Source organism: Massilia sp. NBRC 108631, from assembly GCF_059704565.1.
On the sequence record NZ_BAAKJE010000198.1, the window covers coordinates 1 to 56,449 of the forward strand.

Annotated in this window: 53 protein-coding genes, 1 other RNA gene and 1 pseudogene (1 of these 55 cut by a window edge); 20 read left to right on the forward strand and 35 right to left on the reverse strand. The window is 65.9% G+C overall.

The window, feature by feature from the left end; translation table 11 throughout:
- On the reverse strand, nt 1-405 hold a 405-nt coding region (locus AC6H42_RS21555; protein ID WP_497548909.1), incomplete at its 3' end, for an SDR family NAD(P)-dependent oxidoreductase.
- A gap of 23 nt (nt 406-428) precedes the next feature.
- Nucleotides 429-1,820, reverse strand: a complete 1,392-nt coding sequence (locus tag AC6H42_RS21560) for a GntP family permease (protein ID WP_497548910.1) — start codon at nt 1,818-1,820, stop codon at nt 429-431.
- A gap of 253 nt (nt 1,821-2,073) precedes the next feature.
- Between AC6H42_RS21560 and AC6H42_RS21565 the strand changes: the two genes are divergently transcribed.
- The 5 genes from AC6H42_RS21565 to yacG all read left to right on the forward strand — a co-directional run bounded on the left by AC6H42_RS21565 (nt 2,074) and on the right by yacG (nt 6,099).
- Nucleotides 2,074-3,495 (forward strand): sigma-54 interaction domain-containing protein, encoded by a 1,422-nt coding sequence (locus tag AC6H42_RS21565; protein WP_057153693.1) that lies wholly within the window; start codon nt 2,074-2,076, stop codon nt 3,493-3,495.
- Between the two features lie 55 nt (nt 3,496-3,550).
- Nucleotides 3,551-4,420: a prepilin peptidase gene (locus tag AC6H42_RS21570; protein ID WP_057153365.1), complete on the forward strand. Its 870-nt coding sequence runs from the start codon at nt 3,551-3,553 to the stop codon at nt 4,418-4,420.
- Nucleotide 4,421: 1 nt separating this feature from the next.
- A complete protein-coding gene (gene coaE / locus AC6H42_RS21575; protein WP_057153364.1) occupies nt 4,422-5,099 on the forward strand; it encodes a dephospho-CoA kinase in 678 nt (225 codons plus the stop codon).
- A 64-nt stretch (nt 5,100-5,163) separates the two neighbouring features.
- Nucleotides 5,164-5,919: a cell division protein ZapD gene (gene zapD / locus AC6H42_RS21580; protein WP_057153363.1), complete on the forward strand. Its 756-nt coding sequence runs from the start codon at nt 5,164-5,166 to the stop codon at nt 5,917-5,919.
- Between the two features lie 9 nt (nt 5,920-5,928).
- Complete coding sequence (yacG, locus tag AC6H42_RS21585) at nt 5,929-6,099, forward strand: DNA gyrase inhibitor YacG (protein ID WP_057153362.1); 171 nt, start codon at nt 5,929-5,931, stop codon at nt 6,097-6,099.
- Nucleotide 6,100: 1 nt separating this feature from the next.
- On the opposite strand, the gene mutT is transcribed toward yacG, so the two are convergent.
- From mutT to argJ, 3 genes are read right to left on the reverse strand one after another with little or no spacing between them, the layout of a single operon-like run.
- On the reverse strand, nt 6,101-6,514 hold the full coding sequence (gene mutT / locus AC6H42_RS21590; RefSeq protein ID WP_057153361.1) for an 8-oxo-dGTP diphosphatase MutT: 414 nt from the start codon (nt 6,512-6,514) through the stop codon (nt 6,101-6,103).
- On the reverse strand, nt 6,507-7,397 hold the full coding sequence (locus tag AC6H42_RS21595) for an ATP-binding protein (RefSeq protein WP_057153360.1): 891 nt from the start codon (nt 7,395-7,397) through the stop codon (nt 6,507-6,509). Before AC6H42_RS21595 ends, mutT begins: the two co-directional genes overlap by 8 nt.
- A gap of 1 nt (nt 7,398) precedes the next feature.
- The gene (gene argJ / locus AC6H42_RS21600; RefSeq protein ID WP_057153359.1) at nt 7,399-8,637 is read right to left on the reverse strand and encodes a bifunctional glutamate N-acetyltransferase/amino-acid acetyltransferase ArgJ; all 1,239 of its coding nucleotides are present in this window, start codon (nt 8,635-8,637) and stop codon (nt 7,399-7,401) included.
- Between the two features lie 310 nt (nt 8,638-8,947).
- On the opposite strand from argJ, the gene AC6H42_RS21605 reads away from it, so the two are divergent.
- The 3 genes from AC6H42_RS21605 (at nt 8,948) to AC6H42_RS21615 (ending at nt 12,752) form a co-directional block, all read left to right on the forward strand.
- Nucleotides 8,948-10,165, forward strand: coding sequence for a porin (locus AC6H42_RS21605; protein WP_057153358.1), 1,218 nt, complete (start codon nt 8,948-8,950; stop codon nt 10,163-10,165).
- 9 nt (nt 10,166-10,174) lie between these two features.
- Entirely contained in the window at nt 10,175-10,582 is a 408-nt protein-coding gene (locus AC6H42_RS21610) for a type 2 periplasmic-binding domain-containing protein (RefSeq protein ID WP_057153357.1), read from the forward strand.
- A 184-nt stretch (nt 10,583-10,766) separates the two neighbouring features.
- Nucleotides 10,767-12,752, forward strand: coding sequence for an ATP-binding protein (locus tag AC6H42_RS21615; protein ID WP_057153356.1), 1,986 nt, complete (start codon nt 10,767-10,769; stop codon nt 12,750-12,752).
- 48 nt (nt 12,753-12,800) lie between these two features.
- On the opposite strand, the gene secA is transcribed toward AC6H42_RS21615, so the two are convergent.
- Nucleotides 12,801-15,548, reverse strand: a complete 2,748-nt coding sequence (gene secA / locus AC6H42_RS21620) for a preprotein translocase subunit SecA (RefSeq protein WP_497548911.1) — start codon at nt 15,546-15,548, stop codon at nt 12,801-12,803.
- Between the two features lie 350 nt (nt 15,549-15,898).
- On the opposite strand from secA, the gene AC6H42_RS21625 reads away from it, so the two are divergent.
- Nucleotides 15,899-16,306 carry a DciA family protein gene (locus tag AC6H42_RS21625; RefSeq protein WP_497548912.1) on the forward strand — a complete coding sequence of 136 codons (408 nt, stop codon included), beginning with the start codon at nt 15,899-15,901 and terminating at the stop codon, nt 16,304-16,306.
- A gap of 1 nt (nt 16,307) precedes the next feature.
- Here AC6H42_RS21625 and lpxC read toward each other — a convergent pair whose 3' ends face one another.
- Together lpxC and AC6H42_RS21635 are read right to left on the reverse strand one after the other, a co-directional pair.
- On the reverse strand, nt 16,308-17,246 hold the full coding sequence (gene lpxC / locus AC6H42_RS21630) for a UDP-3-O-acyl-N-acetylglucosamine deacetylase (protein WP_057153353.1): 939 nt from the start codon (nt 17,244-17,246) through the stop codon (nt 16,308-16,310).
- Nucleotides 17,247-17,351: 105 nt separating this feature from the next.
- Nucleotides 17,352-18,194, reverse strand: coding sequence for a DMT family transporter (locus AC6H42_RS21635; protein ID WP_057153352.1), 843 nt, complete (start codon nt 18,192-18,194; stop codon nt 17,352-17,354).
- A 250-nt stretch (nt 18,195-18,444) separates the two neighbouring features.
- On the opposite strand from AC6H42_RS21635, the gene AC6H42_RS21640 reads away from it, so the two are divergent.
- Nucleotides 18,445-18,900: a DUF2628 domain-containing protein gene (locus AC6H42_RS21640; RefSeq protein WP_057153351.1), complete on the forward strand. Its 456-nt coding sequence runs from the start codon at nt 18,445-18,447 to the stop codon at nt 18,898-18,900.
- Between the two features lie 35 nt (nt 18,901-18,935).
- Here AC6H42_RS21640 and AC6H42_RS21645 read toward each other — a convergent pair whose 3' ends face one another.
- Nucleotides 18,936-19,865, reverse strand: coding sequence for an AraC family transcriptional regulator (locus AC6H42_RS21645; protein ID WP_497548913.1), 930 nt, complete (start codon nt 19,863-19,865; stop codon nt 18,936-18,938).
- Nucleotides 19,866-19,997: 132 nt separating this feature from the next.
- Here AC6H42_RS21645 and AC6H42_RS21650 point away from each other — a divergent pair, with 132 nt between their 5' ends.
- Together AC6H42_RS21650 and AC6H42_RS21655 are read left to right on the forward strand one after the other, a co-directional pair.
- Nucleotides 19,998-20,534 carry a carboxymuconolactone decarboxylase family protein gene (locus AC6H42_RS21650; protein ID WP_057153350.1) on the forward strand — a complete coding sequence of 179 codons (537 nt, stop codon included), beginning with the start codon at nt 19,998-20,000 and terminating at the stop codon, nt 20,532-20,534.
- Nucleotides 20,535-20,606: 72 nt separating this feature from the next.
- The gene (locus tag AC6H42_RS21655; protein ID WP_057153689.1) at nt 20,607-21,110 is read left to right on the forward strand and encodes an SET domain-containing protein; all 504 of its coding nucleotides are present in this window, start codon (nt 20,607-20,609) and stop codon (nt 21,108-21,110) included.
- 66 nt (nt 21,111-21,176) lie between these two features.
- Here AC6H42_RS21655 and AC6H42_RS21660 read toward each other — a convergent pair whose 3' ends face one another.
- The 19 genes and pseudogenes from AC6H42_RS21660 to AC6H42_RS21750 all read right to left on the reverse strand — a co-directional run bounded on the left by AC6H42_RS21660 (nt 21,177) and on the right by AC6H42_RS21750 (nt 42,808).
- On the reverse strand, nt 21,177-21,680 hold the full coding sequence (locus AC6H42_RS21660) for a peroxiredoxin (RefSeq protein ID WP_057153349.1): 504 nt from the start codon (nt 21,678-21,680) through the stop codon (nt 21,177-21,179).
- 117 nt (nt 21,681-21,797) lie between these two features.
- Entirely contained in the window at nt 21,798-23,018 is a 1,221-nt protein-coding gene (gene ftsZ / locus AC6H42_RS21665) for a cell division protein FtsZ (protein WP_057153348.1), read from the reverse strand.
- Between the two features lie 123 nt (nt 23,019-23,141).
- The gene (gene ftsA / locus AC6H42_RS21670) at nt 23,142-24,374 is read right to left on the reverse strand and encodes a cell division protein FtsA (RefSeq protein ID WP_057153347.1); all 1,233 of its coding nucleotides are present in this window, start codon (nt 24,372-24,374) and stop codon (nt 23,142-23,144) included.
- A 60-nt stretch (nt 24,375-24,434) separates the two neighbouring features.
- Nucleotides 24,435-25,202 (reverse strand): cell division protein FtsQ/DivIB, encoded by a 768-nt coding sequence (locus tag AC6H42_RS21675; RefSeq protein WP_057153346.1) that lies wholly within the window; start codon nt 25,200-25,202, stop codon nt 24,435-24,437.
- 3 nt (nt 25,203-25,205) lie between these two features.
- Entirely contained in the window at nt 25,206-26,174 is a 969-nt protein-coding gene (locus tag AC6H42_RS21680) for a D-alanine--D-alanine ligase (protein ID WP_057153345.1), read from the reverse strand.
- A gap of 4 nt (nt 26,175-26,178) precedes the next feature.
- Entirely contained in the window at nt 26,179-27,579 is a 1,401-nt protein-coding gene (gene murC / locus AC6H42_RS21685) for a UDP-N-acetylmuramate--L-alanine ligase (RefSeq protein WP_057153344.1), read from the reverse strand.
- Nucleotides 27,576-28,655: an undecaprenyldiphospho-muramoylpentapeptide beta-N-acetylglucosaminyltransferase gene (gene murG / locus AC6H42_RS21690; protein ID WP_057153343.1), complete on the reverse strand. Its 1,080-nt coding sequence runs from the start codon at nt 28,653-28,655 to the stop codon at nt 27,576-27,578. The genes murC and murG overlap by 4 nt, the downstream gene beginning before the upstream one ends.
- Complete coding sequence (ftsW, locus tag AC6H42_RS21695; protein ID WP_057153342.1) at nt 28,652-29,863, reverse strand: putative lipid II flippase FtsW; 1,212 nt, start codon at nt 29,861-29,863, stop codon at nt 28,652-28,654. Before ftsW ends, murG begins: the two co-directional genes overlap by 4 nt.
- A gap of 3 nt (nt 29,864-29,866) precedes the next feature.
- Nucleotides 29,867-31,399, reverse strand: coding sequence for a UDP-N-acetylmuramoyl-L-alanine--D-glutamate ligase (gene murD, locus AC6H42_RS21700; RefSeq protein WP_497548914.1), 1,533 nt, complete (start codon nt 31,397-31,399; stop codon nt 29,867-29,869).
- Complete coding sequence (gene mraY, locus AC6H42_RS21705) at nt 31,399-32,568, reverse strand: phospho-N-acetylmuramoyl-pentapeptide-transferase (RefSeq protein WP_057153340.1); 1,170 nt, start codon at nt 32,566-32,568, stop codon at nt 31,399-31,401. The genes murD and mraY overlap by 1 nt, the downstream gene beginning before the upstream one ends.
- Before the next feature lie 2 nt (nt 32,569-32,570).
- Nucleotides 32,571-34,001, reverse strand: a complete 1,431-nt coding sequence (locus AC6H42_RS21710; protein ID WP_057153339.1) for a UDP-N-acetylmuramoyl-tripeptide--D-alanyl-D-alanine ligase — start codon at nt 33,999-34,001, stop codon at nt 32,571-32,573.
- Nucleotides 34,001-35,533, reverse strand: coding sequence for a UDP-N-acetylmuramoyl-L-alanyl-D-glutamate--2,6-diaminopimelate ligase (locus AC6H42_RS21715; protein WP_057153338.1), 1,533 nt, complete (start codon nt 35,531-35,533; stop codon nt 34,001-34,003). Before AC6H42_RS21715 ends, AC6H42_RS21710 begins: the two co-directional genes overlap by 1 nt.
- Nucleotides 35,534-35,542: 9 nt before the next feature.
- Nucleotides 35,543-37,324, reverse strand: coding sequence for a peptidoglycan D,D-transpeptidase FtsI family protein (locus tag AC6H42_RS21720; protein ID WP_057153337.1), 1,782 nt, complete (start codon nt 37,322-37,324; stop codon nt 35,543-35,545).
- Nucleotides 37,324-37,596: a cell division protein FtsL gene (gene ftsL, locus AC6H42_RS21725; RefSeq protein WP_057153336.1), complete on the reverse strand. Its 273-nt coding sequence runs from the start codon at nt 37,594-37,596 to the stop codon at nt 37,324-37,326. The genes AC6H42_RS21720 and ftsL overlap by 1 nt, the downstream gene beginning before the upstream one ends.
- Nucleotides 37,593-38,561 (reverse strand): 16S rRNA (cytosine(1402)-N(4))-methyltransferase RsmH, encoded by a 969-nt coding sequence (gene rsmH / locus AC6H42_RS21730; protein WP_057153335.1) that lies wholly within the window; start codon nt 38,559-38,561, stop codon nt 37,593-37,595. Before rsmH ends, ftsL begins: the two co-directional genes overlap by 4 nt.
- Before the next feature lie 12 nt (nt 38,562-38,573).
- Nucleotides 38,574-39,002: a division/cell wall cluster transcriptional repressor MraZ gene (mraZ, locus tag AC6H42_RS21735; protein ID WP_057153334.1), complete on the reverse strand. Its 429-nt coding sequence runs from the start codon at nt 39,000-39,002 to the stop codon at nt 38,574-38,576.
- 567 nt (nt 39,003-39,569) lie between these two features.
- Entirely contained in the window at nt 39,570-39,923 is a 354-nt protein-coding gene (locus AC6H42_RS21740; RefSeq protein WP_497548928.1) for a PPC domain-containing protein, read from the reverse strand.
- A pseudogene (locus tag AC6H42_RS21745) lies at nt 39,918-41,831 on the reverse strand (collagenase); the annotation flags it as partial. The pseudogene AC6H42_RS21745 and the gene AC6H42_RS21740, both read right to left, overlap by 6 nt.
- 191 nt (nt 41,832-42,022) lie before the next feature.
- Nucleotides 42,023-42,808, reverse strand: coding sequence for an AraC family transcriptional regulator (locus AC6H42_RS21750; RefSeq protein WP_082551515.1), 786 nt, complete (start codon nt 42,806-42,808; stop codon nt 42,023-42,025).
- A 98-nt stretch (nt 42,809-42,906) separates the two neighbouring features.
- On the opposite strand from AC6H42_RS21750, the gene AC6H42_RS21755 reads away from it, so the two are divergent.
- Nucleotides 42,907-43,824 carry an AEC family transporter gene (locus AC6H42_RS21755; protein ID WP_497548915.1) on the forward strand — a complete coding sequence of 306 codons (918 nt, stop codon included), beginning with the start codon at nt 42,907-42,909 and terminating at the stop codon, nt 43,822-43,824.
- A 23-nt stretch (nt 43,825-43,847) separates the two neighbouring features.
- Here AC6H42_RS21755 and AC6H42_RS21760 read toward each other — a convergent pair whose 3' ends face one another.
- Entirely contained in the window at nt 43,848-44,768 is a 921-nt protein-coding gene (locus AC6H42_RS21760; protein WP_497548916.1) for a LysR substrate-binding domain-containing protein, read from the reverse strand.
- A 179-nt stretch (nt 44,769-44,947) separates the two neighbouring features.
- Here AC6H42_RS21760 and AC6H42_RS21765 point away from each other — a divergent pair, with 179 nt between their 5' ends.
- The 6 genes from AC6H42_RS21765 to AC6H42_RS21790 are packed head-to-tail and all read left to right on the forward strand — an operon-like array spanning nt 44,948 to nt 50,909.
- Complete coding sequence (locus AC6H42_RS21765) at nt 44,948-45,436, forward strand: nuclear transport factor 2 family protein (protein WP_057153330.1); 489 nt, start codon at nt 44,948-44,950, stop codon at nt 45,434-45,436.
- Between the two features lie 8 nt (nt 45,437-45,444).
- Nucleotides 45,445-46,413 carry a catalase gene (locus tag AC6H42_RS21770; RefSeq protein ID WP_497548917.1) on the forward strand — a complete coding sequence of 323 codons (969 nt, stop codon included), beginning with the start codon at nt 45,445-45,447 and terminating at the stop codon, nt 46,411-46,413.
- 51 nt (nt 46,414-46,464) lie between these two features.
- Nucleotides 46,465-47,232 carry an alpha/beta fold hydrolase gene (locus tag AC6H42_RS21775; protein WP_057153329.1) on the forward strand — a complete coding sequence of 256 codons (768 nt, stop codon included), beginning with the start codon at nt 46,465-46,467 and terminating at the stop codon, nt 47,230-47,232.
- Nucleotides 47,233-47,242: 10 nt separating this feature from the next.
- The gene (locus AC6H42_RS21780) at nt 47,243-48,892 is read left to right on the forward strand and encodes a GMC family oxidoreductase (RefSeq protein WP_497548918.1); all 1,650 of its coding nucleotides are present in this window, start codon (nt 47,243-47,245) and stop codon (nt 48,890-48,892) included.
- Nucleotides 48,893-48,909: 17 nt separating this feature from the next.
- On the forward strand, nt 48,910-50,367 hold the full coding sequence (locus AC6H42_RS21785; RefSeq protein ID WP_497548919.1) for an aldehyde dehydrogenase family protein: 1,458 nt from the start codon (nt 48,910-48,912) through the stop codon (nt 50,365-50,367).
- Nucleotides 50,364-50,909, forward strand: coding sequence for an antibiotic biosynthesis monooxygenase (locus AC6H42_RS21790; protein ID WP_057153326.1), 546 nt, complete (start codon nt 50,364-50,366; stop codon nt 50,907-50,909). Before AC6H42_RS21785 ends, AC6H42_RS21790 begins: the two co-directional genes overlap by 4 nt.
- A 235-nt stretch (nt 50,910-51,144) precedes the next feature.
- On the opposite strand, the gene AC6H42_RS21795 is transcribed toward AC6H42_RS21790, so the two are convergent.
- The 5 genes from AC6H42_RS21795 to rnpB form a co-directional block, all read right to left on the reverse strand.
- A complete protein-coding gene (locus AC6H42_RS21795) occupies nt 51,145-51,393 on the reverse strand; it encodes a hypothetical protein (RefSeq protein WP_057153325.1) in 249 nt (82 codons plus the stop codon).
- Between the two features lie 108 nt (nt 51,394-51,501).
- A complete protein-coding gene (locus tag AC6H42_RS21800; RefSeq protein ID WP_497548920.1) occupies nt 51,502-51,900 on the reverse strand; it encodes a VOC family protein in 399 nt (132 codons plus the stop codon).
- Between the two features lie 117 nt (nt 51,901-52,017).
- Nucleotides 52,018-52,542: a GNAT family N-acetyltransferase gene (locus AC6H42_RS21805; RefSeq protein WP_057153323.1), complete on the reverse strand. Its 525-nt coding sequence runs from the start codon at nt 52,540-52,542 to the stop codon at nt 52,018-52,020.
- 28 nt (nt 52,543-52,570) lie between these two features.
- Nucleotides 52,571-54,076, reverse strand: coding sequence for a glycerol kinase GlpK (glpK, locus tag AC6H42_RS21810; protein WP_497548921.1), 1,506 nt, complete (start codon nt 54,074-54,076; stop codon nt 52,571-52,573).
- A gap of 27 nt (nt 54,077-54,103) precedes the next feature.
- Nucleotides 54,104-54,445: RNase P RNA component class A (gene rnpB / locus AC6H42_RS21815), an RNA gene on the reverse strand.
- Nucleotides 54,446-54,570: 125 nt separating this feature from the next.
- On the opposite strand from rnpB, the gene AC6H42_RS21820 reads away from it, so the two are divergent.
- Complete coding sequence (locus tag AC6H42_RS21820; protein WP_057153321.1) at nt 54,571-56,274, forward strand: thiamine pyrophosphate-binding protein; 1,704 nt, start codon at nt 54,571-54,573, stop codon at nt 56,272-56,274.
- Here AC6H42_RS21820 and AC6H42_RS21825 read toward each other — a convergent pair whose 3' ends face one another.
- A protein-coding gene (locus AC6H42_RS21825) for a hypothetical protein (protein WP_057153320.1) crosses the window boundary here: on the reverse strand, nt 56,275-56,449 show its 3' end. The gene runs 401 nt beyond the window's last position; only the last 175 of its 576 coding nucleotides appear in the window; the start codon falls outside the window, past its right edge; its stop codon occupies nt 56,275-56,277.

Here is a 56,449-nt window from a genome sequence, read left to right on the forward strand (position 1 = left end):
GCGGCCCCAGCCGCGCTGCCGCATCTGCGGCAGCGCGGCGCGGATGGCGTGGAAGTTGGACGACAGGTTGATGGCCATGATCCGGTCCCACTGCTCCAGCGGGAACTCGTGCACCGGCGCGGTGTGCTGGATGCCGGCGTTGTTGACCAGGATGTCGACCGCGCCGAACGCGGCCGTGGCCTCGGCCACCATGGCGGCGATCTGGTCCGGCTGCGCCATGTCGGCCGCGCTGTGGCGCACTTGCACGCCGTGCGCGCGCAGCTCGGCGGCGATGGCCTCGATGGCGGCGGCGTCGCCGTAGCCGTTCAGCATGACATTGGCGCCCTGCGCGGCCAGCGCGCGCGCTATGCCCAGGCCGATGCCGCTGGTGGAACCGGTGACGATGGCGGATTTGTTCTTCAACATGGGAAAACTCCTTGGTAGATCGCTCAGTAGATGCCGAACGCGTAGTAGGCGCCGATGACCACGAACACGGCCATGGTCTTGATGCAGGTGACGACAAAGATGTCGCCATAGGACACTTTGTGCGTCAGTCCGGTCACCGCCAGCAAGGTAATCACGGCGCCGTTGTGCGGCAGCGTGTCCATGCCGCCGCTGGCCATGGAGGCGACGCGGTGCAGCACTTCCATCGGGATGTGGGCGGCGTTGGCGGCCTGGATGAAGGTGTCCGACATGGCGGCCAGCGCGATGCTCATGCCGCCCGAGGCGGAACCGGTGATGCCGGCCAGCGAAGTGACGGCGATCGCCTCGTTGATCAGCGGGTTGGGCACGGCGCGCAGCGCGTCGGCTACCACCAGGAAGCCCGGCAGGCCGGCGATCACGGCGCCGAAACCGTACTCGGAGGCCGTGTTCATGGACGCCAGCAGCGCGCCTGAAATGGCCAGCTTGCTGCCTTCGGCGAAGCGCCGGCGCACCGTGTCGAAGGCCAGCACCAGCACCGTGGCGATGCCCACCAGCAGCGCCGCCTCCACGGCCCAGATGGCCGCCACCTTCGACACTTCGGTCACCACCGGCTTGGCCGAACCGGCCAGCTCCAGGCTGTGGCTCTTGCCGTAGTAGAGCGGAATCATCATGGTAAACACCTTGTTCAGCACGCCCACCAGCACCAGCGGCAGCAGCGCCACCAGCGGATGCGGCAGGCTCTGCTGGGTGAATTCCTCCGGCTCGTTGCTGTGGCCGCTACCATAGCCCTCGCCCTTGGCCAGCGCCTGGCGGCGGCGCCACTCCAGATAGGCCAGGCCCACCGCCAGGATGAACACGGAGCCGGTCAGGCCCAGCCAGGGCGCGGCCCAGGTGTCGGTCTGGAAGAAGGAGGTCGGGATGATGTTCTGGATCTGCGGAGTGCCGGGCAGCGCGTCCATGGTGAAGGTGAACGCGCCCAGCGCGATGGTGCCGGGAATCAGGCGCTTGGGGATGTTGCTCTGCCTGAACATCTCGGCGGCGAAGGGGTAGACCGCGAATACCACCACGAACAGCGACACGCCGCCGTAGGTCAGCACCGCGCACACCATGACAATGGCCAGCATGGCGCGCTCGCGCCCCACCAGGCGGATCACCAGCGCCACGATGGACTTGGAAAAGCCGGACAGCTCGATCACCTTGCCGAACACGGCGCCGAGCAGGAACACGGGGAAGTAGAGCTTCACGAAGCCCACCATCTTGTCCATGAAGACGCTGGTAAACATGGGCGGCACCAGGCCGGGATCGGTCAGCAGCACGGCCAGCATGGCCGCCACCGGGGCAAACAGGATGACGCTGAAGCCGCGGTAGGCGACCACCATCAGGAACACCAGCGCCAGCAACACAATCAGAAAGCTCATACACGCTCCAATAAGGTAGAACGTTGTCTATAGCACTATCCATGCCCGGAAAACAAAGTCCTTTGTATTCAAGCAGTTAGATATAAGCCGGGGTGATGCGGGGGTGCCGCTGCGACGCATATTGTCTGGATAGCCGGACATCCTGCGTAGAATTACGGAGAAATCCCGTCTGGAAATCCAGACAATGTGTTGGGAATGCTGGACAGGCTGGGCAAGAGCCGTCACAATCGGCCCTTTTGCGGGGATGGACGCGATGGACTTGCTGCACTGGTTTACCGAAAACCCGGGCGCGGGCGGCCTGCGCCACCTGGCCATCCCCAAGCTGCTGGAACGGCTGGACGCGCTGTGCGAAGGCACCATCGCCGTCGACACCGACGCGCGCATCGTTTGGTGCAACGACAAATACCTGCACATGCTGGGCTACACCGACCCGCAATCGCTGCTGGGGCGCGACGTGGAGGAGATCATTCCCAACAGCCTGATGCGCCAGGTCGTCAAAACGGGAGAGCCCATCCTGCTCGACCTGATGGCCTTCGGCAGCGACACGTTCGTGGTGTCGCGCCTGCCGCTGACCGGGCCGGACGGCCAGGTGATCGGCGCGGTCGGCATCTGCCTGTACGACAAGCTGCACCACCTGAAGCCGCTGCTGGGCAAGTTCTCCCAGCTGCAGGACGAACTGGCGGAAACCCGCCGCCTGCTGGTGGAAGACCGCCGCCCGCGCTACACGCTGGCCAGCTACGTCGGCAACAGCCCGGCCAGCCTGGAAGTGAAACGCCAGGCGCGGCGCGCGGCGCAGCTGGGCAGCACCGTGCTGCTGCTGGGTGAAACCGGCACCGGCAAGGAACTGCTGGCGCAAGCCATCCACGCCAGTTCCGCGCGCGCCAGCCAGCCCTTCATCGCCGTCAACGCCGCCGCCATCCCCGAGGCGCTGCTGGAGTCCGAATTCTTCGGCGCGGCGCCCGGCGCCTACACCGGCGCCGACAAGCGCGGCCGCGACGGCAAGTTCAAGCTGGCCCACGGCGGCACGCTGTTCCTGGACGAAGTGGGCGACATGCCGCTGCAGATCCAGGCCAAGCTGCTGCGCGTGCTGCAGGAGCAGGAAGTGGAACCGCTGGGCTCGAACAAGGTGATCAAGGTGGACGTGCGCATCATCGCCGCCACCAGCATCGACCTGGTGCAGGCACTGGCGCAGGGCCGCCTGCGGCGCGACCTGTATTACCGCCTGAACGTGCTGTCCATCACGCTGCCGCCGCTGCGCGAACGGCTGGCCGACCTGGAAGCGCTGTGCGAAGGCGCGCTGGAGCAGATCGTCGAGCGCACCGGCATGGGCCGGCGCGAACTGACGCCCGGCGCGCTGCAGCGGCTGGCCGGCTACGATTGGCCGGGCAATGTGCGCGAACTGCGCAACGTGCTGGAGAAGGCCGTGCTGCACAGCGACAACCGGCGCCTGGTGGCGGACGACTTCGACACCATCCTGCCGCGCCCCCATGGCGGCCCGGCCCGGCCGGGCGCGGCCGCCATCGTGCAGCCGCTGGCGCAGGTGGTGGCGGCGGCCGAGCGCGGCGCCATCGAAGCGGCGCTGCTGGCGGCGGGCGGCAAGAAAACCGAGGCCGCGCGCCTGCTGGGCATTTCGCGCGCCACCTTGTATGAAAAAATGGCGCAGCTGCAACTGTAGTTGTGCCGCGCCCTGCCTTATACTGTCTGCACAGAAAACCAACGGAACCCAACCGATGCAGGATATCTTGCTGTTCGCCCCGCCCGCCACCCTGATCGCCGCGATCGCGGCCGGCATCTTCGGCCTGCTGATCGGCAGTTTCCTCAACGTCGTCATCCACCGCCTGCCCATCATGATGCAGCGCGAGTCGGACAACTACGTGGCCTCGGAGCTGGGCAAGGACTTGCCGCACACCACACGCTACAGCCTGGTGGCGCCGCGCTCGGCCTGCCCGCACTGCCAGCACCAGATCACCGCGCTGGAAAACATCCCCGTGGTCAGCTACCTGGTGCTGGGCGGCAAATGCAGCAACTGCCAGGCGAAGATCTCGCCGCGCTACCCCATCATCGAAGCGTGCACCGGCCTGCTGTCGGCCGCGCTGGTGTGGCAGTTCGGCAGCGGCTGGATGGGCCTGGCCACGCTGCTGTTCGCCTACCTGCTGATCGCCATGACCTTCATCGACGCCGACACCCAGCTGCTGCCGGACGACCTGACCTTGCCGCTGCTGTGGGCCGGCCTGCTGATCAACATCAACGGCACCTTCGTGCCGCTGCAGGACGCTGTGATCGGCGCGGCGGCCGGCTACCTGGCGCTGTGGTCGATCTACTGGCTGTTCAAGCTGGCCACCGGCAAGGAAGGCATGGGCTACGGCGACTTCAAGCTGCTGGCGGCGCTGGGCGCCTGGCTGGGCTGGGCCACGCTGCCCACCATCATCCTGCTGTCGTCGGTAGTGGGCGCGGTGGTCGGCATCTGCCTGATGGTGTTCGCCAAGCGCGGCCGCAACAACCCCATCCCCTTCGGTCCCTACCTGGCGGCGGCCGGCCTGATCGCGCTGATGTTCGGCGGTCCGCTGGCGGCGTTCACTTCCAGCGTACTGGGCCAGTAAAGTGAGTACAGGCACCAGCACTGGCCCACGCACCGGCACCGGCGCCAGCGGCAAGTTCAGCGTCGGCCTGACCGGCGGCATCGGCAGCGGCAAGAGCGTGGTGGCGGCGCGCTTCGCCGAACTGGGCGCCACCATCGTCGACACCGACCGCATCGCCCACGGCATGACCGTGCCGGGCGGCCCCGCCATGCCGGCCCTGCTGGCCGAGTTCGGCCCCGGGTTGGCCGACGCCAGCGGCGCCATGGACCGCGCCCGCATGCGCGCGCTGGTGTTCAGCGACGCCACCGCCAAGGCCAGGCTGGAAGCCATCCTGCACCCGCTGATCCGCAGCGCCGCCGAAGCGGCGGGCGCCGCCGCCACCGGCCCCTACGTGATCTACGACGTGCCGCTGCTGGTCGAGTCCGGCACATGGCGCAGCCGGGTGCAGCGCGTGCTGGTGGTGGACTGCCCGGAGGCGGTGCAGGTGGCGCGCGTGATGGCGCGCAACAAGATGCCGGCGGCCCAGGTGCAAGCCATCATGGCGGCCCAGGCGCCGCGTTCAACGCGGTTGGCAGCGGCGGACGATATCATTAATAATGAGGGGGATTTAGCAGCATTGGAGCCGCAAATCGCGCGATTACACGATTTATACCTGGCATTTTCGGCAGGAACGATAACAATACCATCGCAACGTTTGTAATTTTGCTTCGCTTGGTTCAGAATCACGGAATTCTTTGCAGGCCCATCTATAGAGGGAAGTCATTTTGATTGTCTACGAATACCCTTTCAACGAGCGCATACGCACGTTGTTGCGGCTGGAAGACCTGTACGAGAAATTCAAGTTCTTTGTGCATCAAGAACACCCCATGCAGCACCATGTCGCGCTGTCCACCATCTTCGACATGCTCGAAGTGGCAGGCCGGGCCGACCTGAAGTCGGACCTGCTGCAGGAACTGGAGCGCCAGCGCCAGACTTTGCTGAGCTACCGCTCCAACCCGAATGTACAGGCTGAAACGCTGGACGCCATCCTGTCCGAACTGGACAGCGTGAGCAGCGCGCTGGTGGGCGCGCAGGGCAAGACCGGCCAGAACGTGCGCGACAATGAATGGCTGATGAGCATACGCGGCCGCACCATCATCCCCGGCGGCGCCTGCGAATTCGACCTGCCCTCCTATTACGCCTGGCAAAAGCGCAGCGCCGAGCAGCGCTTCAACGACATCGCCGGCTGGTTCGCGCCGCTGGCGCCGCTGTTCGACGCCCTGGCCCTGGTGCTGCGCCTGCTGCGCGACTCGGGCGGCCCGGTGAAGATGATCGCCAATGCGGGCAGCTACCAGCAAATGCTGCAAGGCAAGGTCTACCAGATGCTGCGGCTGACGCTGGACGAATCGATGGGCGCCATCCCCGAGATCTCCGCCAACAAATACATGCTGTGGGTGCGTTTCACCACCCAGGGCGGCGATTTGAAACCCAAGCCGCTGGAAGAAGATGTACCATTCGAGCTCACGCTCTGTAATTTTTAAAGAATCGCCATGACCGTAGTTGCATGCCCGACCTGCTCCGCCAAAGTGGAGTGGAGCGAAAAAAACAAATACCGCCCCTTCTGTTCCGAACGCTGCAAGCAGATCGACCTGGGCGCCTGGGCCGAGGAAAAGTACGCCATCCCGGCCGCGCCGCCGCGCGATCCGCTGGACGAGGAATAAATCAGGGCAGCGCCGCCGGATCGTGGCGGATCTGCTCCAGCCATTCGAGCAGCGGTATGGTGGCCGGCAATAGCGGCTCGACGCCGACCGTGCCCTGCCATGCGAAAGCCTGGCCTTCCAGGCTTTGCGGCTCGCCGTGCCAGTCGCGGCTGATGTAGAAGTGCAGCCGCACATGGGCGTGCGGGTACGCATACTCCACGCCGCACCATTCCTGCGCGCTGTTCACGGTCAATCCCAGCTCTTCGACAAACTCGCGCTTGAGCGCTTGCAGCACCGTCTCGCCCGGATCGACTTTGCCGCCGGGGAATTCCCAATAGCCGTCATAGGGCTTGCCTGCCGGGCGCTGGCCCAGCAGCACGTCGCCGTTCGGCTTGATCAGGATGCCGACGGCGACGTCCACTTTCTTATCAGTCATTCACATTGCTTTCATCGGGGAGTTTGCCGGCATAGTCCTTGGCGAACTGCCAGGCCACGCGGCCGGAACGCGAGCCGCGCTGCAGCGCCCAGCGCAAGGCCTCGCCGCGCGCCGCCTCCACCTGCGCCGGGGTGCAGCCGAAGCTGGCCAGCCAGTGGCCGCAGATGTCGAGGTAATCGTCCTGCTTGAAGGCGTAGAACGACAGCCACAGGCCGAAGCGCTCCGACAGCGAGATCTTCTCCTCCACCGTTTCGCCCGGATGCAGGTCGCCGTCCTCGTCGTGCTTGTAGCTCAGGTTGTCGGCCATGCGCTCCGGCATCAGGTGGCGCCGGTTGGAGGTGGCGTAGATCAGCACATTGTTGGATTGCGCGGCGATCGAGCCGTCCAGCGCCACCTTCAGCGCCTTGTAGCCGCTCTCGCCCTCTTCGAACGACAGGTCGTCGCAGAAGATGATGAAGCGCTCGGGGCGGCCCGCCACCAGCTCGACGATGTCCGGCAGCTCGGCCAGGTCGGCCTTGTCGACTTCGATCAGCCGCAAGCCATTCTTGGCGAACTGGTTCAAACAGGCCTTGATCAGCGACGATTTGCCGGTGCCGCGCGCGCCCGTCAGCAGCACGTTGTTGGCCGGGCGGCCGGCAACGAACTGGCGCGTATTCTGTTCGATGGCGGCCTTTTGCGGGGCGATGTTGTGCAGATCGTCCAGCGCGATGCTAGAGACGTGCGTCACCGCCTGCAAATGGCTGGCGCCGCCATTGCGGCGCCGCCAGCGGTAGGCGTAGCCCAGCTTCCAGTCCGGCTCGCGCGGACCGTGCGGCAGGATCGCCTCCACTCTTTGCAGCAGGGCTTCGGCGCGCACCAGGAATTGCTCGAGGGGCGTCGCCATATCAGGAACGGTAGTCGGCGTTGATGCTGACGTAGTCATGCGACAGGTCGCAGGTGTAGACCGTGGCTTTGGCCTCGCCGCGCGCCAGCTTCACGCGCACGCCGATCTCGCTCTGCTTCATCACGCGCTGGCCGTCTTCTTCCTTGTAGTCGGGATTGCGGCCGCCGTTCTTGGCCACCCACACGTCGTCCAGGTACAGGTTGAGCTTGCTCACGTCCAGGTCGTCCACGCCGGCGTAGCCGATCGCGGCCAGGATGCGGCCCAGGTTGGGGTCGGAGGCGAAGAAAGCGGTTTTCACCAGCGGCGAGTGGGCGATGGAGTACGCGATCTTGCGGCATTCTTCCATGTTCTTGCCGTCTTCCACCGTGATCGTCATGAATTTGGTGGCGCCTTCGCCGTCGCGGATGATGGCTTGCGCGAGGAATACCGACAGCTCCGTAACGGCCGCGGCCAGCGCCTTGAATTCAGGCGAGTCGACCGAGTTCACTTCCAGCGTGCCGGCGCCGGTGGCCACCAGCATGAAGGAGTCGTTGGTGGAGGTGTCGCCGTCGATGGTGATGCAATTGAACGACTGGTCGGCCGCCTGCTTGACCAGCACGTCCAGCACCGGCTGCGCCACCTTGGCGTCGAAGGCCAGGAAGCCCAGCATGGTGGCCATGTTAGGCTTGATCATGCCGGCGCCCTTGGAGATGCCGGTCAAGGTCACCTTGTGGCCGGCGATGTCCACCGTGCGCGAGCCGGCTTTCGGCTGGGTGTCGGTGGTCATGATGGCTTCGGCCGCGTTGAACCAGTTGTCGGCGGTCAGGTTGGCCACGGCGGCCGGCAGGCCGGCCACGATGCGCTCCACCGGCAGCGGCTCCAGGATCACGCCGGTCGAGAACGGCAGGATCTGGCCAGCGCCGCAACCCAGCAGTTCGGCCAGCGCCGCGCAGCTTTGCTGCGCACGCGCCAGGCCCTCTTCGCCGGTGCCGGCGTTGGCGTTGCCGGTGTTGACCATCAGCGCGCGGATCGGCTGGCCGCCGGCGTTTACGGCAGCCAGGTTGGCTTTCGAGATCTGCACCGGCGCGGCGCAGAAGCGGTTCAAGGTGAACACGCCGGACACGGTGGCGCCCGGCGCCAGGCGCAGCACCAGCAAGTCCTTGCGGTTCGGCTTCTTGATGCCGGCTTCGGCAAAACCGATCTCGATGCCGGCAACCGGCTTCAGATCAGCAGCGACAGGAATGGGGGAATTGACGGCCATTTGGATTCTCGGGCTAGTGTAGGGAAGCCGTTATTGTAATGCCTACAGCCGGACGGTGCGGCGCACTACTTTCGGTTACTTTCCAGACCATCACTGTTTTCCCGCCAATATTAAAAATTCGGCCAAACGTGCAGCAATGATGCCGAAAACGCAGCATAACATCGCTAAAAAGCCACAGAATTTTAGAGCTTTTGTTCAGTACAACGTTTTCATAATCATGCCTCAGAGAAATTTCAACTAAGGTTAGCGACGCATGCGGTGCCCCGTGCTTGCCGCTTCTCCGAAAAATAGAGTGATTGGAATCCGTACGATGAAAAAGCAACTTCTAGTAGCATCCGTGCTGGCGGCCTGCAGCGTCATGCAAGCCCAGGCAGGCTCCCTGGACGACGGCAATCTGAGCATCAGCGGCTTCGGCACGCTGGCCGCCGCCAAGAGCAACACAGACACCGCCAAGTTTGCCCGCTACAACCAGGCGACCGGCGTCGGCGACAGCCCGCGCCTGGGCCTGGACAGCAACCTCGGCCTGCAAGCCACCTACAAGATCAACGACTGGCTGTCGGGCACCGCGCAGGTGCTGACCCGCAAGAACACCAGCCCCAGCTTCACCACCGACCTGACCTGGGCCTTCCTGAAAATGAAGGTCAACGATGAAATCAATGTGCGCGTCGGCCGCGTGGTGATCCCCGCCTTCCTGATTTCCGACTACCAGAACGTGGGCTACGCCAACACCATGATGCGTCCGCCGATCGAAGTCTACGGCCAGGACCCGATTGAAAACGTGGACGGCGTCGATGTGAACTACCAGCACGCCTTCGGCGACACCAACTTCACCGCGCAAGCCTTCTTCGGCTCCAGCCGCGGCAAGCTGTTCGTGCCGACCGCCGGCGGCTCCGTGGCCAAGTACCGCGCACCGGCCCAGGGCGTCAGCCTGTCGCTCGAACGCGGTCCGGTGACCGTGCGCCTGGGCCACGCCCGCGCCGAGCTGCACAGCGACAACCTGCTGCCGATCAACAGCCTGGCCGCCACGCTGACCCAGGTCGGCTTCGGCCAGCTGGGCCGCGACCTGGGCATCGTCGACGGCAAGAAAATGAGCTTCACCGAGCTGGGCGTGACGGTGGACTGGAACAACATCGTGATCCAGTCCGAGTACGCGCAGCGCCGCGCGCACGACCCGGTCTACATCCCGGAAACCAATTCCTGGTACGCCATGGCCGGCTACCGCGTCGGCAAGGTGCTGCCGTACTACGCGCACGCCGCCGTCAAGGGCGCAGGCAGCTCGATCACCGTGCCGGCCGCGCTGGCCAAGATCCCGACGCTGAACGGCGCCGTCAACAACCTGCTGATCTCGCCCGAGCAATCGACCGACCTGATCGGCGTACGCTGGGACTTCGCCAAGTCGATGGCGCTCAAGGTGCAGGTCGACCGCGTCAAGCCCAAGGTCAAGTCGGGCCAGCTGATCTTCACGCCGGCCGCCGGCCAGAAAGACAGCGTGACCGTGGTTGCGGCCGGTCTGGATTTCGTATTCTAAGGTGAACCCATGAAAAAAATAATGACTTCCCTGATGCTGGCCGGCTTCGCCGCAGCCAGCGTGCCGGCCGCCGCCGAAACGGTGGTGATCGTCAACAAGGCCAACCCGGCCACGCGCATGTTCTCGGAACAGGCGTCCCAGTTCTTCCTCGGCAAATCGAACATGTTCACGCCGGTGGACCAGGCTGAAGGCTCGGCCATCCGCAACGACTTCTACCAGAAGGTGGCGGAGAAGGACGCGGCCCAGGTCAAGGCGATCTGGTCCAAGCTGGTATTTACCGGCAAGGCCACCCCGCCCAAGGAATACAAGGGCAACGCCGAGGTCAAGAAGGCCGTGGCGGACGATCCGAAAGCCATCGGCTACATCGACAAGTCGGCGGTGGACGACACGGTCAAGGTCATCCTGACCCTGCCGTAAGCCACACGCCTGCCTGCACGACCAACGCCCGCCCGGGCAACCCGGCGGGCGTTTTCATGTCGGCCAGCGCGCCGGCGGCAAGCAGGACGGCACGGTCCAGGCGATCTTGGCACTCCTGGGCCTAGTTGCATGCGGTATATTGCTGGATGGGGACGAGGGGCGTCCTGGACAGCTAGGAGTGGGTGTGAGTTTATCGCTGCGCGCGAAGTTTCTGTTGTTGAGTGCCATCGTCCAGGCGCTGGTGGTGGCCCTGCTGATCGGCAACAGCCAGCGCGTGATGGACAACGCGGTGGGCAAGAACGCGGAACGGGTCGCGCACGAATACGCCGTCACGCTCAACCTCACGCTGAGCCCCTACGCCATCCGCGGCCGGCTCAGCGAGCTGAACGACTACTGGAACGAGATGCTGTCCGACCCGCAGGACAGCTTCGTGCGCTACATCGTGGTGCTGGACCACAACGACGTGCCGGTGGCCAGCGCGGGCGAGCGTCCGGCCGAGCTGCCGGTGGCGCTGCGCAACGGCACCGCGCCGGCCATGAACGGCGTGCGCACCTGGCAGCGCGAGGGCACGCTGCACGCGCGCGCGCCGATGCTGCTCAAGGACAACCAGGTCGGCTCGCTCAACTTCGGCCTGTCGACCAGCGAACTGGACAAGGCACGCGAAGAAGTATTCCTGCAGTCCGGCCTGATCTCGCTGTTCGGCCTGGCGCTGGGCGTGCTGCTGTTCTACGCCTTCACCCAGGGCATCGGACGGCGCCTGCGCGCCCTCACCAGCCAGACCGGCGAGATGATGAAAGACGCCTTCGGCCAGCGTCCGCCGGAAGGCGAAGGCGACGAAATCGAAGTCTATGCGCGCTCGCTCAATTCGATGAGCGTGGCGCTGCGCGAGCGGGTGCTGCAGCTGGAAGCGTCGCAGCAGCGCCTGTCCGAATCGGAAGCGCGCTTCAAGACCCTGTTCGACATGGCGCCGCTGCCGCTCAGCGTAACCGACCGCAACGGCCACATCATCGGCGCCAACCAGGCCCTCACGCGCGCCTTCGGCTACGGCCCGGAACAGCTGATCGGCCAGCGCTCGGACTCGTTCACCTTCTGGGGCGCGCCGGAGGAACGCGAACGGATCTGGCAGCTGTACATGCGCAACGGCAGCGTGCACGGCGAAGTGGCCAGCATGGCCTTGCGCGACGGCGGCAGCGGCCAGGTGGCGATCTGGTCGTCCTCGCTGACGCTGGACGGGGTGGACGCCATCATCTGGGCGCTGCTGGACATGACGGCCGAGCTGAAGGCCAAGCAGGAACTGGAAGAATTGAACGTGTCGCTGGAGAGCCGGGTGCGCCAGCGCTCGGCCGAGCTGGAGCGCGCCAACGGCGACCTGTCGCACGCGCTGCAAACTCTGCAGCGCACCCAGCACGACTTGCTCGCGGCGGAAAAGATGGCCTCGCTCGGCTCGCTGGTGGCCGGCATCGCGCACGAGCTGAACACGCCGATCGGCAACAGCCTGCTGGCCTCGACCGCGCTGGGCGACCGGGTGCAGGAATTCGAAGCCATGCTGGTGGGCGGCAGCCTGCGCCGCTCGGCGCTGACCACCTACAACGAGGAAGTGAAGCTGGCCTCGGCGCTGATTTCCGGCTCGCTGCACAAGGCGGCCAACCTGATCGCCTCATTCAAGCAGATCGCGGTGGACCAGACCAACGACCAGCGCCGCGTGTTCAAGCTGCAGGCGGTGGTGCAGGACACGGCCGCCACCTATGTGCCGCGCCTGCGCCGCGCCCATTGCAGCACCACGGTCGAGGTGCCGCCGGGCCTGGCGCTCGATTCCTATCCGGGCAGCTGGTACCAGATCTTCACCAACCTGATCAACAATGCGCTGGCGCACGCCTTCGAAGGACGCAGCGGCGGCAGCATCGCCATCGTGGCGCGCGAACTGGACGGCGGCATGGTCGAGGTGGTCTTCAGCGACGACGGCGCCGGCATGGCCGACGACGTCAGGCGGCACGTGTTCGACCCCTTCTTCACCACCAAGATGGGACGCGGCGGCACCGGGCTCGGCATGAACATCGTGTACAACATCGTGACCGGCGTGCTGGGCGGACGGGTGACGGTGGAGTCGCAGCCCGGACAGGGCACGGCGGTGCGCATCCTGATCCCGCGCAGCTCCCCGGCCCGGGCCTAGGCGAAAAAAAAACCGGAGCTGGGCTCCGGTCTTTTTAATCGGCGCAAATCACGCCAGCTTGCCGTGGCAAGCCTTGTACTTCTTGCCGCTGCCGCAAGGGCAAGGGTCGTTGCGGCCCACACGCACGCCGTCGTCGGACGCGGCCGGCGCGGCGGTCGGCGCCAGCAGCTCTTCCGGCGCCGCGTTCGGGTTGAAGTCGGCGTGCTGGTAATGCACGTTCTCCACGTGGCTGGCCTGCATCGCCGCTTCGGCCGCGTCGATTTCCTCGCGCGACTGGATGCGCACCGTCATCACGTTGCGCACCACCTCGTTCTTGATCAGGTCCAGCATCTGGCCGAACAGCTCGAACGCCTCGCGCTTGTACTCCTGCTTCGGATTCTTCTGCGCATAGCCGCGCAGGTGGATACCCTGGCGCAGGTGGTCCAGCGCGGCCAGGTGCTCGCGCCAGTGGCTGTCCACGCTTTGCAGCATGACGTTGCGCTCGAAGCCGCCGAACACGTCCTTGCCGACGATGTCGATCTTGGCCTGGTAGACCGCGTCGGCCGCGGCCAGCACCTTCTCCAGCACTTCCTCGTCGGTCAGGCTGGAGTCGGCCGCCAGCGCGCCCTGCAGGTCCACCTGCACCTGCCACTCGCCGGCCAGCACCGCTTCCAGGCCCTGGATGTTCCACTGCTCTTCCACCGACTCCGCCGGCACGTACTCGCGCACGATGTCGGTGAACATGCCGTGGCGCAGCGAAGCGATCATCTCGGAGATATCGGTCGCCTCCAGCAGCTCGTTACGCTGCTGGTAGATCACCTTGCGCTGGTCGTTGGCGACGTCGTCGTACTCCAGCAGCTGTTTGCGGATATCGAAGTTGCGCGCCTCCACCTTGCGCTGGGCCGACTCGATGGAGCGCGACACGATGCCCGCCTCGATCGGTTCGCCTTCCGGCATCTTCAGGCGGTCCATCACCGCGCGCACGCGGTCGCCGGCGAAGATGCGCAGCAAAGGATCGTCCAGCGACAGGAAGAAGCGCGACATGCCGGGGTCGCCCTGGCGGGCGGCGCGGCCGCGCAGCTGGTTGTCGACGCGGCGCGATTCGTGGCGCTCGGTGCCCACGATGTGCAGGCCGCCGGCGGCCACCACCTGTTCGTGCAGCGCCTGCCAGCCGTCGCGCAGCGCCTTGGCCTGGGCGGCCTTGTCGGCGTCGCTCAGGGCCGGGTTGGCGTCGATGAACTTGATCTGGTTTTCCACGTTACCGCCCAGCACGATGTCGGTACCGCGGCCGGCCATGTTGGTGGCGATGGTGATCGCTTTCGGGCTGCCCGCCTGGGCGATGATTTCCGCCTCGCGGGCATGCTGCTTGGCGTTCAGCACGTTGTGCGGCAGGCCGCCCTTGGTCAGGATGGCCGACAGCAGTTCCGAGTTCTCGATCGAAGTGGTACCCACCAGCACCGGCTGGCCGCGGTCGTAGCACTCGCGGATCTCCAGCATCATGGCGTTGTACTTTTCCTGGTTGGTCTTGTAGACCTGGTCCTGCTTGTCCTTGCGCGCCGAAGGGCGGTTGGGCGGGATCACCACGGTTTCCAGGCCGTAGATTTCCTGGAATTCATACGCTTCGGTGTCGGCGGTACCGGTCATGCCGGCCAGCTTGCCGTACATGCGGAAGTAGTTCTGGAAGGTGATCGAGGCCAGGGTCTGGTTCTCGTTCTGGATCTTCACGCCTTCTTTCGCTTCCACGGCCTGGTGCAGGCCGTCGGACCAGCGCCGGCCCGTCATCAGGCGGCCGGTGAATTCATCGACGATCACCACTTCATTGTTCTGCACCACGTAGTGCTGGTCCTTGAAGTACAGCGCGTGCGCGCGCAGCGCCGCGTACAGGTGGTGCACCAGCGTGATGTTGGCCGAATCGTACAGCGAGGCGCCTTCCGGCAGCAGGCCCATCTGCACCAGGATGGCTTCGGCCTTCTCGTGGCCGGCTTCGGTCAGCAGCACCGAGTGCGCCTTCTCGTCCTTGGTGTAGTCGCCCGGCACTTCGATCTTGCCCTTGCCGTCCGAGGTTTCCTCGCCGACCTGCTGGGTCAGCATCTTCGGCACTTCGTTGATCTTGTAGTACAGATCGGTGTGGTTCTCGGCCTGGCCGGAGATGATCAGCGGGGTACGGGCTTCGTCGATCAGGATCGAGTCGACTTCATCGACGATGCCGAAGTTCAGGGCGCGCTGCACGCGGTCGCGCGCTTCGAAGACCATGTTGTCGCGCAGGTAATCGAAGCCGAATTCGTTGTTGGTGCCGTAAGTGATGTCGGACGCGTAGGCCGCCTGCTTGGCGGCGTGCTCCATCTGCGACAGGTTGATGCCGGTGCTCAGGCCCAGCCAGCCGTACAGCTTGCCCATGGTGTCGGCGTCGCGCTGGGCCAGGTAATCGTTGACGGTGACGATGTGCACGCCCTTGCCGGACAGCGCATTCAGGTAGGCCGGCAGGGTCGCGGTCAGGGTCTTGCCCTCGCCGGTACCCATTTCGGCGATCTTACCGAAGTGCAACACCATGCCGCCGATCAGCTGGACGTCGAAGTGGCGCATCTTGAAGACGCGCTTGGAGGCTTCGCGGCAGACCGCGAAGGCTTCCGGCAGCAGCGCGTCGAGCGCCTCGCCGTTGGCGATACGTTCTTTGAAAGCGGGGGTTTTCGCCTGCAGCTCGGCATCCGACAGCTTTTCCATGGCCGGCTCGAGCGCATTGATTTCGCGTACCGTTTTTTGATATTGCTTGAGCAGACGCTGGTTGCGGCTGCCGAAAATCTGGGTCAGTAAGGACATTGGTTAACGCCGTTAAAAAAAGCTATGGTGTAAGGTGCTCAGCTTGCCGGGGGCAAAAGACCGATGATTTTATCATGCCGTCCGGCCAAGGTTGGGTTATTGCCCTTTATAACAATAGCCACAATTGTAACTAATCCGGATTTTTCCGCCACTTCCGTCCCATTCCTACAAGCGAACTGAGCCGCATTCCCCCCCAATCGGGGTCAGACCCCGAATGTGGGCGAATGCGGCTCAGTTCGCTTGGGCTGGCAGGCGGGCTGTGGTATGTTGCGGCCATGCGCTTCTTCAATTCCCTCAATCAAGGCCGGACACCCAAGGTGGCCACGGACTTTCTGAAAAGAAATGACAAGATGGCGGCCCTGCTGCCAGCCGTCGAGCGCATGGCCGCGCTGCAGAAGGATTGCGCCGCCACTCTGCCCACCATGTTCAGCCTGTGCGAGATCCTGGCTTTCGAAGAGGGCAATTTGCTGCTCTCTACGCCCAGCTCGGCCGTGGCGGCCAAGCTCAAGCAACAGTTGCCGAAATTGCAGGATGCACTGCTCAAGCGCGGTTGGCACATCAACAACATCAAGCTGCGCGTGCAGATGATGAAGGCGGCCGAGATCAAGGAGCAGATGCGGGCGCTGACCTTGCCGCCCACCGCTGTCACCGCCTTCGAAGAATTGAGCAAGTCGCTCGAGCAAAGCAAGCAGAACGACAGCCTGATCCAGGCGCTGCAGCTACTGGTGCAGCGCCGCCGCGACCGGCCCGATTACTAGCTTACTGGTTCAGGTCCCACTCGTGCGTCATCTGGCGCACATACGATTCCGGCGCCGATTCCAGCGTGTCGTAGGTCACGATTTCATACGCTTGCGGGTCTGCCAGCAGCGCGCGCAGCAGCTGGTTGTTCAGCGCGTGGCCGGATTTGTGCGCCTCGTAGCTGGCCACCAGCGGATGGCCGACCAGGAACAAGTCGCCGATCGCGTCCAGGATCTTGTGGCGCACGAACTCGTCGTCGTAGCGCAAGCCGTCCGCGTTGAGGATGCGGTACTCGTCCATCACGATGGCGTTTTCCAGCGAGCCCCCGCGCGCCAGGCCTATGCCGCGCAGCATTTCCACGTCCTGCATGAAGCCGAAGGTGCGCGCGCGGGCAATTGCCTGCACATAGGTGACGTCGCCGAAATCGATGGTGGCGCGCTGCGCCGTGCCATCCACCGCCGGGTGGTTGAATTCAATGAAAAAGTCCAGCTTGAAGCCGTCGTGCGGTACCAGGCGCGCCCACTTCTCGTTGCCCGGCTTGCCTTCCCGCACTTCCACCGGTTTCAGCACGCGGATGAATTTCTTGGCCGCGTTCTGCTCCTGCACGCCGGCCTGCTGCAGCAGATAGACAAAGGACGAAGCCGAGCCGTCCATGATGGGAATTTCTTCCGCGCTCACGTCCACGTACAGATTGTCGATGCCCAGGCCGGCGCAGGCCGACATCAAATGCTCGACGGTGGAGATGCGGATGTCGCCCTTGCTCAGCACGGTGGCCATGCGGGTATCGGTGACCGCCATGGCGCTGGCCGGAAACTCCACCGGCGGCACCTGGTCGACGCGGCGAAACACCACGCCCACGCCGGGCGCAGCCGGACGCAAGGTCAGCACCACCTTGGTGCCCGAGTGCAGCCCGACGCCGGTGGTGCAGACTTTTTCTTTGATGGTACGTTGTTTTAACATCCGCAAATTATATCGGACTTGCCCGCCTCCCGCCCAAGCAGCCTGAGCCGCATTACGCCCACTTCGGGGTCAGACCCCGAAGTAGCGCACATGCGGCTCAGCTTGCTAGGGGTGTTCGGCTTCGGCATGCACCGCCTCGCGCCGCACCAGGTAGATGCCGCTGCCGATGATGATGGCCGCGCCCAGCAGGGTGTAGGCGTCGGGCAGCGTGTTCCACAGCAGCCAGTCGAGCGCCACGCCCCAGGCCAGCGCCGAATATTCGAACGGCGCCACCACCGAGGCTTTGCCCATGCTGAAGGCGATGGTGATGGCCAGCTGGCCGAGAAAGCCGCTCAGCGCCAGGCCGCAGATGATCAGCCAGTCCTCGGCACGGATCGCCACCCAGCCCTGCCAGGCCATGGCCACCGAGCCACTGCCCATCGTCACCAGCAGCCAGAACATGATGTGCTCGCTGGCGTCGGTGCGGCTCAGGATGCGGCTGGCGATGGCCGACACCGCATAGCACGCCGCCGCGCCCAGCACCGCCAGGCCGGCCAGCGAGATGAAGCTGGCGCCGTCCGGGCGCAGCACCACCAGCACGCCGATCAGCCCGACCACGATGGCGCCCCACTGCAGCGCGTCCACCCTTTCCTTCAGCACGAACACCGACAGCGCCGTAATCAGCGCGGGCGCGATGAAGAAGATCGAATAGGCGTCGGCCAGCGGCAGGCTTTTGAGCGCGTAGGCGAACAGCGTCAACATGGCGATGCCGAGCCCGCCGCGCAGCAGGTGCAGCGGCCAGCGCACCCTGGCCACGCCGCTGAACTTGCGGCGGTAGGCGATGTAGGCGCACACCAGCGGCAGCGAGGACAGCGAGCGCAGCGCGGTGACCTGGATCGCGGGATAGTGGGCGGCCAGCAGCTTCATCGCCGTGTCCATCAGGGCGAACATGGCGACGGCGATCAGCATGGCGTAGATGCTGCGCAGGTTTTCGGCTTGCGGTGTCAGAGGAGCTCCTTGCGCGCGGCGTGCGCGGTGTGCGGGTTGTGTTCGGGGAGCGCGCCATTATAGCAACTGTTGTGTTTACGCACATGCGGCGCCGCCGGCGCGCCGCACGGACTTTATTTCGCCCCCGTCCCCGGCCAGTGTGACAAAGCGAGGATTTTCCGGGCGGCGCGGGACGGTATCATGGCAGGCATCCCCTCCACCAAGGAAATAAATGCCGTTCTGCCAGCAATGCGGATCCCAGGCTTCGTCCACCGCACACTTCTGCTTCAACTGCGGCGCCGACGTCGCGGCCACGGCAATCGCGTTGCCGGGCCTGTCGTCCGGCTGGAAAACCATTTTCGCGGCGCTGCAAAAGGGCGGCGGCGTGGAACTGCCGCAGTCGATCGAGCTGAGCCTGGCCGAGCGCGCGCTGGTGCTGTTCAATCCGTGGGCCTTCCTGTTCGGCCCGTTCTACTATGCCGCCAAGGGCATGGGCCGCAAGGCGCTGTCGCTGTGCCTGCTGGCGGCGCTGCTGGTGTGCGCCGCGCGGCTGCTGTTCGGCGCGCTCGGGCTGCAGAGCCTGATGGCGTCGGCGCTGGTGTGCTTCATCCCCTCCGCCCTGTTCGCCACCCGCGCCAATATCGATTACTTCAAGAAGATGGTGCTGGACGACGAGGGCTGGTACTAGCCGGCTGCGGCGCCGGCGGACGAGCGCTGCGCCGGCTAGGGCTGCGCTGGCGCCGCGCCGCGGCGGTAGGCGCCGGGGCCGATGCCGTAGCTGCGCTTGAACACGCGGTTGAACGCGGCCTCGGACTGGTAGCCGACCTGCTCGGCGATCTGCCCCACCGGCAGCCGCCCTTGCGCCAGCAGGCTCGCGGCCTTCGCCATGCGGGTGTGCGTCAGCACCGCGGCGGGCGTGTCGCCGGCCACCTTCCCGAACACGCGCGCGAACGTGGCGCGCGACATGTGGCACAGCCCGGCCAGCTCCTCCAGCGTCCAGGGCCGCTCCGGCTCGGCCAGCATGGCTTGCAGCGCCGCCTGCAGGCGCGGCTCGGCCAGCAGCGCGAACAGGCCCGGCATGGCGGAGGCCTGCTCCAGCCACGCCCGCATCAGCAGCGCGAACAGGGCCGACGCCAGCTGCGACACCACCGCGCGTCCGCCCGGGCGCACGGCCGCCGTCTCCACCCGCAGCATCGCCATCAGTCCCTGCAAGCCGGCGAAGTCGTCGCGTCCCGCCGTGCGCACATGCACCAGCTCCGGCAGCGCGGCCAGCAGCGGATGGTGCGGCCCGGCGCCGAACTCCAGCCGCCCGCACAGGATATCGGTGGCGGCGCCCGGCCCGCCGTTCTCAAACACGCGCACCAGCTGCTCGCCCTCGGCAACGCGCTGCACCGGCGGCCGCGCCGACGCATCGCCCGTGTGCAGCCTGTGCGGCGTGCCGTGCGGGAACAGCAGGATGTCGCCGGCCTGCACCGCGATGCCGCGCTGCCCGCCCACGTCCAGCCAGCCGCCGCCGCTGACCACCAGGTGGTAGGGCGCCACGCCGGCCGGCTCGGCCGGATGGTCCAGCACCCAAGGCGCGCCGAAATGGCAGCGGATATCCAGCGCGGTATCGACCGGATACAGCGACAGCAAACGGCTTAGCGCCCCCATCACATTCCCCATTTGAGACGATTGAGCAAATTCTAGCGCATTTCAAGCATTAAAAGTTTCACTCAGCGGGCCTAAACTTCTTTCCATGCCGACACACAAACCAGTCGGTCCCACACTGAAAAGGAAACCATCATGAGCCGTCTGCACACCATCGCCCTCCCTGACGCCACCGGCCACGCCGCCCAGCTGTTCACCGCCATCAAAGGCGCCATCGGCATGGTGCCGAACGCCTACGCCACCGTGGGCAGCAACAGCCCGGTGGCGCTGGAGGCCGCCCTCAACCTGGACGGTGCACTGAAAAAATCCAGCCTGGGCGCCAAGGAAATCGAGATCATCAAACTGGCCATCAGCGAGGACGCCGGCTGTGACTACTGCCTGGCGGCGCATACGCTGATGGGTTCGAAAGCCGGCCTGAGCCGCCCGGCCATCCTGGCCGTGCGCAAAGGCGAGGCATCCGGCGACCAGCGTGCCGACGCGCTGGCCACCTTTGCCCACACGCTGGCGCGCAGCAGCGGCACCGTGCCGGCCGAGGCGGTGGCGGCCGTGCAGGCGGCAGGCTACAGCGACGCGCAAATCGTCGACACCCTGCTCGCCATTGCCAGCATCACCTTCACCAACCTGGTGAACCGCGTCAACGACACGGTGCTGGATTTCCCTGCGGCGGACTAAGCGCCGGGGCGCGTTTGCGGCACGCGTGCGGGAGGGATGGCACGCGGCCCGCAAGCGCGGTATATTACCGCCATGCTGACCTCCACCGACACCCCGCTGTTCATCGTCAAAGAATCGCCCATCCACGGCCGCGGCGTGTTCGCGCGCGTGGACATTCCGCCGGGCACGCGCATCATCGAGTACACCGGCGAGCGCATCACCAGCGACGAGTCGGCGCGCCGCGCCGAAGCGGGCGGCGGCCCCATCAACCACACCTTCTTCTTCAGCCTGGAGGACGGCAAGCTGATCGACGGCGGCAGCGGCGGCAACGAGGCGCGCTTCATCAACCACGCCTGCGAACCCAACTGCGAAGCCTACGAGGAAGACGGCAAGGTCTTCATCTACTCGCTGCATTTCATCGAAGCGGGCGACGAGCTGAACTACAACTACGCGCTGATCTACGAAGCGCGCCACACCCCGGCCGTCAAACGCGCCTTCGCCTGCTACTGCGGCGCACCGTCGTGCACCGGCGTCATGCTGGCCCCCAAGCGGCGCAGCCGCAAGCGCACAAACGCCACCGCGCATAGCGCGGCGTAAACGGAAAACGGAAAACGGAAAACGGCGCCATCGGCGCCGTTTTGCTGTGCTGCGGGGAAGGCTGGATTACAGCTGGCCCAGCAGGGTTTCGGCGTTCGACACTTCGAACTTGCCGCCCTGCTCCACGTTCAGCTGGGTGACCACGCCGTCTTCCACCAGCAGCGAGTAGCGCTGCGAGCGGGTGCCCATGCCGAACTTGCTGAAGTCGGCGTCCAGGCCCAGGGCCTTGGAGTAAGCGGCGTTGCCGTCAGCCATCATGCGCACGGTGCCGGTGGCTTTCTGGTCGCGGCCCCAGGCGCCCATGACGAAGGCGTCGTTCACGCTGATGCACCAGATCTCGTCCACGCCCTTGGCCTTCAGGTCGGCCGCGTGCTTCACGTAGCCCGGCACGTGCTGCGCCGAGCAGGTTGGGGTGTAGGCGCCTGGCAGGCCGAAGATCGCGATCTTCTTGCCCTTGACCAGGTCTTCGACTTTGAAGGTGTTCGGGCCGAGCGAGCAGCCTTCGGTTTCGGTTTCGATGAATTCGGACAGGGTGCCTTCCGGCAGTTTGTCGCCAATCTTGATGGTCATGGTCTGGACTCCTTTATAGGAATTGTAGGGTTGTAAAAAAGCCGCGCTAGGCGCGGCATGCCTCTGGCACGAACTTGGGAGTATGCCAGAGGTTGGGGGAAAGCGTCGGCTGCAGGCTTAGTCGGCTTGCTTGCGCAGGAAGGCCGGGATGTCGTAGGTTTCCATGCCCGACTTCTGCAGCGCGTTGACCTGCTCGGAGGCCGATTCGCGGCGCCATACGGCTGGCGCTTTCATGCCGTCGAACGCCTGCGCGCCGCCGCCGGAAATGCCGCCGCCCACGCCGCCCATCGTCACCGACGAGGTCACCGCGCCGCCGCCCAGCGCCGACTGCGGCGCGTTGTGGGTGCCGGTGCGCAGCATCGGCTGCTGGACCAGTTGCACATGCTTCTTGTTCTTGCCCAGGCCGGTGGCCACCACGGTCACGCGGATCGCGTCGCCCATCTCGTCGTCGTAGGCGATGCCTTGTGCGATCGACGCGTCCGGCGCGGCGAAGGCGCGCACGGCGGCCATGACTTCCTTGATTTCCTTACCTTTCAGGCCGCGCGAAGCGGTCACGTTGACCAGCACGCCGCGCGCGCCGGACAGGTCCACGCCGTCCAGCAGCGGCGAGGCCACGGCCTGCTCGGCGGCGATGCGGGCGCGGTCCACGCCGGAGGCGGTGGCCGTGCCCATCATGGCTTTGCCCTGCTCGCCCATGATGGTTTTCACGTCGTTGAAGTCGACGTTGATGTGGCCCGGCACGTTGATGATCTCGGCAATGCCGGCCACCGCGTTGTTCAGCACATCGTCGGCGTGCTGCAGCCACTCGATCAGCGATTCGTCTTCGTAGATCTCTTCCAGCTTCTCGTTCAGGATCACGATCAGCGAGTCGACGTTCTGGCTCAGCTGTTCCAGGCCTTCGTCGGCGATATCCATGCACTTCTGGCCTTCGTGCGAGAACGGCTTGGACACCACGGCCACGGTCAGCGCGCCCATGGCTTTCGCCACTTCGGCCACGATCGGTGCGGCGCCGGTGCCGGTGCCGCCGCCCATGCCGGCGGCGATGAACACCATGTGCGCGCCGCGCAGCGCGTCTTCAATGCGCGCGCGCGATTCTTCGGCCAGCTTGCGGCCAACGTCCGGTTTCATGCCCGCGCCCAGGCCGGTCTCGCCGATCTGGATGATGTTGCCGGCCTTCGATGCCGACAGCGCCTGCGCGTCGGTATTGGCGGCGATGAATTCCACGCCGCTCATGCCCTTGTTGATCATGTGCTGAACTGCATTGCCACCTGCTCCGCCGACGCCGACGACCTTGATGACGGTGCCCAAAGCTGCGTTATCGACCATATCAAACTCCATGATGTGCTCCTATCAGAATGCCGTTTTCAATCGCCAGTCCTCATATCGTTAGGAGAGCTGGGGATTGAAAACTGCGGTTTCAATTAAAAATATTTTTCAGACTTCACGCCGCAAACCACTACTTCAGAAATTACCGAGGAACCATTCCTTCATGCGCTGCCATACTGCTTTCACCGACCCATCCTGGCGCGTAACGATATGGCCGCGCAGGTACTGTTTTTTCGCTTCCAACAACAGGCCAAGCACGGTGGCGTAGCGCGGACTGCGCACCACGTCTGCCAGCTGGCCGCGGTAGTCCGGCGTGCCCATGCGCGCCGGCTTCAGGAATATGTCTTCCGCCATTTCCACCATGCCCGGCATGATGGAGGTGCCGCCGGTGAGCACGATGCCCGACGACAGCACGCCTTCGTAACCGGATTCGCGCACCACCTGGTGCACCATGGCGAACAGCTCTTCCACGCGCGGTTCGATCACCGCCGCCAGCGCCTGGCGCGACAGGTTGCGCGGGCCGCGGTCGCCCAGGCCCGGCACTTCCAGATGCTCGCCCGGATCGGCCAGCACCTGCTTGGCCACGCCATAGCGGATCTTGATTTCTTCCGCTTCCGAGGTCGGCGTGCGCAGCGCCATCGCGATGTCGTTGGTGATCTGGTCGCCGGCGATCGGAATCACGGCGGTGTGGCGGATGGCGCCGTCCGAGAACACCGCCACGTCGGTGGTGCCGCCGCCGATGTCGATCAGCACCACGCCCAGTTCCTTCTCGTCCGGGGTAAGCACCGCGTCGGCCGAGGCCATCGGCTGCAGGATCAGGTCCGACACTTCCAGCCCGCAGCGGCGCACGCACTTGACGATGTTCTGCACCGCGCTCACCGCGCCGGTAACGATATGCACCTTCACTTCCAGGCGGATGCCGCTCATGCCGATCGGCTCGCGCACGTCTTCCTGGCTGTCGACGATGAATTCCTGCGGCACCGTGTGCAGCAATTGCTGGTCGGTCGGGATGTTAACCGCCTTGGCCGTTTCGATGACGCGCGCCACGTCGGTGGCCGTCACTTCCTTGTCCTTGATGGCCACCATGCCGCTCGAATTGAAGGAGCGGATATGGCTGCCCGCGATGCCGGCGTAGACGTTGCGGATCTTGCAGTCGGCCATCAGCTCGGCTTCCTCCAGCGCGCGCTGGATGGACTCGACGGTCGCTTCGATGTTGACCACCACGCCCTTCTTCAAGCCCCTGGATTCGTGCTGGCCCAGCCCGATCACTTCGTGGCGTCCATCGCCCATCACCTCGGCCACCACGGCCACCACTTTCGAGGTGCCGATGTCGAGGCCGACGATCAGGTTTTTCGCGTCTTTTGTCATCTGTTTTGCCTGCTGTAATATGCTTTTAAAGTATTCTTTGACTGCCGGTGCTTACCTTGCCTACTTTGGCTTCTTGCCTTCGGGCGGAATCTTCAGGCCCGTTGCGCTGAGCGCCAATCCATTCTGGTACCGCATGTCTATCGTTTCGATGTTCTGCACCCGGCTCGCCAGCTGCGGCCAGATGCCCACCAGCCGGTCCACCCGCTCCTTCAGCATGGAGCGCGACTGCTCGCGGCCCAGCTCCACGCTCATGCCGTTGTTCAGCTTCACCTTCCACGCGTAGCGGCCCGACAGGTCCAGCGCCTGCGGCTCCAGCTGCGCCGGCGCGAACCACGCTTTCAGTTCGCCGAAGCGCGACAGCACTTCCTTTTCGCTGCCTTCCGGGCCGGAGAAAGCAGGCAGTTCGTGGTCCTCTTCCGCCTCGGCCAGGTTGGCGGTAAACACGTCGCCCTTGGTCGACAGCAGGCGGCCGTCCTCGCCCCAGGTGCCAAGCGCTTCGTGCTCTTCCAGCGCCACCACCAGCTGGTCCGGCCATTCGCGGCGTACCGTGGCGCGCCGCACCCATGGCACCGATTCGAACGCCTGCCGCACCCCGTCCAGGTTGGTGGTGAAGAAGTTGCCCCGGATGCGGCCAGCCGTTCCGGCTTGCAGCGTCAGGTGGTTCACATGGCGCAGGTCGGACTGGTCCATCGTTTCAACGCGGATGGTGCGCAGGTTGAACATCGGCCGCTGCGACACCCACCACACCACGGAAGCCGCGCAAGCCAGCGCCACCGCGGCAAAAATGCCGCTGGCGGTCGCATTCAAGGCTTTCGCGTCTTGCCACATCGCTTACCCCTTCATCTTCAGTCGGGCCGAACGCAGGATCTCCACGCACAGCTGCTCGTAGCTGATGCCGTCCGCGCGCGCGGCCATCGGCACCAGCGAGTGGCTGGTCATGCCCGGCGAAGTGTTCACCTCCAGCAGGAAGCACTTGTTGTCGGCCACGCGCAGCAGCACGTCGACCCGGCCCCAGCCTTCGCAGCCCAGCGAGCGGTAAGCCTGCACCGCGATGCGCTGCATTTCATCAGTGATTGCCGCATCCAGCACCGCCGGGCAGAAATACTTCGTATCGTCGGTGAAGTATTTGTTCTGGTAGTCGTAGTTGCCTTCCGGCGCCACGATCTCCACCACCGGCAGCGCGCGCGCGCCGGCGCCGGTGCCCAGCACGGCCACGGTGAACTCCCGCCCGGTGACGAATTCCTCGGCCAGCACCGAATCGTCCAGCGCGGCGGCGATGTCGTAGGCGGCCTTGAAGTCGCCGGCCTGCTCCACCTTGGTGATGCCGATGGTCGAGCCCTCGTGCGGCGGCTTGACGATCAGCGGCAGGCCCAGGCCGGCGGCCACCTGGTCCAGGTCCGAGTGCGCGTTCAGCACCGCGTATTTCGGGGTCGGCAGGTTTTCGGCCAGCCACAGGATCTTGGTGGTGATCTTGTCCATGCCCACCGAGCTGGCCATCACGCCGCTGCCGGTGTAGGGAATGCCGAGCAGCTCCAGCGCGCCCTGCAGGCTGCCGTCCTCGCCGAAGCGGCCGTGCAGCGCGATGAACACGCGGTCGAATTTTTCTGCGGCCAACTCAGCAAGGCTGCCTTGGCCCGGGTCGAAGGCGTGGGCGTCGATGCCCTGGCTTTGCAGCGCCGCCAGCACACCCGTGCCGGACATGATGGACACGTCGCGTTCGGCGGAACGGCCGCCGAACAGCACACCCACTTTGCCGAAGGCCTGCGCTTCTTGCGCGGAGAGGAATGGAGTCGCGTTCACTTCTTTAAGCCTTAACGTAAGTAGTCAGTTTTGCAGGAACGCCGCTGATCGAGCCGGCGCCCATGGTGAGCACGACGTCGCCGTCGCGCACCACGTTCATGATGGTTTCCGGCATGTCCGCAATGTTCTCCACGAACACCGGCTCGACCTTGCCGCGCGCACGGATCGCGTGCGCCAGGGAGCGGCCGTCGGCCGCCACGATCGCTTGCTCGCCGGCGGCGTACACGTCGGCCAGCACCAGCACGTCCACGGAGCTGAGCACGCGGGCGAAGTCCTCGAACAGGTCGCGCGTGCGGCTGTAGCGGTGCGGCTGGAAGGCCAGCACCAGGCGGCGGCCCGGGTAGGCGGCGCGCGCGGCGGCCAGCGTGACTTCTGTTTCCACCGGGTGGTGGCCGAAATCGTCCACCAGCGCGAAGGTGCCCTTGGCGGCGTCGCCGCCGACGGCCACGTCGCCGTAGCGCGTGAAGCGGCGGCCCACGCCGGCGAAGCCCGCCAGGCCGGCCTGCGTCGCGCTGTCATCGATGCCGATTTCACGCGCAATGGCGACCGCCGAGCAGGCGTTGAGCACGTTGTGCATGCCGGGCTGGTTCAGCACCACGTCCAGGTCCGGGTAGCCTTCCTGCAGCACGGTGAAGTGCATCTGCACGCCCACCGCGCGCGCATTCACGGCGCGCACTTCCGCGTCCTCGCGGAAGCCGTAGGTGGTGATCGGCTTGGTCACGTGCGGAATGATGCTGCGCACGTGCTCGTCGTCGATGCACAGCATGACGCGGCCGTAGAACGGCAGGCGGTGCGTGAAGTGGACAAAGGCCTGCTTCAGCTTCTCGAAGTCGTGCTCATACGTTTCCATATGGTCGGCGTCGATATTGGTGATCACTTCGATCATCGGCGTCAGGTTCAGGAAGGACGCGTCCGATTCGTCGGCCTCGGCCACCAGGTAGTCGCCGGAGCCCAGCTTGGCGTTCGCGCCGGCAGCGGTCAGGCGGCCGCCGATCACGAAGGTCGGGTCCAGGCCGCCCTGCGCCAGCACCGACGCCACCAGGCTGGTGGTGGTGGTCTTGCCGTGCGTGCCGGCGATGGCAATGCCGCGCTTCAGGCGCATCAGCTCGCCCAGCATCACCGCGCGCGGCACGATGGGGATCTTGCGCGCGCGCGCCGCCACCACTTCCGGATTGTCGGCCTTGACGGCGGTGGAGGTCACCACCGCGTCGGCGTTGCCGATGTGGGTTTCGGCGTGGCCCTGGTGCACCGTGGCGCCCATGTCGATCAGGCGCTGGGTGACGGCGTTGGCGCCCAGGTCCGAGCCGGACACGTTGTAGCCCAGCGTGAGCAGCACTTCGGCGATGCCGCTCATGCCGCTGCCGCCGATGCCGACGAAATGAATGTTTTTGACTTTATGCTTCATGATTTGCGTTCCACTATCTGTTCCAGTACTTGCGCGATCGCGTCGTTCGCGTCGCGTTTGCCCGCCTTGCGGGCCGCCATGGCCATGGTCTGGCAGGCGCCGCGCGTGAGCGTCTCCAGCAGGGTGGCCAGGCTGCGCGGGTTCATTTCGGTCTGCGGCATGTGGATCGAGGCATTCTGCCTGGCCATCCACTGCGCGTTGTCGCGCTGGTGGCTGGTGGTCGATGCCACCAGCGGCACCAGCACGCTCGCCACGCCGGCCGCCGTCAGTTCGGACACGGTGATGGCGCCGGCGCGGCAGATCACAAGGTCCGCCTCGGCGTAGGCGCGCGCCATGTCGTCGATGAAGTCGACCACGTTGGCCTGCACGCCCGCTTCGGCGTAGGCGGCGCGCAGCGCGTCGATATTCTTCTTGCCCGACTGGTGCGTCACCACCGGTCGCTGCGCGTCCGGTATCAGGGCCAGCGCGGCGGGCAGGCTGTCGTTCAGGGCCTTGGCGCCCAGGCTGCCGCCCACCACCAGCACGCGCAAGGCGCCGCTGCGGCCCGCGAAGCGCGCTTCCGGCGCCGCCAGGTCCAGGATCTCCTTGCGCACCGGGTTGCCGGTGACGACAGCCTTGGCCGCCGCCGCGCCGAAATCGGCCGGGAAGCCGAAGCACACCCGTTCGGCGAAAGGCGCCAGCGTCTTGTTCGACAGCAGCAGGGCCGCGTCGGCGTTCACCAGCACGGTGGGCACGCCGCGCAGGCGCGCCATCAGGCCGCCCGGCACGGTGACGTAGCCGCCCATGCCCAGCACCGCGTCCGGCTTGCGCTGGCCGAGGAAGCGGAAGCAGTCGGCGAAGGCAGCCAGCATCTTCAGCGCGCCGCCCAGGCTGTGCTTGATGCCCTTGCCGCGCATGCCGGAGAAGTTGATGGTGTCCATGGCGATGCCGTGCTTGGGCACCAGCTCCTGCTCCATGCCGTGGCTGGTGCCCAGCCAGCTTACTTCCCAGCCGCGCGCGCGCATGGTCTGCGCGATCGCCAGGCCGGGGAAGATGTGGCCGCCGGTACCGGCCGCCATGATGATCAGTCGTTTCATATTCTGCCGCCGCGCATCAGGACCCGGTTCTCGTAGTCGATCCGAAGCAGGATCGCGAGTCCGACGCAGTTAATCACAATGCCAGTGCCGCCATAGCTCATCAGCGGCAGGGTCAGGCCCTTGGTCGGCAGCAGGCCAAGGTTTACGCCCATGTTGATGAAGGTTTGCACGCCGAGCCAGATGCCGATGCCCTTGGCGGTGAGCCCGGCGAAGGTCTGGTCGATGGCAATGGCCTGGCGGCCGATGTCGAAGGCGCGCTTGATCAGCCAGTAGAACATGGCGATCACGCACAGCACGCCCGCCAGGCCCAGTTCCTCGCCGATCACTGCCAGCAGGAAGTCGGTATGCGCTTCCGGCAGGTAGTGCAGCTTCTCCAGGCTGCCGCCCAGACCAACGCCGAAAAACTCGCCGCGCCCGAAAGCGATCAGCGAGTGCGTCAGCTGGTAAGCCTTGTTTAGCGCGTTGTCCTCTTCCCACGGATTGAGGTAGGCGAAGAAGCGGTCGCGCCGGAATTTCGACAGCGCGATAATGGAGACAAAAATGGTCACCAGCATGGCGCCGATGCCGCCGAACCAGATGGCGTTGATCCCGCCCAGGAACAGGATGCCCATGGCGATGCAGACGATCACGCCGAAAGCGCCCAGGTCGGGCTCGAGCAGCAGCAGCAAGCCGACGAAACTCACCGCCAGCGCCATTGGCATGAAACCCTTGGTCAGCTTGTGCATGTATTCCTGCTTGCGCACGGTGTAGTCGGCCGCGTACAGCACGATCACCACCTTCATCAGTTCGGACGGCTGGAAGTTGAACACCTTCAGCGAGATCCAGCGCTTGCCGCCGTTTACCGTCACGCCCAGGCCGGGCAGGAACACCGCCATCAGCAGCACCAGCGTGCCGATGAACAGGTAGGGCGCGCTGCGCTGCCAGACCGCGATGGGAATGCGGAACGTCATCAGGCCCACCAGCACGGCGATGGTGATGAAAATGGCCTGGCGTATCAGGAAATAGTTGTTCTTGTAGGCGGCGTACTTGGGCGAATCGGGCAGCGCGATCGAAGCCGAATACACCATCACCATCCCCAGCAGCATGAGAATGAGCACCACCCACACCAGCAGCTGGTCGTATTCCATCATCTTCGACGGACGCGCGCGGCTGTCGATAGCCTTGGAGCCCGAGGAAGAGGAGAAGCGGAATGGCAGCTGGAAGGCCATGGATCAGAGCTCCTGTCCAGCGTCGAGCGCGATCTCGCGCACAGTGTCGATGAACACCTGGGCGCGGTGCGCGTAGTTCTTGAACATGTCCAGGCTGGCGCAGGCCGGCGACAGCAGCACCGCGTCGCCCGGCCTGGCCAGCTTGGCGGCCAGGCGCACGGCGGACGGCAGGTCGGTGCCGCAGTCGGCCAGGTCCACGCCGGCCTCGGCCGCGCCGCCCTGCTCCAGCGCGGCGCGCAGCGCCGGCGCATCGCGGCCGATCAGCATCACCGCGCGCACGTAGCGCGACACCGGCTCGGCCAGCGGATCGAATTGCTGGCCCTTGCCGTCGCCGCCGGCGATCAGCAGCAGGCGCTGGCCGGCGCCGGTGAAGCTCTTGCCCAGGCCATTCAGCGCAGCCACGGTGGCGCCCACGTTGGTGCCCTTGCTGTCGTCGTAGTATTCCACGTCGTTGATCGACGCCACCAGTTCCACGCGGTGCGGCTCGCCGCGGTATTCGCGCAGGCCGTGCAGCAGCGGCGCGAAAGGCAGGCCGATGGCGCGGCACAGGGCCAGCGCGGCCAGCGCGTTGGAGGCGTTATGCAGGCCGCGGATCTGCAGCGCGTCCGACGGCATCAGGTTCTTGACGGTGGTGGCCACAGGCTCGGGCGCCGGGTCGTTCTTCTTGCGCCGCTTCGGCGGCTCGGCGTCCTCATCCGGCACGGAAGTGGCCAGCCAATGGATGCCGCGCTCGTTGTGCAGGCCGAAGCTGCCCGCTTCCTGCGGTTCGCCGGTGCCGAAGCTGACGTTCTCGCCGACCGGGTTCGCCATGCGCATCACGGTGGCGTCGTCGCGGTTCAGCACGCGCACGGTGCTGGTGCCGAAGATGCGCGCCTTGTCGGCGGCGTAGGCCTCCATCGAGCCGTGCCAGTCCAGGTGGTCCTGGGTGATGTTCAATACGGTGGCGGCGTCGGCCTGCAGGCTGAATGTGGTGTGCAGCTGGAAGCTGGACAGCTCCAGCACCCAGACCTGGGGCAGCGCGTCGGCCTCGATCACCTCGCGCATGACGTCCAGCGCGGCCGGGCTGATATTGCCCGCCACGCGCACGCTGAAGCCGGCGCGCTGGCACAGCTGGCCGGTCAGGCTGGTGACCGTGGTCTTGCCGTTGGTGCCGGTGATGGCGATGACTTTCGGCGCGTAGCCGCGTTCTTCCTTCAGCGATGCCAGCGCCTGGGCGAACAGTTCGATCTCGCCCCACACGGGAATGCTGACGGCGGCGGCGGCGCGCATCAGGTCGGCCACATCGCCCTGCGGCGCCAGGCCGGGACTGATGGCGACAAAGTCGGTGTCATACAGCAGCGCGATGTCCAGGCGGCCGCCAATGAACTCGGCGTCCGGCGCGGCGGCCTTCAGGGCGGCCAGGCGGTCCGCCACGGCGCGCTCGTCGCGCGTGTCGGCCACGCGCACGCGCGCGCCGCCACGCGCCAGCCACAGCGCCATCGCCAGGCCGGATTCGCCCAGCCCGAGTACCAGTGCCCGTTTGCCTTGGTAGCTCATCAGCGCAGCTTCAACGTGGACAGGCCAACCAATACCAGCATCATCGTCACGATCCAGAAACGGACGACGACCTGGGTCTCTTTCCAGCCCTTTTGTTCGAAGTGGTGGTGCAATGGCGCCATCAGGAACACGCGGCGGCCGGTGCCGTAGCGCTTCTTGGTGTACTTGAACCAGCCCACCTGGATGATGACGGACACGGTTTCGGCCACGAAGATGCCGCCCATGATGAACAGCACGATTTCCTGGCGCACGATGACGGCGATGGTGCCAAGCGCGCCGCCCAGCGCCAGCGCGCCGACGTCTCCCATGAACACTTGCGCTGGATGGGTGTTATACCAGAGGAAGGCCAGGCCGGCGCCGGCCATGGCGCCGCAGAAGATGATCAGCTCGCCGGCCCCGGGAATGTAGGGAATGAACAGGTATTTCGAGTACACGGTGCTGCCGGTCAGGTAGGCGAACAGGCCCAGCGCCGAACCGACCATCACGGTCGGCATGATGGCCAGGCCGTCCAGGCCGTCGGTGAAGTTGACGGCGTTGCTGGTGCCGACGATGACGCAGTAGGTCAGCGCGATGAAGCCCCATACGCCCAGCGGATAGCTGATGGTCTTGAAGAACGGCACGATCAGGTCGGCCTTGGGCGGCAGGTCCATCGAAAAGCCGGACTGCACCCAGGCGAAGAACAGCTCGAACACCTTGGCAGGCGTGGGCGCAGACACCGAGAACGCCAGGTACAGCGCGGCGCCGATACCGACCAGCGACTGCCAGAAGTATTTTTCAGCCGAGCGCATGCCTTCCGGGTCCTGGCGCACCACCTTGCGGTAGTCGTCCACCCAGCCCACGGCGCCGAAGCCGATGGTGACCACGATCACCGGCCAGATCAAACGGTTCGACCAGTCGCACCACAGCAGCGTGGACACGCCGATGGCGATCAGCAGCAGCACGCCGCCCATGGTGGGGGTGCCGTGTTTTTTCAGGTGGGTCTGCGGACCGTCGGTGCGCACGGCCTGGCCGTACTTCATGGCCGTCAGCTTGCGGATCACGGACGGGCCGGCCCACAGGCCGATGATCAGCGCCGTGATGGTGGCGAACACCGCGCGCGCGGTGATGAAGTTAAATACGCGCAGGGGACCGAAGTCGTCCTGGTACATCTGTGCGAGCCAGAGCAGCATGATTAGTGAGTTCCTTTGTTAGCTTGTTGCGATCCAATCAAATGCTGCACGACCCGTTCCATTTTCATGAAACGGGAGCCCTTGATCAATACGGTTGCATCCGGCGTTGCCGCCGCCTCCACGGCGGACAGCAGCGCGTCGAATTCTTCAAAATGCCGCGTCACTCCGACCCTGCCCATATGGCGGGCCAGCTCTCCGGTGACGAAGACGTGTTCAATGTTCCTGCCGGCGGCGTAGGCGGCGATCTCCTGGTGGAATTCGCGGCCCTGCGCGCCCACTTCGCCCATGTCGCCCAGCACCAGCACGCGCGGCGCGGCGGCTTTGGCCAGTACGTCGATGGCTGCGCGTACCGAGTCCGGATTGGCGTTGTAGCTGTCGTCGATGACGACCGCGCCGTTCAGTGCGGCCTTTTTCTGCAGGCGGCCGCTGACGGGCGCGAAGCTGTCCAGGCCCAGCTTGATATGCTCGGCGCTGATGCCGGCGGCGTAGGTGCAGGCCACGGCGGCCAGCGCGTTCAGTACGTTGTGGTCGCCCGCCGCCTGCAGGGCGACGAAGAATTGCAGCGGCTCGGCTGCAGCTTCGCCTTCCTGCACGGTCACGAACATCTGGTTGCCGAAGTCCCCGGCGCGGTAGGTGCAGGAGACGTTGGCTTGCTTGGTCAGGCCGAAGGTCAGCGTGCGGCGCCCGGCACTCAGTTCTTGCCAGATGGGCGTGAACTCGTCGCCATGCGGGAACACGGCCACGCCGTGCGCAGGCAACCCGGCCAGCACGGCGCCGTTTTCGCGCGCCACCGCTTCCACGGTGTGCATGAATTCCTGGTGCTCGCGCTGGGCGTTGTTCACCATGGCGATGGTCGGTTCGGCGATGGCGCTCAAGCGGCCGATTTCCCCGGGATGGTTCATGCCCAGCTCGATCACCGCCGACTGGTGCGCCGCCGACAGGCGGAACAGCGTGAGCGGCACGCCGATTTCGTTATTCAGGTTGCCGCGCGTGGCCAGGCGACCGTCCTCGCCGTGCGCCGCCGCCAGGATGGCGGCGATCATTTCCTTGACCGTGGTCTTGCCGTTGCTGCCGGTAACGCCGATGACGGGCAGCGCGTACTGCTTGCGCCAGTAGTTGGCGATGCGGCCCAGCGCCGCCAGCGTATCCGGCACCAGCAGGGCCGGCAGGGTCCAGCCTTCGGGCAGGCGTTCTGCCACCACGGCGGCAACGCCCTTGCCCGCGACGGCGTTCGGACCGTCCAGCAGGAAGTCGTGGGCGTCGAAATTCTCGCCGCGCAGGGCGACGAACAGCGAACCGGCAGGCGCGCTGCGGCTGTCGGTGGAGACGCCGGCGAAGGCCACGGCATCGGGGGTGGCGGCGGCGGCGGTCACCCCGGGTACATAAATCGCACCCGGAATAGCCGCCAGCAGCTGGGCCAGTGTTGCTTGCATCAATTGGTCCTCATCATGGTGAGGCGGGCGGACAGCGCCAGCTGCGCGTGGTCGGCGTCCGAGAACGGGATCTTGCGGCCCTTGATTTCCTGGTAGGGCTCATGGCCCTTTCCCGCCAGCAGGATCACGTCCGGCTTGGCGGCATGCTTGATGGCGTACAGGATGGCGGCCGCACGGTCGTCCACCGCCTGGAATACGGAAGCGGGATGGTGCGCGTCCATGCCCGCGATAATCTGTTCAATAATGGCGTGCGGCTCTTCGCTGCGCGGGTTGTCGCTGGTGACCAGCACATGCTCGGCGATCTGCGAGATGCGGCCCATCTGCGGGCGCTTGCCCGGATCGCGGTCGCCGCCGCAGCCGAACACGCACCACAGCTGGCCGCCGCGCTCCTGCGCCACCACGCGCAGCGTGTCGAGCGTTTTCTCCAGCGCGTCCGGCGTGTGCGCGTAATCGATCACCACCATCGGCGCCTCGTTGCCGCCGACCTGCTGCATGCGGCCCGGCGCCGGGGTCAGGCCCTCGACGGCTTCCACGGCGGCGCGCAGGGTGGCGCCCTTGACCAGCAGCGCGCCCAGCACCGCCAGCGCATTGCTGATGTTGAACTGCCCCACCAGGTGGGTCTTCACCTGGGTGCTGCCTTGCGGCGTATCGAGGTGGAATTCGGTACCGGCGCTGCGCGTGCGCAGCTGGCCGGCGCGCAGCATGTCCACGCCCGGCAGGTCCGGCAGCGCGGCAGCGTCGCGCAGCGTGTAGCCGACCACGCGGTCCTTGCGCGCCACCAGGCGGTCCGCCAAACGCTGCCCCATGGCGTCGTCCAGGTTGACCACCGAGGCTTGCAGGCCGGGGCTGTCGAACAGCTTGGTCTTGGCGGCCTCGTAGGCCTCCATGCTGCCGTGGTGGTCCAGGTGGTCGCGCGTGAGGTTGGTAAACAGCGCCACGTCGAAATGCATGCCGTCGGTGCGGCCCAGGTCCAGGCCGATCGAGGTCACCTCGATGGCCAGCGCGGTGGCGCCCTGGTCGCGCGTTTCGGCCAGCTTCTGTGCCAGCAGCACCGCGTCCGGCGTGGTGTAGCCGGTGGGGTCGAACTCCACTTCGCCGCGCGCGCGCGACATGCCCACGCCCAGCGTGCCGATGACGGCGGTCAGGTCGCCCAGGCGGCTCAGGGCCTGGCCCAGCCACACGGCGCACGAGGTCTTGCCGTTGGTGCCGGTCACGCCGACGGTGAACATGCTGGCGTCCGGATAGCCGTAGAAAGCGTGCGCGATGGGGCCGGAGCGGCGCTTCAGGTCCGTGACGGCAAGGCGCGGCAAGGTCCAGGCGGCGTCCCACGGATACGCCTCGGCGCCCTGCTCTTCGTAGACGATGGCGGCCGCGCCCTGTGCGACGGCGGCGGCGATGTAGGCGCGGCCGTCCTTGCCCTCGCCGGGGTAGGCGAAGAACACGTCGCCCGCTTTCACGCGGCGCGAATCGGAGGCCAGCTGCGCGCCGGGCGCGGTCTGCTTGATCCAGTTGCTGATTTCGTTAGGTGTCATGGTCGCTCATTACATGACGTCATTGCCGCCGTCGGCGGGGATGACGATTTCGGTGACGGACGAGTCCGGCGGAACGTTCAGCGAACGCAGCGCGTTGGCTGCAACCGCGGCGAAAGTCGGTGCTGCCACCTGGCCGCCATAGTGGCCGCCCGAGGTAGGTTCGTCGATCATGACGGCAATGATGAAGCGCGGATTCGACATCGGCACCATGCCGACGAAGGAACCGATGTATTTGCGCGGGATGGCGTAGCGGCCGTTTTCCACCTTGTAGGCGGTGCCGGTCTTGCCGCCTGCGCGGTAGCCTGGAATCTGCGCCTGCTTGGCGGTGCCGTCCTTGCCGGAGACCACCGTCTCCAGCATTTCGCGCATCTGCGCGGCGGTTTTCGGCTTGATGATCTGCTGGCCCACGGGCGGCTCGGTCACCTTCTGGAACGACAGCGGGATGGTGTCGCCGTTACGGGCGAACATCATGTACGAACGCGCCAGCTGGATCAGCGACACCGAGATGCCGTTACCGTAGCTCATGGTGGCTTGCTCGATCGGGCGCCACGATTTATACGGACGCACGCGGCCCGCCACCGCGCCGGGGAAGCCCCACTTCGGCTGCTGGCCGAAACCGACCTTGGTAAACATCTCCCACATCTCCTGCGGCGGCATGCTGAGAGCGATCTTGGAGGTGCCGATGTTGGACGACATTTCGATAATCTGCGACACGTTGATGACGCCATGGCCCTTGGTGTCGGTGATGGTGCGGTCCAGGATGGTGTAGCGGCCGGCGCCGGTGTCGATATAGGAATTCGGGTTGACGCGGCCGCTGTCCAGCGCCAGCGCCACCGTGATCGGCTTTAACGTGGAGCCGGGCTCGAAGGTGTCGGTCATGACGCGGTTGCGCAGCTGCGCGCCGGTGAGCGAGCGGCGGTCGTTCGGGTCGTAGCTCGGGTAGTTGGCCAGCGCCAGCACTTCGCCGGTGTGCACGTCCAGCACCACGGCGCCGCCGGCCTTGGCCTTGAACTTCTCCACTGCGCCTTTGAGCTGGGTGTAGGCGATGTACTGGATCTTGCTGTCGACCGACAGGGTCAGGTCCTTGCCGTCGTGCGGCTCGTGGATGGAGCCGATGTCCTCGACGATGTGGCCCAGGCGGTCCTTGATCACGCGGCGGCTGCCGGTGGCGCCCTGCAGGGTTTTCTGCTGCGCCAGTTCCATCGATTCCTGGCCCACGTCCTCCACGCTGGTGAAGCCCACCACGTGCGTCATCACTTCGCCCTGCGGATAGAAGCGCTTGTATTCCTTGCGCGCCTCGATGCCGTCGATCTTCAGCGCGGCGATCTTGTCGGCCACGTCCATCTCCACCTGGCGCTTCAGGTACACCAGGTCGCGGTCGGAATCGAGCTTCTTGCGCAGGTCGGCCTCGCTCATTTCGAGCAGGGCGGCCAGCGCGCGGATTTTGTCGGCCGGCGCGGCCAGCACGTCGTCCGGAATCGCCCAGATGGCTTTCACGGGGACGGACGACGCCAGCACCTGGCCGTTGCGGTCGGTGATCTTGCCGCGCGTGGCCGGCAGCTCCAAGGTGAAGGCGTAGCGGTTCTCGCCCTGCTGCTGCAGGAACTGGGTCTTCACGCCCTGCAGCCACAAGGCGCGCACGCCCAGCGCCAGGAAAGCGGCGAACAGCACGAACAGCACCACGCGCGAACGCCACGGCGGCAGGCTCACCGCCAGCATCGGGTTTTTCGTGAATGGCATGCCCTTCGAGCGTGCCACGCGTGCGCTGTTTGCTCCGCCGCCGGCCCGCATCACTGCTCTCCTTGCGTCAGGTACTGCGTGCGGTTGGCCGTCAGCTGCGTCATGTTCAGGTCGCGGCGCGCGATTTCCTCGATACGGGCGTGCTTGCCCAGCTTGGACTGGTCCAGCTGCAGCTGCGCCCAGTCGATGTCGAGCTGGCGCGCGCGGGCTTGCGCGCGCTCGAGGTCGATGAACAGATGGCGCGCCTGGTACTGCGCGTTCACCACGGACAGCGCGCAGCCGACCAGCAAGGCCGCCAGGACGATGTTGATCTTGAAACTCACGCAGCCGCCTTGTCGTCGTAAGGAAGGCGGCGCGCCACGCGCATCACCGCCGAGCGGGCGCGCGGATTGGCCTCGACTTCGGCGTCGGACGGCTTGATCTTGGCCAGCAGCTTCAGTTCCGGCTGCGGCAGGTCCACCGCGCGGATCGGCAGGCGCCGGTCCGGCTGCGGCACGTTGGCCTTGGACGCGAAGAAGCGCTTGACCATGCGGTCTTCCAGCGAATGGAAGCTGATGATGGCCAGGATGCCGCCGGGCGCCACGCACTCGTAGGCGTGGGTCAGTCCGGCTTCGAGATCCTCAAGCTCCTTATTGATGTGAATCCGGATAGCTTGAAAAGTCCGGGTGGCCGGGTCCTTGCCCTTTTCACGGGTCTTGACCGCATTTGCCACGATTGCGGCAAGCTGTCGTGTGCTTGAAATTGGTTCGACTGCCCGGCGAGCAACAATCGCCTTTGCAATCTGAAAAGCAAACCGTTCTTCCCCATATTCTTTTATCACCTTTTCCAGTGTCTCTACGGTTTCGGTAGCCAGCCATTCCGCTGCCGACATGCCACGGGTGGTATCCATGCGCATGTCAAGCGGACCATCGTTGCGGAAACTGAAGCCACGGGCGGCGTCGTCCACCTGCGGCGAAGAGATGCCCAGGTCCAGCAGCACGCCGTCCACCTTGGGCATGGCACGTTCCGCCAGCGCGGAAGCCATGGTGGCGAAGCTGTCGTGCACGATCTGGAAACGGGGGTCGGTGATCTGTTCGGCGGTGGCGATGGCCTGCAGATCCTTGTCGAAGGCCAGCAGGCGGCCACGCTCGCCCAGGCGCGACAGGATCAGGCGGCTATGGCCGCCGCGCCCGAAAGTACCGTCTATATAAAGGCCGTTGGCGCGCTCGCCTTCCAGCTGGAGCGCGTCGACCGCCTCGTCTAGCAGCACCGTACGATGCTGGAATTCTGGCACCGCAACTGAAGTCATGTTAAGCGGGCCTTAGAAAGAAAAATCGGAAAGCGCGTCGGGCATGCCGACGTCGATGGTGGCTTGCTCGTTCTCGGCACGGCGGACCGGATCCCAGATCTCGAAATGGGTCAGCATGCCGGACAGCACCACGTCGCGGCCCAGGCCAACGGCGTCGCGCAATTCGGGCGCCACCAGGATGCGGCCGGCCGTATCCATTTCCACATCGCAGGCGTTGCCCAGCAGAATGCGTTGCCAGCCGCGGGCCGACATGGGCCAGCTGGCAATCTGGTCGCGCTTGGCTTCCCACACATGGCGCGGGTACATCAGCAAACAGCCATCGGGATGCTTGGTAAGCGTGAGGCGTCCTTCGCACTGGATAGCCAGTGCGTCGCGATGCTTGGCAGGGATGGACATCCTGCCTTTCGCATCGAGAGTGATCGCGGAAGCGCCTTGAAACACGTATTACCTTTTAATTTGAGAGGGAGTGAAATCCCACAAAACTACACTTTTTCACACAGTTGCCCACTTTAGAGGATGGAAAGATAGTGGTCAAGCGCTTTCCGATTGGGAAAACATGGATTTTATTAATGAAATTAAGGACTTAGCGTCGATCCTTGATGCAGCCTCTAGTAAAAATATCGCGTTAAATTAGAGACTTACACTAGAAACTGAATGTGCTACCTCATCAATCCCCGCGCCAGGCGGGCTATTCTCAAGGCGAAAAAGATGTCAAGAAAAAATTGAAAATAAGTTATAAGGTTGCCATATGACAACAACGGCGTGTCAATTCGACAACACTTCTACACAGCGCTTGCGCGGCTGCACGGGGGCGGTCCGAGTGGGGATTTTTTATGGGATTTGGCACTCTGCCGCGCTTTGCGCGCGATCAGGCAGGACGGAGAATCTTGGGATCAAACCAGTGCTGAACGTTTCCTTCTGACTGCCACCACAACAACTTGTATAGACAAATTTAAGCCCGCGAGAGGCGGGCTAGACCTGCTTTCATTATACGCAAAGCGCGGCTTTTTACTCGTACGTTACACTCAGCGAGACCCCGCTGAAGGCTTGTTTCGCGTCCAGTGTAATGTAATACCAGCGCACCGCCGCCGGGTTGGCCAATGCGATATCCTCCGCATTGCCGGCCTTGGCCGCAGCCTGGTCATAATTGGACGGCGTCGGCCAGCGGTCCAGCGCCAAATACATATTCACGTCGCCGGTGCCATTGCGGGTGGCCAGTTTCAGGTTTTTCGCCCCGGCCGGCAGCATCAGCGTGAAATACGAACGGTAGCCGGAAGCCAGGTTGCGCAGCACGCAGTTCTTGCCCAGGTTGGTGGACGAGGCGCAGGCCGGCAGGTTGGCGCCCGGATCGTCGTTGGGCATCGGCGGCTCGCCGGCGGTGGTGGCTGTATCGACCCAGGCGGCGAACTCGTTGTCGTAGGAGGTACCGATCTGGCCGATAGCGGTTTGATAACGCGTGTAGTCGCCGAGGCGGAACTTGGCCAGCATGCCGTCCACCTCCGGGCGGTGCTTTTCCATCATGAAGCGGGTGGCCATATAGCCCCAGCGGTAGGCGCGGTTGCTGTAATCGCCCATGCTGTAGGTGTTGCCAAAAATCTCACTCAGGCGGTAGGCGCGGGTTTTCGCCATGTCGATGGCGACCTGGTTATCGTTCTTCAAGGTCAGGTATTCCGCGATGCCCTCGATCCACCACACGGTGGGCACGGCGGTGGAAGCGCCGAAATCGCCGTACATATTGAAACGGCCGTCCAGGTAATGCACGTACTCATGCTCCAGGTTCCAGACCTTGAACACGGGCCGCAGCCAGGATGCCTCGTGCGCGATGAAGCGCGCCTGGTTGCCGGCCTGCGCCGGATTGCCCTCCAGGTACATGCCGCCGTTGTCGGTGCCGATGCCGTAGATGATGCCGGCGTACTTGCTGTAATTGCTATAGTCGTCGAACACCACCAGTTCCAGCGCCGTGTTGTTGTCGCTGCCGACCGGCGTGCGCTGGGTTTGCAGCATGGCGTGCACATAGCCCTCGCCTTGCTGCAAGGTGGCGCACACTTCCGTCATCTGGGCGGCGGTCATGTCCTGGGCGCGCAGGCGCAAGGTGGGGCTGCATTCGCGGCTGTACTTGAGCACGCTGTCCGCCAGCTGCTGTTCATAGTTGCAGGTGCCGTATTCGGCGCAGCTGGCGTTGTCGTAATACTTCACGGCGGACGCGGCGGCCAGCCACAGGCCGCTGTCGGCGCCGGTCATGGAGCTGGTTTGCAGCGTGGCCTGCACCATGGGCTTGATGCCGGCCTTGAGCCCGGCGTACTGCATGAAGCGGAACGCCTCGCTGGCGGCGTCGGTCAGCTCGTAGGCGGCATTGCTGCCCAGCAGCGCGGCCTTGTTGGCGGTGACGAAGGTGTTCAGCGCCGTGGCGTAGGACAGGTCGGCCTTCAGCAGGTCCGCCCCGCCCGGCCGCCCGTGCGCGTAGAACAGCACCGTCAGCGCGCCGGTCAGGCCGCCGCCCGCGCTGTTCTGCTTGAGCGCCTCGGCCGCGTTCGGGTAGCCGCTGCGGTTGGTAAAGCGCGTGACCACGGTTTTCACGCTGGGCAGGTAGTACAGCTCGTCGTGCATATTGGTGATCAGCTTGAAGGTCTCCAGCGCCGTGCTTTCGGCCGCCGCGTTGGGCTGGTACAGTGCGCTGCCCTCGGCCAGCTGCCTGATCGGCGCCCGCAGCGACGCGGCCAGCGTGGCCGCCGGTTCGGGCATGGCGCCGGTACCGGCCAGGTAGTAGCCGGCGCGCAGGTACAGCACCAGGTTGACCAGCTTCATGTTGCTGGCGTTGTAGCCGGCCGCTTCCTGGGCCACCCGGCTGGCCACCGCGCCCATGTTGGCGGCGGAATAGATCGTGGCCGCCTGCTGCGCGCTCAGCGAGAACAGGCCATAGGTGCATTCGTAGTCCGGCAAGCCGGCCAGGTAGTCGGCCAGCGCGGCGCCGCTGTAGGTGGCCAGCTTGGCCATGTCCTTGCATTCGGGCGTGGCCGCCAGCGTGGCGGCGGGAGCGCTGCTGCGCAGCTGGCGCGGCATCAGGTCGTGGCGCGGCTTTTTGCTGACCGGGAGGTTGTAGCGGCTTTGCTCGGCCGACGGTGGCAGGCTCTGGCGCGCATGCGGCATGGGCGCCTGGCGCAGGCGCGCGTGCTCGCCTTGATGCGCGTCGGCCGGGGCTGCGTTCGCATGGCAGCAGGCCATCAGCGCGATCAAGGCTGCCTGGGGCAGTGCGTTTCTTGGGAATGACATGTGTTTGGCTCCTGTTTTTTGTTGTCGATAAGGTCGCCGGGACTGCGCCCCGGCCAGGAAATACTAGCGTGGCAAGATTTCCCGGATGACAGCAAAAACAGGCCGGCGAAGCCGTTCGCTCTATTTAGGCGGCATGGGGCTTGGGTTCGGCACAGCGGCCGCACGCCGCCCACGCAGAAAAGCCACAGCTATCAATTCGCGAGCGACGCCAGCAGGGATGCGGACGCGGACGATGCGGACAGGGCAGCGCCGCCGGGGCCGCCCTGGCTGCGGCACTGGGCGCGGTACTGCACCGGGGTTTGCCCGGTGAGCGCCTTGAACTGGCGGCTGAATGCGCTGTGGTCGGTGTAGCCGCAGTCCGCGGCGATCTCGGCGATGCTGAGTTCACGGCCCGATTCGATCAGCGCCAGCGCGCCGTTGAGCCGCGTCTGCAGCAGCAGCTGGCGCGGGCTGTAGTGGAACACGCGCTGGAACAGCCGCTCCACGCGCGCCAGCGGCAAGCCGGCGTCGCGCGCCAGCTGCTGCAGGCACAGCGGCTCGCGGTAATGCTCGCGGATATGCTGGGCGATGCCGGCAATCTGCCGGTACACGGGATGGTGGTCGTCGGCCAGGCCCAGGTCGTGCGAGGTGCCGACCAGGCCGACGATGGCGCCGGCCTGGTCGCGCAGCGGCACCTTGTGCGTCAGGCACCAGCCATGGCGGCGGTTGGGATACAGGTGCAGCTCCAGGTGCTGGCGGATGCTGCAGCCCTGCTCGATCACCTGGCGGTCCTGCGCGATATAGGCCTGGGCCAGCGAGCGCGGGTGCACTTCCAGCACCGTCTTGCCGGCCAGCTCCTGCTTGCTGCGCAGGCCGCAGCGCCGCACCAGCGTGTGGTTGGCGGCCAGGTAGCGGCCGTCGCGGTCCTTGACGAAGAAGGCCACGTCGCTCAGCGCATCGAACAGCGTTTCGATGGCTGCCAGTTCCACATTGAACATGTCCGCTCCGGGATTGCTTTGGTTGCAAGCTAGTTATCAGTACCGGCCGAGTCTACCTGATTCCCTGCAGCAAGCGCGCACCGCTTTTATAATGTCCCATGCTCGCCTCCATCCTGCCCGTCTTTCTTGTCATCCTGCTCGGGGTGGCCATCCGCCATTATGAATGGCTGCCGGAAGCATTCTTCCCCTCGGTGGAAAAGTTTTCCTACAACATCGCCTTCCCTGCGCTGCTGTTCGCCGGTACCGCCAGGCTCAGCTTTGAAGGCAGCCAGGTCGGCGAACTGGCGCTGGCCACGCTGCTGCCCACCTTCATCATCATCGGCGTCACCTTGCTGGCCATGCCAGCCGCGCGCGGCCTGCCCGGCGCCAGCCGCTCGTCGGTGATGCAAGGGGCCATGCGGCCCAATACCTACTTCGGCCTGGCCGTGTCCTCGCTGTCTTTCGACGCCGGCACGGCCGCGCTGGTGATGCTGTCGCTGGCGCTGTGCCTGCCGGTGGTAAACATGCTGTCGATCATCGCCCTGTCCTGGTGGAGCGGCAGCAAAGCCGACTACCGCAAGATCGGCAAGACCCTGGCCGGCAATCCCATCATCCTGTCCACGCTGGCGGGCATGCTGGTGAGCCTGTCCGGCGTCACGCTTCCGCTGCCGCTGATGAATACGCTCGACATCCTTGGCAAGGCCGCGCTGGCGCTGGGCCTGGTGTGCGTGGGCAGCGGCCTGGTGTTCTCGCTGCAAGGGCTGCGGCCGGTGGCGCTGGGCTGGGCCTCGCTGCTCAAGCTGGTGGCGCTGCCGCTGGTGGGCGCCAAGGTGTGCGCGCTGTTTGCCGTATCGGCGCCGGTGGCGCTGGCCGCCACCTTCTATTGCGCGCTGCCGTGCGCGCCCAACGCCTACATCATGGCCAGGCAGCTGGGCGGCGACGCGCGCCTGATGGCCGCCCTGATCACGCTGCAAACCCTGCTGGCGGCCGTGACGGTGCCGCTCAGTAAAGGCTTCCTGTCCCTGATGGGCGTTTAAGCGGTGAGCGGGGCGGCGGTCCGCTAGCCGGGTCCCCGGAACGGGTCGTCCAGCAGCGCAAAGCGCTCGGCCAGGAAGTCAATCAGCGAACGGGTAGCCGGCAGCATGCCGCGCCGGGTCGGCATCACCGCGTGGATCACCTCGGTTTTCGGCGCCCACCCAGGCAACACCTCCACCAGCTCGTGCTGCGCCAGGTCGCCATGCACCTGGGCGCTGGGCAGCTGCACCACGCAAACGCCCTTCAACGCAGCCAGGCGCAGCATGCGCAGGTCGTTGACCACCAGGCGCGGGCTGTGGCGCACGGTCTGGCTGGCGCCATCCGCATGGTGCAGGCTCCAGCTGTAGTCGTGCATCGGCTTGCCGTGATGGGCGCTGGGGAAGCGTAGCAGGTCCGCCGGCGACTCCGGCGCGCCATAGTGCTTGAGCAGTTCCGGCGACGCCACCAGGCGCTGCACCCGCTGCGACAGCTCGCGCGTCACCAGGTCGGAATCCTGGAACGGCGGCACGCGCACCCGCAGCGCAATGTCCACGCCCTCGGCCACCACGTCCACCACCCGGTTGATGGCCTCCAGATGCACTTCCACGCTCGGGCACTGCGCCATGAACTCGGTGACCATTCTGCCCACGCACTCCTCCAGCAGCGCCGTCGGGCACGTGACGCGCAGCAGCCCGGACGGCTCATTGCTGGCCATGGCCACCGACTCTTCCGCCGCCGCTGCCGCCGCCAGCATGGCGCGGCAGTGCTGGTAGTAGTGCATGCCCACCTCGGTGAGCTTGAAATTGCGCGTGTTGCGCACGATCAGGCGCACGCCCAGGCGTTTTTCCAGCAGCGCGATGCGGCGGCTGAGATTCGACTTGGGGATGCCGAGCGCGCGTGAGGTGGGGTTGAAGCCGCCATGGTCGATCACCAGAACAAAATACTGCAAGGCGTTGAGATCGAGCATAGGAATGTGGAATCGGCAAGTGCGAAATTTACAATAAACGGCGGACTATACCATGCCGGCGCGCTGCGGAGATCATCCCACGGTTGGGAAAGTGCTGGCCACTTTCACCGGCTACTGCGGCCCGGCTGCCCATCCTACACTGCGCTCCTCATTGACCATTGAACAACAGGAGCACCGCCTTGACCTCTTCCCTCGCCCTGAGCACCGCCGACCGTTTCGAGATCTTCGAGCAGCTGAACCGGCACCAGCGCTACATCGACAACGACGCCAGCCGCGCCTCGGCCGAGCTGTACGGTTCCCTGTACTGGCCGGAGGCGAAATTCACCGTGATCGACATCCGCCAGAACGAATTCGTCGGCCCGGACGGCATGAAGCAGCTGTACGACTACGCCCACAGCGTGTTCCCGATGGCGCGCATGCGCCACTCGCTGGGCACCTTCGTGATCCAGGGCGGGGGCGAGAACGCCAGCGTGGAGTGGAACTGGATCGTCACCTGGCGCGAGGGCGGCGAAGGCTTCCTGTCGACAGGTACCTACTACGATAAGTTCGAGAAGCGCGACGGCATCTGGAAATGCATCGAACGCACCTCGCGCGTCGACCCGAACTGGCCTGCCGCGCTGTTCCAGCCCTGGGTGGACCGCCAGGACCAGACCTTCAAGGCGTCCTGAGGCGGCCGGTGAGCGTTCAACCGCTGCCTGCGCACCTGCCTGCGCAATTTTCCGACCAATTGCTGGAGGCCCTGCAGGCCACCTTCGGCAAGCACGCGGGCCACCGCATGACGCACGCCAAGGGCGTGGTGGCGCATGGCAGCTTCACCGCTGCCCCCGGCGCGGCGCAGTGGTCGCGCGCCGCGCACCTGCAAGGGCGGGCGATGCCGGTGACGCTGCGCTTCAGCAATTTCAGCGGCATCCCTCAAACAGCCGACGCCGCCCCCAGCGCAACGCCGCGCGGCCTGGGCATCCGGTTCCATGCGGCAGCCGGCCCGCTTGCCCCCGCCGTCACCGACATCGTCGCGCATTCCTTCGACGGCTTCCCGGTGGCGGCGCCGGGCGATTTCCTGGCATTCCTGCAGGCGATCGCCGCCTCGGTGGCGGAGCAGCACCCCGATCCCGCGCCGCTGGCCGCCTTCCTGGCGCAACATCCGGGCGCGCAGCGCTACCTGGAAGCGGCGCCCTCCGCGCCGGCCAGCTACGCGTCGATCCCCTATTTCGGCGTCAACGCCTTCGGCCTGCTGGCGGCGGACGGCCGATTGACCATGGGCCGCTACCGCATCGACCCGGCGGCGCCGTTGCCGGCCGTTCCGCTGGAGCAGGCCGCGGCGCTGGCGCCCGACTACCTGGCGCAAGAACTGGCCAGCCGCCTGGCCGATGGGCCGGCCGTCATGCGGCTGATGTTCCAGCTGGCGGCCCCCGGCGACGACTGCGCCGACGGCTCGATAGCCTGGCCGCACGCGGGCCCGGCCGCGCGCCGGGAAATCCTGCTCGGCGAACTGCGCATCGACACCCTGGCACGCGACCAGCAGCGAGCCGCCGGCGCACTGGCGCTCGACCCGGGCCGCCTGGCCGATGGCCTGGCGCTGTCCGGCGACCCCATGGTGCCGCTGCGCAGCGCGGTCTACCGCCTGGCCGCTTGCCGCCGGCGCTGAACCATCTGCACACCCAAGCAAGACACAACTATCTATCTGGAGAATACATTCATGCTGCGTAAAACCATCGCCACTGCCCTGCTGGCCACTTCCTCGCTGGGCGCGCAAGCCCAGCAAGCTCAAGCCGCGCCCGCCCCCACCTCCGTGGTGCTGGTGCACGGCGCCTTCGCCGACGGCTCCGACTGGGCCCAATTGATCCCGCTGCTGCAAGCGCGCGGCCTGCGCGTGCAGGCAGTGCAAAATGGCCTGCATTCCCTGGCCGGCGACGCAGCCGAAGCGCGCCGCGCGATCGACGCGGCGCCGGGCAAGGTGGTCCTGGTAGGCCACTCCTGGGGCGGCAGCGTGATTACCGAGGCGGGCAACCACGACAAGGTCGCCGCGCTGGTCTACGTGGCCGCGTTCGCGCCGGCCGCCGGACAGACCACCGGCGAACTGGGCAAGGACTACCCGCCCTCGCTCGGCCAGCGCGAGTTCGTGCTGGACCCGAGCGGCTACATCTCGCTCACGCCGCAGGGCGTCAGCCAGGCCTTCGCGCAGGACCTGCCCGCCGCCGTGACCGAAGTCATGGCCGCCACCCAGGGGCCCATCCAGGCCTCGGCCTTCAGTGAGCGCATCGGCTCCGCGGCCTGGAGCGGCAAGCCGTCCTGGTACATCGTCAGCGAGCAGGACCGCATGATTCCGCCCGACCTGCAGCGCGCGCTCGCGGCACGCATCAAGGCGAAAACCACCAGCCTGGCCACCAGCCATGTGCCGCACCGCTCACAACCCGCCGCCGTGGCCCAGGTGATCCTGGAAGCAGCCGGCCTGGCGCGTCAGTAAGGGGGCTCGCATGACTACTTCCCGCCCTCCCGCCATGCCCGAGCGCAGAAGCGTCCTCACCGCTGCGCTGGCAGCGGCAACCATCGCGGCAACCGCCCCGCCCGCCAAGGCCTCGGCCCCGGCCGCCGGCAGCGCCGGCCAAGCGAAACGGCGGCCACTGGCGCCTGAGCAGCCGGTGGACGTGCTGGTGATCGGCGGCGGCTCGGCCGGCGCCGTGTTGGCTGCGCGCCTGAGCGAACGCGCAGACCGCAGCGTGCTGCTGCTCGAAGCCGGAACCGCCTACGCGCCCTGGGACTACCCGGCAGTGGTCAGCAGCAGCGACCGCCTGGGCGGCGACGCCAGCCACGAGTGGGGCTACCAGACCGAGGCCGGCTTCATCGGCCACCCGGTGCAAGCCCTGCGCGGCAAGGTACTGGGCGGCAGTTCGGCCATCAACGGCGCCGTCGCCATCCGCGCCCGCGCCAGCGACTTTGCCAGCTGGAACCTGCCCGGCTGGTCCTATGACGACCTGCTGCCGTCGTTCAAGCGGCTGGAAGACAGCGACGGCGGCGCCAGCGCGCTGCACGGCCAGGGCGGCCCGCTGCCGGTACGCCAGCTCACCCGCGACGACACCACACCGATGCAGCGCGCCTTCACCGACGCGGCCCGCGCCGCCGGCTACGCCGCCGTGTCCGACTTCGACGTCCCCGAGCCGCACGGCGTCGGCCCTTACCGCATGAACGTGGTCAACGGCGTGCGCGTCAACACCGGCATGGCCTACCTGACCAACAGCGTGCGCGCCCGCGCCAACCTGCGCGTGCAGGGCAAGGCGCTGGTGGACCGTGTGCTGTTCGAAGGCGGCAAGGCCGTCGGCGTGCGCCTGGCCGGCGGCCAGCTCATCAAGGCAAAGCAAGTCGTCCTCAGCGCGGGCGCCTACGGCAGCGCCGCCATCCTGCTGCGCTCCGGCGTCGGCCCGGCGCGCGACCTGGCAGCGCTGGACATACCGCTGGTGGCAGACCTGCCGGTGGGCCAGCGCCTGAAGGACCATCCTTTTTACTACAACGCCTACGCCGCCAGGCCCGAAGCCATTGGCCCGCAATCGCCCGCCATCGGCGCCAAGCTGTGGACCCGCAGCAGCCTGGCCAAACAAGGCGAACTGGACCTGCACATCACCGCCACCCACCTGTTCCCGCACGAACTGAGCCCGACCAAGGTGGGCTTTGTGCTGGCGGTGGCGCTGACGCTGCCGCAGTCGGTGGGCAGATTCAGCCTGGTGTCGCGCGACCCGCAGGCCGCACCGCGCATCGACCTGAACTTCCTGGCCGACGCCGGCGACCGCGCCCGCCTGCTGGAAGGCGTGAAGCTGGCGCGCAAGCTGGGCCGGAGCGCGCCGCTGTCGGCCATGGTGCACAGCGAACTGGTGCCGGGCGCCGCCTCGCAGGACGACGGCGCCATCGAGCGCTCCATGCTCGGCACGCTGGACACCTACCACCATCCCACCTCCACCGTGCCGATGGGCCGCGATGGCGATCCGCACGCGGTGCTGGACCTGCAATGCCGCGTGCGCGGCCTGCAGGGCCTGCGCGTGGTGGACGCCTCCATCTTCCCGGACACGGTGTCCGTGGCCACCAACATCACCACCATCGCGGTAGCCGAACACGCGGCCGCGCGCTTCTTCTGACAGGAATCGAAACCACTATGAACAATGCCCTAGCAAACCAGCCGGCGCTGCACTGGATCGACGGCGAATGGCTCGCCTCCGACTCCGTCCGCAAGGCTCACGACCCGGCCACCGGCGCGGTGATCGGCCAGTACGCCGACGGCGGCGCGCGCGAAGCGCAACTGGCCATCGCGGCGGCGCAGCGCGCCTTTGACACCGGCTGCTGGGCCGGCAACGCCCAGTTGCGCGCGCGCGTGCTGGAAGAGCTGGCGGCCTCCTTCGAGCGCCACCGCGAAGCGCTGATCGACCTGCTGTCGCTGGAAAACGGCAAGATCAAGCGGGAAGCCGGCTTTGAAATCGACATGGCGCCGTCCAAGCTGCGCTTCGCGGCCGCACTGGCGCGCACCGACATGGGCCGCAGCGGCTCGCCGCGCCCCAACGCGGTGTCGCTGCTGCTGCGCGAACCGGTGGGCGTGGCCGGCATCATGGTGCCGTGGAACTCGCCGGTGATCCTGATGGTGCGCTCGCTGGCGCCGGCCCTGGCAGCTGGCGCCACGGCCGTCATCAAGATGCCGGGCCAGACCGCGCTGACCAACGCACTGGTCGCGCGCATCATGTCCGAGGCGCCATCGCTGCCGCGCGGCGTGATCAACCTGTTCACCGAGTCCGGCGCGGAAGGCGCCAAGCTGATGGTGGCATCGCCCGAGGTGCCCGTCATCAGCTTCACCGGCTCCACCCGCACCGGCCAGGCCATTTCCGCCGTGGGCGCGCAGCAGCTCAAGCGCTTCGGCCTGGAACTGGGCGGCAAGACGCCCCACCTGGTATTCGGCGACGCCGACCTGGACGCGGCCTTGCCCGTCATTGAAAAATCGCTGACGGTGTTCTCCGGCCAGTTCTGCATGACCGGCTCGCGCCTGCTGGTACACAGCAGCGTGGCCGGGCAAGTGCGCGAACGGCTGGCGGCCCAGCTCGAAGCGGTGCGCGTGGGCCCGGCGGCCGACCCGGACAGCGGTATGGGTCCGCTGATCGACAAGGCCAACGTGGCGCGCGTGAACGCGGCCGTGGAGCAGGCCATCGCCTCCGGCGCGAAGGCGCTGCTGCGCGGCGGCCCCGTAACCGAAGGCCCGCTCGCGGCAGGCGCGTTCTACCGCCCCACCCTGCTGGAAGTATGCGATCCCAAGCTACCCATCGTGCAGGAGGAAACCTTCGGCCCGGTGATGACGCTGCAGGTGTTCGACACGGAAGAGGAAGTGCTGGCCCTGGCCAACGACAGCGAATACGGCTTGGCTGCCGCCGTCTGGAGCCGCGACACCAGGCGCTCGCTGCGCGTGGCGCGCAAGATCAAGGCCGGCACGGTATGGATCAACGACTGGGCACAGGTGTTCGACGAATTCGAAGAAGGCGGCTACAAGCAGTCGGGCAGCGGCCGCCTGAATGGCGTGGCGTCGATCGACGACTTCCTCGAATACAAGCACATCACCTTCACCAACCTATGAAGGACAGCGTTGCGGACCGCGCCGCGCTGCTGGTGCGGCATGCGGTGCGGCCTGCGGCGCGCGGGCGCTACGAGGCCTGGATCACGGAGGTGACCTCGGAATGCCGGCGCTTCGCCGGCTTCCAGGGCACGGCGGTGATACGGCCGGAAGGCCGCGACACCAGCTACACGCTGCTGGTCCATTTCGACAGCGACGCGCAGCTGCAGGCCTGGGTCGGATCGGAACAGCGCCGGCGGCTGGTCGAAGAACTGCGCCCCTTGCTGCTGCGGACCGAACGCCTGCGCGCCGGCGTGGGCCTCTGGTTCACGCCAGCGCTGGCCGGCGAGCGCCAGCCCAAGCCCTACAAGCAGTTCCTGCTGACCTTCTCGGCCATCTACCCCTTGAGCCAGGGCGTACCGGCACTGCTGCGCACGCTGACCGAAGGCTGGCCATTGCCCGCGGGCGCGATCCCGCTGCTGTCAGCCGGCCTGATCGTGTGGCTAATGGTGTATGTGATCATGCCGCGCTACGTCCGGGCCGTGTCCGGCTGGCTGTTGCGCTGACGGCGCCAGGCCCGCAGCGCTGCAGCAGTTCCATGGCGCAGCGGATCGCGCTGGCCTATGTGGGACCGTTGAATTGGTGGGCCGCCCGCACGGGCCGGCTATCACCACATCCTGCAAGCCGTACCGCTTCAACTGCTGCTCCAGGCCGGCGTTGGCGACGGCGCTCTGGGCCCGGTGCTTCCTGTGCAGCAGCAAGTCCTGCTCCTTCGTTAGAGCATGCAGTGTAGAAGCGGCGTCAGTGGCTCTGGAAGAACTGAATCATCTTGGACACCGGGACCAAAGCAAAAGCGGCCGCCCCCAAGTAAACCGAGGCTAGCCTGAATTGCCATCCTGTGCCGGAAAAATCACTCCTGTCCCGCCAGAGAAGAACACGAAACGGGTGCTTCGCCGCCGGATGCACTTTGGCGTTTGCAATAACCGAGCATGCGATCGACAAGGCGGTCGCAGCATACATGGCGTATGTCGAGAGAACGTAATAGCTCATGCAGCCTTTCCTGGTTAGCAATTTCTCGACACCTTGTGAGGCTGCGGGCATTTTCCCATAGTCTACAGGTCGCAAAGCCTGAAAAATACGCGCTTTGTCACGCGCAGGCTAGGCCTCCGGTGCGGACCAGACCAGGTTCCACAGGTGGCCATCGATGTCCTCGAACCCCTGGTCATACATGAAGCCATGGTCCTCCGGCGGGTGCGGCGTGCGGCCGCCGGCGGCGACGGCCTTGGCGATGATGGTGTCGACTTCTTCCCGGCTTTCGCAGCTCAGGCAGATGACGACTTCATTGGCCTCTCTGGCCTGCGCGACGGGCTTGCCGATCAAGGACTGGAAGAACGGCTCGCTCGTCAGCATGGCCTGGATGGTGTCGCCGGCGATGTTCATGAACACTGCATTGTCGCCGCAGTAGCGGGCGTTAAACGTGAATCCTAGCGCGGAAAAGAAGGCCTTGGACTGGTTCAGGTCTTTCACCGGCAAGTTGAGGATGATTTGCTTATTCATGGCGTTTCCTTAGGGAAAATAGGTTGAGCGATCGGAGCTACAACCATACGACGGATGGCGATGCGCGAAATCGACACGCGCTCGCGTCCGCACGACGCATAAATCGTCCTCCAGCGGCTATGCGGGGCCGCGCTCACGCATATAGCTCGATATGGCCTTGCCGTGCAACTCAGTTTCCATTTCGTATGCCATCCCAAGACGCTCGGCAACACGGCGCGATGCGTGATTGGCAGGCGTAATGAGGGCCCGGACTGTCGGCTCGCCCCGCACGTCGAACACATAGTCCAGGACTGCCGCCGCTGCTTCGATTGCGATTCCCTGGCCCCAGAACGCCCGGTATGTATTCCAGCCGATCTCCATCGCGGTGCTTTCCTCGCGAAAGAAAGCGCCCACATTGCCGACCAGCTGGCCGGTGTGCCTGTTCTCGACGGTCCACCAGCCAGCGCCATCCAGCAGCCACAAGCCGGTATGCGAACTGAAGATTCGCCAGGCCGCCTGGCGATCGGACGTGCCGAGGTGGGCCGAACTTTCCGGATCCCTCAGATGGTCCGCAAACGCGCCGAAGTCTTCGCGCCGATACGCGCGCAACGTAAATCGCTCGGTCTGGAGGAGAGGAACGGAGGTGCGGAACATGTTGTCCATGAGGTAGTGTGGAAAGTCGCAAATCCATTCAGAGCGGCGCGTCCCAGCCCTTGGCGCGCTCGACGGCGCGCGACCAGCGGGACAGCAGCGCGGCGCGCTGGTCGGCGCCCATGGCGGGTTCGAAGCGGCGCTCGCATTGCCACTGCGCGGCAATTTCCTCGGCCGATTCCCAGAAGCCCACCGCCAGCCCGGCCAGGTAGGCCGCGCCCAGCGCGGTGGTTTCAGTGACCTTGGGCCGCAGCACCGGCACGCCCAGCAGGTCGGCCTGGAACTGCATCAGCAGGTCGTTGCGGGCGGCGCCGCCGTCGGCCCGCACTTCGGTGACGGGAATGGTGCGGTGCGAGGCCGCCACGTCCTTCTGCATGGCCGCCAGCAGCTCGGCGCTCTGGTAGGCAATGGCTTCGACCGCCGCACGCGCGATATGCGCCGCCGTGGTGCCGCGCGTCATGCCCATCAGGGCGCCGCGCGCGTACGGGTCCCAGTGCGGTGCGCCGAGGCCGGTGAAAGCCGGCACCAGCAGCACGCCGCCGCTGTCGGGCACGCTGCCGGCCAGCGCTTCGACGTCGCCCGACTGCTTGATGATGCCCAGCCCGTCGCGCAGCCATTGCACTGTTGCGCCGCCCATGAAGACGCTGCCTTCCAGCAGGTAGTCGGTGCGGCCGTCGACCCGCCAGCCCACCGTGGACAGCAGGCGGTTGTGCGACACGGCCGCGTGCCGGCCGGCGTGCATCAGCATGAAGCAGCCGGTGCCGTAAGTGTTCTTGACCATGCCGGGCTGATGGCAGGCCTGGCCGAAGGTGGCGGCCTGCTGGTCGCCGGCGATGCCGGCCACCGGAATCTCGCGCCCGAACAGGGCGGCGCGCGTCATGCCGATTTCTTCGCTGGAGGACACCACCTGCGGCAGCATCTGCTCGGGAATGTCGAACAGCGCCAGCAGATCCGCGTCCCAGCGCATCAGGTGGATGTTGAACAGCATGGTGCGGGAGGCGTTGCTGACGTCGGTGACGTGCACGCCACACAGCTTCCAGGCCAGCCAGGAGTCGATGGTGCCAAAGGCCAGTGCGCCGTGGCGGGCCCGCTCGCGCGCGCCGGGCACGTGGTCGAGCAACCATTTGATCTTGGTGGCGGAAAAATAGGCGTCCAGTTCCAGGCCGGTGCATTCGGCGATCTGCCTGGCCTTGCCGGCCGCGCGCAGTTCGTGGCAGATGTCAGCCGTACGCCGGTCTTGCCAGACGATGGCGGGCGCTATCGGCTCGCCGGTCTTGCGGTCCCAGACCACGGTGGTTTCACGCTGGTTGGCGATGCCGATGGCGCGCACCTGCTGCGCATCGATGTGATTGTCGTGCAGTACCTTGCGGGCGACGGTGATCTGGCTGTTCCAGATTTCGTTGGGGTCGTGCTCGACCCAGCCGGGATGCGGGTAATGCTGCGGATATTCCAGCGCCGCGCTGCCGTGGATCTGCCCGAGGTGGTCGAACAGGATGGCGCGCGAGCTGGTGGTTCCCTGGTCGAGGGCCAGGATGTATTTCTTCATCGGCGTATCCCCAAGCACAGCTAATTCAGTTGAAGCAAGCCGGTAGGCCGGATTTTGTTACGGCGCTCGCCCTTGCGGGTCCGCGCTATGACAGCCATTCCTCTAGGCGCTGGATTACTCCAGCGCTCAAGCTTTCTACCCGCACGCTCCGCGAGCAGCATCATCGCGTGCCTATTTGAAATTGCACCAGGTGGAGGTTACCGCGTTTCACCGTAACTTAATACGCTCGTCTCTGTGGCCCTATTCCTCGCCTTATACCCCGAAAGGCTTTCAGCGGACGGCCGTTAACCGTCACCCCGCTCTATGGAGTCCGGACCTTCCTCCCGCCTTTGCATTGCTGCATCGGCCAGCGGCTGTCTGGCTTGCTTCAGGGCATATTGTACCATGCCGCCCTTTTTGGAAATTTGATGTCGCCATTTCAAAAGCCGGGCGCGGTGGCTGGCCGTAGAATGCCGCATCACTTTCCCGCATTTTCTCCTCACAAAGGTTAGACCATGACGCATCCCTCCCGCACCGGTGGCCAGATACTGGTGGACGCCCTGAAGATCCACGGCGTCGATACCGCCTTCGGCGTGCCCGGCGAAAGCTACCTGGACGTGCTTGACGCACTGCACGATTCCGGCATCCGCTTCATCATCAACCGCCAGGAGGGCGGCGCGGCGTTCATGGCCGAGGCCTACGGCAAGCTGACCGGGCAGCCGGGCATCTGCTTCGTTACGCGCGGTCCGGGCGCGACCAACGCCTCCATCGGCGTGCACACGGCGTTCCAGGATTCCACGCCGATGATACTGTTCATCGGCCAGGTGGGCAGCGACTTCATGGACCGCGAGGCGTTCCAGGAAATCGATTACCGCCGCATGTACGGCCAGATGGCCAAGTGGGTGGCGCAGATCGAGCGTGCCGACCGCATCCCCGAATACATGGCGCGCGCCTTCCAGGTGGCCACCAGCGGCCGGCCCGGCCCGGTGGTGCTGGCCTTGCCGGAAGACATGCTCACCACCATGGCGGCCGTGGCCGACACCGGCCGCTACCAGCCCACCCAGGGCGCGCCTTCGCAGCCTCAGATGGCGCAGCTGCGCGCCATGCTGGCAGGCGCCAAGCGCCCGCTGGTGCTGCTGGGCGGCGGCGGCTGGGACGCGCAGGCCTGCGCCGGCGTGCAGCGCTTCGCCGAAGCCAACGCGCTGCCGGTGGCCTGCGCTTTCCGCTTCCAGGATTTGCTGGACAACGCCCATCCGCACTACGCGGGCGACGTCGGCATCGGCATCAACCCGAAGCTGGCCGCGCGCGTGAAGAATGCCGACGTGCTGATCGCCATCGGCCCGCGCCTGGGCGAGATGACCACCAGCGGCTACGAGCTGCTGTCCTCGCCGGTGCCGCGGCAGCGCCTGGTGCACATCCATTCCAGCCCGGAAGAACTGGGCAGCGTCTACCAGGGCGAACTGATGATTGCCAGCGGCATGCCGCAGGTGGCCGCCATGCTGGCGGAGCTGGAGCCGGTGGACCCCTCCGCATGGCAGGGCAGCGTGGCCGAGGCCAGGGCCGACTACCTGGCGTTCCAGCAGCAGCCGCCCATCTTCCAGGATGGCAAGGCGCCGCTGAACCTGTGGCAGCTGGTGCAGGACATGGACGCGCTGACGCCCGCCGACACCATCATCACCAACGGCGCCGGCAACTACGCCACCTGGGCGCACCGCTTCCACCGCTACGGCGGCATGCGCACCCAGCTGGCCCCGACCAGCGGCGCCATGGGCTACAGCGTGCCGGCCGGCGTGGCGGCCAAGATCGTCGATCCGTCGCGCACCGTGATCACCTTTGCCGGCGACGGCGAGTACATGATGAACGGCCAGGAACTGGCCACCGCGGTGCAGTACCGGGCCGGCGTGATCATCATCGTGTTCAACAACCATATGTTCGGCACCATCCGCATGCACCAGGAGAAGAACTATCCGGGCCGCGTGTCGGGCACGGAGCTGCACAATCCGGACTTCGCGGCACTGGCGCAGGCTTATGGCGCGCATGGCGAGGTGGTGACGGAGACGGCGCAGTTCGCGCCGGCGCTGCAGCGGGCGCTGGAACATACGCGCGGCAAGAGCCTGCCGGCGGTAATCGAGTTGCGCTACGACGGCAACCTGATCACGCCGGGCGCAACGCTGGAGACCATCCGCAAGAACGCGCAGGCGGCGCAAGCCGCGACGTAATCAGGCCTGCTGCGGCTGCGGGGCGGCCTGCTTGACGGGCGCCTCATGCGGCATGTTGGGCACCGCAGGCTGGTCTTCCTGCGGCTCCAGCGGGGCCGGCTTGGGCGCCGGGCACGGCTTGCAGGCTGGCGCCGCGCGCCCGAAATCCTTGACCTTCCGCAGTTTGGCGGGCACG

Coding starts and splice junctions, on each gene's coding strand:
- AC6H42_RS21560 (WP_497548910.1), bottom strand. CDS start 1,820: ATGAGCTTTCTGATTGTGTTGCTGGCGCTGGTGTTCCTGATGGTGGTC.
- AC6H42_RS21565 (WP_057153693.1), top strand. CDS start 2,074: ATGGACTTGCTGCACTGGTTTACCGAAAACCCGGGCGCGGGCGGCCTG.
- AC6H42_RS21570 (WP_057153365.1), top strand. CDS start 3,551: ATGCAGGATATCTTGCTGTTCGCCCCGCCCGCCACCCTGATCGCCGCG.
- yacG (WP_057153362.1), top strand. CDS start 5,929: ATGACCGTAGTTGCATGCCCGACCTGCTCCGCCAAAGTGGAGTGGAGC.
- mutT (WP_057153361.1), bottom strand. CDS start 6,514: ATGACTGATAAGAAAGTGGACGTCGCCGTCGGCATCCTGATCAAGCCG.
- AC6H42_RS21595 (WP_057153360.1), bottom strand. CDS start 7,397: ATGGCGACGCCCCTCGAGCAATTCCTGGTGCGCGCCGAAGCCCTGCTG.
- argJ (WP_057153359.1), bottom strand. CDS start 8,637: ATGGCCGTCAATTCCCCCATTCCTGTCGCTGCTGATCTGAAGCCGGTT.
- AC6H42_RS21605 (WP_057153358.1), top strand. CDS start 8,948: ATGAAAAAGCAACTTCTAGTAGCATCCGTGCTGGCGGCCTGCAGCGTC.
- AC6H42_RS21610 (WP_057153357.1), top strand. CDS start 10,175: ATGAAAAAAATAATGACTTCCCTGATGCTGGCCGGCTTCGCCGCAGCC.
- secA (WP_497548911.1), bottom strand. CDS start 15,548: ATGTCCTTACTGACCCAGATTTTCGGCAGCCGCAACCAGCGTCTGCTC.
- AC6H42_RS21625 (WP_497548912.1), top strand. CDS start 15,899: ATGGCGGCCCTGCTGCCAGCCGTCGAGCGCATGGCCGCGCTGCAGAAG.
- lpxC (WP_057153353.1), bottom strand. CDS start 17,246: ATGTTAAAACAACGTACCATCAAAGAAAAAGTCTGCACCACCGGCGTC.
- AC6H42_RS21635 (WP_057153352.1), bottom strand. CDS start 18,194: ATGCTGATCGCCGTCGCCATGTTCGCCCTGATGGACACGGCGATGAAG.
- AC6H42_RS21640 (WP_057153351.1), top strand. CDS start 18,445: ATGCCGTTCTGCCAGCAATGCGGATCCCAGGCTTCGTCCACCGCACAC.
- AC6H42_RS21645 (WP_497548913.1), bottom strand. CDS start 19,865: ATGGGGGCGCTAAGCCGTTTGCTGTCGCTGTATCCGGTCGATACCGCG.
- AC6H42_RS21650 (WP_057153350.1), top strand. CDS start 19,998: ATGAGCCGTCTGCACACCATCGCCCTCCCTGACGCCACCGGCCACGCC.
- AC6H42_RS21655 (WP_057153689.1), top strand. CDS start 20,607: ATGCTGACCTCCACCGACACCCCGCTGTTCATCGTCAAAGAATCGCCC.
- AC6H42_RS21660 (WP_057153349.1), bottom strand. CDS start 21,680: ATGACCATCAAGATTGGCGACAAACTGCCGGAAGGCACCCTGTCCGAA.
- ftsZ (WP_057153348.1), bottom strand. CDS start 23,018: ATGGAGTTTGATATGGTCGATAACGCAGCTTTGGGCACCGTCATCAAG.
- ftsA (WP_057153347.1), bottom strand. CDS start 24,374: ATGACAAAAGACGCGAAAAACCTGATCGTCGGCCTCGACATCGGCACC.
- AC6H42_RS21675 (WP_057153346.1), bottom strand. CDS start 25,202: ATGTGGCAAGACGCGAAAGCCTTGAATGCGACCGCCAGCGGCATTTTT.
- murC (WP_057153344.1), bottom strand. CDS start 27,579: ATGAAGCATAAAGTCAAAAACATTCATTTCGTCGGCATCGGCGGCAGC.
- murG (WP_057153343.1), bottom strand. CDS start 28,655: ATGAAACGACTGATCATCATGGCGGCCGGTACCGGCGGCCACATCTTC.
- ftsW (WP_057153342.1), bottom strand. CDS start 29,863: ATGGCCTTCCAGCTGCCATTCCGCTTCTCCTCTTCCTCGGGCTCCAAG.
- murD (WP_497548914.1), bottom strand. CDS start 31,399: ATGAGCTACCAAGGCAAACGGGCACTGGTACTCGGGCTGGGCGAATCC.
- mraY (WP_057153340.1), bottom strand. CDS start 32,568: ATGCTGCTCTGGCTCGCACAGATGTACCAGGACGACTTCGGTCCCCTG.
- AC6H42_RS21710 (WP_057153339.1), bottom strand. CDS start 34,001: ATGCAAGCAACACTGGCCCAGCTGCTGGCGGCTATTCCGGGTGCGATT.
- AC6H42_RS21715 (WP_057153338.1), bottom strand. CDS start 35,533: ATGACACCTAACGAAATCAGCAACTGGATCAAGCAGACCGCGCCCGGC.
- AC6H42_RS21720 (WP_057153337.1), bottom strand. CDS start 37,324: ATGCGGGCCGGCGGCGGAGCAAACAGCGCACGCGTGGCACGCTCGAAG.
- rsmH (WP_057153335.1), bottom strand. CDS start 38,561: ATGACTTCAGTTGCGGTGCCAGAATTCCAGCATCGTACGGTGCTGCTA.
- AC6H42_RS21740 (WP_497548928.1), bottom strand. CDS start 39,923: ATGCCCAACGACGATCCGGGCGCCAACCTGCCGGCCTGCGCCTCGTCC.
- AC6H42_RS21750 (WP_082551515.1), bottom strand. CDS start 42,808: ATGTTCAATGTGGAACTGGCAGCCATCGAAACGCTGTTCGATGCGCTG.
- AC6H42_RS21755 (WP_497548915.1), top strand. CDS start 42,907: ATGCTCGCCTCCATCCTGCCCGTCTTTCTTGTCATCCTGCTCGGGGTG.
- AC6H42_RS21760 (WP_497548916.1), bottom strand. CDS start 44,768: ATGCTCGATCTCAACGCCTTGCAGTATTTTGTTCTGGTGATCGACCAT.
- AC6H42_RS21775 (WP_057153329.1), top strand. CDS start 46,465: ATGCTGCGTAAAACCATCGCCACTGCCCTGCTGGCCACTTCCTCGCTG.
- AC6H42_RS21780 (WP_497548918.1), top strand. CDS start 47,243: ATGACTACTTCCCGCCCTCCCGCCATGCCCGAGCGCAGAAGCGTCCTC.
- AC6H42_RS21785 (WP_497548919.1), top strand. CDS start 48,910: ATGAACAATGCCCTAGCAAACCAGCCGGCGCTGCACTGGATCGACGGC.
- AC6H42_RS21790 (WP_057153326.1), top strand. CDS start 50,364: ATGAAGGACAGCGTTGCGGACCGCGCCGCGCTGCTGGTGCGGCATGCG.
- AC6H42_RS21795 (WP_057153325.1), bottom strand. CDS start 51,393: ATGAGCTATTACGTTCTCTCGACATACGCCATGTATGCTGCGACCGCC.
- AC6H42_RS21800 (WP_497548920.1), bottom strand. CDS start 51,900: ATGAATAAGCAAATCATCCTCAACTTGCCGGTGAAAGACCTGAACCAG.
- AC6H42_RS21805 (WP_057153323.1), bottom strand. CDS start 52,542: ATGGACAACATGTTCCGCACCTCCGTTCCTCTCCTCCAGACCGAGCGA.
- glpK (WP_497548921.1), bottom strand. CDS start 54,076: ATGAAGAAATACATCCTGGCCCTCGACCAGGGAACCACCAGCTCGCGC.
- AC6H42_RS21820 (WP_057153321.1), top strand. CDS start 54,571: ATGACGCATCCCTCCCGCACCGGTGGCCAGATACTGGTGGACGCCCTG.